Raw genomic sequence first — 57,671 nt, 5'->3', positions numbered from 1 at the left:
CGCCGCCGTGATTGAGCACAGCATCGGTTACAAGGCGGTGTCCTGGATCGAGGCGTCGGAGGACCTCCTCAGCGTGCTCCTGGTACGCAACATCATCATGTACAGCGTGGTCTCGGCCATCCTGGTGGTGGCGTCGTTCGGGATCTACAACACGATCTTCACCATCGTGGTGGAAAAAACGCGCGACATCGCGATCCTGAAATCGATGGGTTTTCGCCGCGCCGACATGCGCCAGATCTTCCTTTGGCAAGGCTTGATCATCGGACTGCTCGGCAGCGCCGCCGGCCTGCTGCTGGGCTATGGGCTGATGCGGGCGCTGGCCGCGATCGAACTGAAGCCTCCCGGCGTTAGCGAGCTGGTACATTTGCCGGTCTGGTGGGGCGCCGATCAATACCTGCTGGCGCTGGCCTTTGCGATGGTGTCCTGCATCGGCGCGGCTTACCTGCCGGCCGACAAGGCCAGTCGGCTGCGGCCGGTCGACATCCTGCGGGGCGCCACATGACCCCCATTTTGCGCGCCGAGCGCGTGACCCGCAGGCTGGGCGGCGAAGTGCCGGCCATCCTGGTCGATGACGTCAGCGTGGAGATCGCACGGGGCGAATTCATTTGCATCATGGGACCGTCCGGCTCGGGCAAATCGTCATTGCTCTACCTGCTGGGTTTGCTCGATGTGCCCGATGCCGGCAGCGTGTGGCTCGATGGCGACGACACCACGCGCTGCAACGATGACCAACTGGCGGCGTTGCGCCTGTCCAGACTCGGCTTTGTCTTCCAGTTCCACTTCCTGCTGGCGGAATTCACCGTCCTGCAAAACGTCATGCTACCGATGCGCCGCCTGGGACGGCGCCAGCCGGACGCGGTCCGGGAGCACGCCATGCACTTGCTGGACCAGTTCGGCATGGCCGCGCACGCGGCCAAGACACCGGCCCAGCTGTCCGGCGGCCAGCGGCAGCGGGTGGCCATCGCCCGCGCCCTGGCCAACGACCCGCTGCTGATCCTGGCCGACGAGCCAACCGGTAACCTGGACACGGCGGCAACGCTGAACGTGCGGCAAATCCTGCGCGGCCTGGCCGATGCCGGCCAGACCGTGATCGCCGTCACCCACGACACCGGCTTCGCCAGCGCGGCCGACCGCCGCATCTGGCTGGTGGATGGGAAAATCGTCCCGGACGGCCCGCCGTCCGCTTGAATCCTGTTGCAGGATGAGCGGCAAGGCGGGCGGCGCCACGTCACGCCACCTTCAGCGCGAACGCATACGGCAGCCCCGGCTTGTTGGCCGGCAGCGTCACCTGCAAGCCTTCCGCCGTCTGGCTGAACGCCAGCGCGCCGCCACGGCCCACCAGTTCCACGCGCGACACGCGCCGCTTCAAGTGTTCGCCGCCGGCGCGCATCGACTTGATCAACACCTTGCCGTCGTCCGGCCAGCCCATGACGAACGCATACACGGCGTCCTTGCCGGCGGTGAAGCGCAGGTCCGCCGCCGTGAACGGCTTGCCCTTGCCTTCATTGAAGCCCTGGCCCGACAGGGGCGCGGCGGCCTCCTCCATGACCGGGCCTTCGCCGAACACGAACCATGGACGGGTGTTGTAAATGGCCTCGCCGTTGGGCGCCATCCAACGCCCGATTTCCTCGACGATGGCGCGCTCCTGCTGGTCGATGCTGCCGTCGCCCCGCACCGGCACGCTCAGCAGCAGGTTGCCGTTCTTGCTGACCACGTCGATCAGCGTGTGCACCACGGTTTTCGCGCTCTTGTAAGCCTTGTTGTCATACACGCGCCGGTCATAGTGCCAGCTGCCGATGCAGGTGCAGGTCTGCCAGGGCAGCGGCTCGATCTTGCTGCTGTGGCCCCGTTCGATGTCCCACACCATGGAGCGCCGCTGCACGTCGTCCAGGATCTTGCCGTTGATGACGGCTTCCAGCCTGCCATGCCTGGCAATGCTGCGGTTGTACTGGTGCGCGGCCAGGCGCAGGCCGATATCGCTGACCGGCCACAGCGGCAGCACCGTATCGTCGTAGTACACCAGGTCGGGATCATAGGAATCGATCAGGTCGACGGTGCGGTTGTACAGGTTGTCGGCATATGCCTGGTCCGGGATCGACGCGCCGCCGCCCCAGTGCCATTGGCGGTGGATGGCCGCGCTGTCGCCGCTCTCGCTGCGTGGATGATGCTGCGCATACAGCGCCTGCGGGTCGCGCCCTTCCCACCACTTGCCCTTGCCGTCGGCGCGCGTCAGGCGGCCGTCATACGGCACGCCGGCATAGGGACCGTTGCGGTCGGCGCCCTGCGCCGTTTCATACCAGGTCCACGCGTGGGCCGCGTGTACACTGACGCCAAAGCGCAGGCCGTGCTTGCGGGCGGCCTTGCTCCAGCCGCCCACCAGGTCCCGCATCGGGCCGAGCGTGGTGGCATTCCATTGCGGCTGGTGCTTGCTGCGGTACAGGTCGAAATTATCGTGGTGGTTGGCCAGCGCGACAAAGTATTTCGCCCCGGCCTGCTTGTACAGCGCCACCAGCGCATCGGGATCCCAGCGCTCCGCCTTCCAGCGCTGGATCACGTCCTTGAAGCCGAATTCGGACGGGTGCCCGTATTTCGCCAGGTGGTAGCGGTAGGCGTCGCTGCCTTCCTCGTACATGCCCCGGGCATACCAGTCGCCGAATTCAGGTTCGCATTGCGGGCCCCAGTGGGCCCAGATGCCGAATTTCGCGTTGCGGAACCAGTCCGGGGTCTGGTACGTCGACAGCGAATTCCAGTCCGGCGTAAATGGCCCCGCCGCCATCGGTTCACGCGCGCCGGGGGCGGCGCCGTCCGCCGCCCGCACGTACGGGGACATGGCGGCGGCCGGGATGGCCGCCGCCATGTGTTGCAAAAGCTGTCGTCTCTTCAATTTCTTCTCCAATAAACGGGCGGCCGGCCAGCGGCGCCTAGCTTCGGAGTGTATTTCATATATTAAATACACTCAACTGTTTTCGTGCGGCTTGCGGCGCGCGTGTCGATAGCCGGGGCGCTCAGCGCCGCAAGCTGACCGTCACGGGCTTGCCTTCATACGCCACCTCGATCCCCCTGTCATCCGCATCCATGCCCAGCCCCCGCCCCGCGCCAACCAGCACCACGCGCAAGCGCTTGCCTTTCATGCCCGGGTAGCCGCCGCGCCGCGCGCCGATCGTCAGCTTGCGCGCGCCATCGTCCCAGCGCAGGTCGACCAGCGCATATTCGCCGCGCTCATAGCCCCAGCCTTCGCCCGCATCTTCGTAATACGTGTAGCGGCCGTCAGCGCCGGGATAAATGCGCAATTCGAGCGGCCCATTGCGGCCTTCGGCCACGGTGTGTGCCACGGGGCCCAGCGGAACGATGCTGCCGGCCCGCACGTGCAGCGGCATGTGCGCCAGCGGAGCGTCCGCCACGATGGTTTTACCGCCGGCCAGTTGCCGCCCGGTCCAGAAGTCCACCCAGGTCCCTTTCGGCAGATAGACCCGGCGCGTCCTGGCCGCGCCATCGATCGGCGCCGAACCCGCCCCGTAATACATCGGCGTGGTGACCGGGCTGACCATGAACGCATCGCCAAACAGCATTTGCGACTTCAAGTCATGGGTATTGGCATCGTTCGGATACGCGAACGCCACCGGGCGGATGAACGACGCGCCCCGCAAATGCACCAGTCCGGCTTGCGAGTAGAGATAGGGGAGCATGCGGTAGCGTAATTGGATCGATTGCACGATCGCGTCGTAGAAGGGCGTGCCCGGCGCCCCGAAATGCCACGGTTCGCGCGGCGTATCCGTGCCATGGGAGCGGAACATCGGCAGGAAGGCGCCGAACTGCATCCAGCGCGTATACAACTCACGGTATCCCAGGTCGTCCGCGCCGCCGTCATAGTCGCCATCCCAGAACCATTGATGGCCCTTGCGTACGAAGAAGCCGCCCACGTCCAGGCTCACGTAAGGATTGCCTGCCGCGCTATAGTTTTGCATTGCCGTCACTTGCTGGGCAAACACCGGCCATTTGGCGCTGATGTCGCCCGTCCACACCACCGCGCCTTCGCGCTGGCTGCCCGCGTAGCCGGAGCGGGTCAGGTTGACCAGCCTTTTCTCCGGTGCGCTCCGGCGCCAGTTGCGCATGAAGCCCTGCGCGTCGGCCAGCGCATACGCGTTCAGGTATTGCGGATCCATCACGGCCGACAGGCCGCGGATATTGCGCGTATCGGCGTCGGCCATGCGCCTGGCGTCGCCGTTCCAGTCGATCACCTCCGGCTCCGTGGAATCGCACCACCAGGCATCGATGCCGTGCCGGCCCAGGTGCCGCCACACGTGACGGAAGTAGGCGTCCGCCGCCTGCGGCCGGAAGAAGTCGACGTAGTTGGTGCCGCCGGCAAGATAGCCGTTGTCTTTCAGGTCGCGGCCCGGCTCGTCTTTTTCGCTGGGGTTGGGCCAGATCGAGATCATGACGCGGGCGTTCAGGTCATGCACCGACTTGGTCATCGCGGCGATGTCGGGATAGCGCGCAACGTCCGGCACGGGACTGCCCCAACTGCCCGGCGTCCAGTAATTCCAGTCCTGGACGATGACATCGAGCGGGATTTTCCGCTGGCGGAACTGTTGGACGGTGTCCACCAATTCCTGCTGCGTCTGGTAGCGTTCCTTCGATTGCACATAGCCAAACGCCCAGTCGGGCAGCATGGTGGCGGCGCCCGTCAACTGGCGGTAGCCGGCAATGGCGCCGTCCATCGACGGCCCCAGCACGAAATAGTAGTCCATATCGTCCACCACGTCGCTGGTCAGCGACATGCCGTCCTTGCCGTCGGCAAAGGTCAGCGCGCTGTACGTATCGAACAGCAGGCCATAGCCCCGGGTCGAGACCACGAACGGCACCACCACGCGCAGGTTATGCTGGTACAGGCGTTTGGTTTTGCCGCGCAGGTTGAGGTCCGCTGTTTCGTCGAAACCCAGTCCATACAAGGCTTCGCCGTCCTGCAGGCGGAAACGCGCCGTGGCCTGCCAGGCTTCCCGGTCCTGCTGCTCCAGGTAGGCGCCGGCCACCTGGCGCTCGCCGTCGACCGTCTTGACGGTCTTGACGGTGGCCGGATCCGGCGCCGGTTTGACGACCGGCTTTTTCTCGAACGTGTGCGGTGACACGGCATGCCCGCCAAGCAGCAATCGCCCCTTGCCGTCATGGAACGCGATGGCGCCCGTATCGCGGTCAAGCCTGACCGTCATTGCCGGGGAACGCAAGGTATACGCCCTGCCCTCTTCCGCCCAGGCGATGGCGCCGGGCTTTTCCGCCACGTCCACGCGCATCATGCTGGCCGTGGCGGACCAGTCGCGGTTGCGGGTCGCCGTCACGCGGACGATGCGGTCGGTCACGAAACCGATGCGCAGGCGGGTATCGCCGGCGACCGCTTCAATGCCCGCATCGGTCTGATGTACCGCCGCCACCGCCGTCCCTGCCGCCTGCGGGGTGGTGTGATGCAATGCCAGCGCCGAGGCCAGTGCCATGGCGATTACTGAAGTGCGCATGCTCTCTCCGGATGTTTTTTGTACTTTATAAATCAAGTACAAATTATAACAGCATCCACATCCTGGAACGCACCGCCCTCCCGGCGCCGGCTACAAGCCGGTCCTCAATCCTTGCTGCCAGTCTTCCAGCGCAGCCCAAACCCGAACCTGCGGTCCATCAATTCGTGCACGCTGGTATTGCCCTGCTGGGCGAAATATTCAACCAGCTTGGTCACCTGCAACTTGCCGCCCTGGTTTTCAATCATGGCAATCGCGCACATGCTCTGGTTCCCGCCCTGGTCCAGCCGCACCTCGATGCGGGGCTGGTCCGGCACCGCGATGGTGACGATGCCGTCGGTGGCGGCCCAGTTCGGCACGCCTTCGTAAATAAAGGCATAGATCAGCGCGCGCCGGATGTGATCGAACTGCACGCCGTTGATGGTGATATTTTCGCCATCGGCCACGCTGCCGCTGCGGTCATCGCCGGCCAGGTGGATGAACGGCGGCCGCTCGTAACTGCCCCAGGCATTGCCCAGCGCCTGCACCACGCCGGCCGCGCCATTGGCCAGCTCGAACATGCAGCCGAGGTCGAGGTCGATGCCCCTGGCCGCCTTCGCGCCCGCCAGGCGCGCCAGGAAACCCGGCTGGCTGGCCGGCGCCGTGCCCTGGTTCCAGTTCAGGTTGACGTGGATGCGGCCATAACCCTTCCCGGCCTGCTTTTCCAGCGACACCTTGTCGCCGCGCTTTTCCAAGGTTACTTTGGACAACGACACCTTGGGCGCCGCCGGGGCTGCCGTGGGAGCCGCTGTGGGCGCCGCCGTGGCGGCAACGGGGGCAGCCGGCGCCGCCTCGGCGCCGCCGAAATGCGCCAGCAGCGCCGACAGGCCGCCATTGAAGCCCTGCCCCACGGCGGCCAGGCGCCAGACGCCATCCTTGCGGTACAGCTCGGCCAGGATCACCGCCTTTTCATCCTGGAAGTCGCTGCCCTGCAAGGGGAAGCGCACGGCATCGGCCACCTGCACGGCGCCGGGCTGCAGCGCGCGCATGGTGGCGTTGCCGTCCATCGCGGCGGTGAACACCAGTTTATCGATGGTGGCAGGCAACCGCTCCAGGTCGACGGCAAACACAGCCTTGCCGCCCGCCAGTTGCAGCCGGACCGCGTCGCCCGGGCTGGCGGTCTGGTTGTAAAACACCATGTAGCGATCGTCGGCCAGCTTGCCGCCGGCGTCCAGGCCGAAGCACGAGGCATCGACCGCCACGCCCGGCGCGGCCAGGTCGACCGTCACCGTGAAGCTGGCGCCACATCCCAGGTCGCTCAACTTGCCTTTTTGTCCGCGTAAAAACTGTTGCATACGTCGCCTCCTGTTGAATGGGAACCCGCCGCCGTCACGCTTCCCGCTGCACGCCGGGCCAATCGGCCAGTGTGTCGGTCGGGTGCGCGCCATAGGTGCGCGAACGTTCCAGCGTGCGCTCGGCCCAGGCGCGGTGCGTGGCCACCTCGCACATCGAATTGTGCAGCGAGAACACGGCGGCGCTGGCCGGATTCAAGATGGTTTCCGCCGCCTGCAAATCGGCCGGCGAGACGCGGAACTGGCGCTCGATCGCCGCGATCTGGCGCGGATGGATCGCGGTCTTGCCGACCATGCCGTACGCCAGGTCTTCCGCCACTTCCCGGGCCAGCAATTCCGGCAAGTCCAGGTGTTCGAACACCGGCGCCGTCAGCAGGAAACCATAGGGCCGGAAAATCGTCACCAGGCGCGCGATCACCGGTCCCAGCGGAGTGTGGTAAATCGTCATATTGCGCGGCCGCCGCAAGCCCAGCAGCGCCAACAAATCGTTGCCGCCGATGCGCAGCGCCAGGATGCGGCTGCGCACGCCCGGCGCCTCCAGCATCTTGCGGAAGGCGTGCATCTCGGCGTCGTCGAACACGTCGGCCGTCTCCAGGGTCGGCATCAGCAGATGGTTCGTGTCGCGCACCAGGCGGAGGTAGGATTCCATGTTGTGGCGGGTGGCCTTGGGAATCACGAAACCGGTCAGTTTATCCGCGCCGGGCATGGCCAGCACGCGCGCCAGCACCTCGGTGTTGCGGACCCGCACGAAGCGCTCGGCTTGCCGCTCGCGCCGCATGTGCTCCAGCGCCACCGACAGGTTGAACAGGGCGTAGCTGAGATCGCGGTCGGCCACCGCGTCCTCGGTGCAAAAGATCAGCGAACGGGCTTCCGGCAACCGTTCCCCGTCCGCCACTTCCATCAAATGCTTGTGGGTCGCCGGCACATACAGCGACACGCCTATCGGTTTAACCATCCTGTGCACTCCTGATAAGGGAAACTGCGTGGTAAGGCAACTCCGGGTCGACCTGCACCGGCACCTGTTTTTCCCGCGCCAGCAGGCGCAAATGCGCCACCTCGGGCGCCTGTCCGGCGCGCAGGATCAGCAACTGCGGGCTTCGCCGCAACAGCACGCGGGTGGCCTCGCCGATGCCGGGCTTGACCAGGTTTTCATCGCCGACGCCATGGCGCCGCAGTGCCTGCGCCATGTACTGGCGCGACACCGCCGCCGCCTGCGCCCTGCCGCCGGCATCGGTTTCAACGGCCCCATGCGCCCGCTCCCGCGCGGCGGCCAGCGCCGCCGCCACCAGCCGGTCGGCGAAGCTGCGCGACACATCGTGCGCCGCGAACTCCTGGTAATAAACGCAGCCGTGGAAATCGTCGGGGCCGATCTCGCCGTTCAGGATCGAGCGGCTGACCAGGCCGGACACCGTCGCGTTCAGGATGCTCGACGGGATCAGGTAGTCGTCGCACGACGCGGCGCCCGCCGCCACGCCGGCCAGGTCCGACAACACGTACAGGCCGCCATCGATGGCGCAGCCATGCGCGCGGTTGAAGCGCGCCACCGCCGCCGCCAGTTCGCGCGCGATGACGCCTTTGCCGGTCCAGCCGTCGACAAAGACGATCGATTGCGGCGCGTGGCCTTGGGCCAGGATGTGGCGCAGCGCGACCTGGTCGATGCCGCGGTCGCGGATGATGGACACCGAATAATGCTGCACCGCGCGGCCGAACACCCGCTCCAGCACGTGCTTGAGCGCCACCCCCACCGGCGTGCCGGCGCGCGCCAGCGACACCAGCGTGACGGGACCGGCGCGGCGCGCGTCGATCAGCGCGGCCAGCCCCAGGCAATCGCGCGCCATGCGGCCCAGGTTGGCCTCGCAAGCGGCGTCAAACACCTGCAAATAGCGCGCCGACGGCAGCGACTCGCGCGTCAGCATTTCACTGTAATGGCGCTGGCCGGACTGGATCAGGCGTTCCTTGTCCGGCACGTCGACAAATACCGCCGTGGCCAGCGGCTTGAGCAGGAAGCGCACGTCTGCGCCGCGGTAGCTGCCGTGGAAAGTCATAGCGCCTCCAGGGTGGCGCCGGCCAACTGGGTGCGGGCCGGCACGATGGCGTAGTCGCAGGCCGCCATGAAGCGCGCATCGACGCGGCTGTCGCCCATGCCGAAGGTCAGGATGTCGCCGCACTCGGCACGCAGCGCGGCGGCCACGTGCGCCACCGCGTGCGCCTTGTTCAGCGCCTGCGGCAGCACGGCCAGGTTGTTGCCGTTACGGTGCAGGTAATATTCGTTCGAACGGGCCGCCACCCACGGCGCCACCACGTCGCGCTCGACCGGTTCCAGCCGCGCGGCAATCTTGCCGGGGTCTTTCAGCACCAGGTAAAACGGCGTGGCGCAATCCTCGACCAGCCGCGCGCGCCCGTCAAAACCGGTGCGCCGCGCATACGCGTCGATCAGTTGCGCCAATTCCTGCAAGCCGGGCAGCGCGCCGTGCATGGCGGCGTGCATCCGCTCCAGCCAGGGCCGGTCCACACCGCCGTCCGGCAGCAGCACCACACCGCCATAGTCCAGCACCGCGTAGCTGCTGAAGTCCAGCTTGACGCGCCGGTAAGCGTCGATGTTGCGCGCCGTGGTGGGGATGATGGTCATGCCCTGGCGCAGGAAGTCCAGCAGCGCGCGCTGCGCCGGCGTGGTGAAGGAACAGGCCACGCCATCCTTCAGGAAGGCGGCCGGTTCCAGGGCGCCGGGCTGGCCATGGGTGCCACATTTTTCCAGCGTCTGGAACAGCGTGTCGTCCAGGTCAGCAAACAGGAATTTCCGCAATGTCGTCAACGTGATCCTCACTGATGAAGTGCAGCAGGCGAGCGTGCAGCGCGCGCGCCAAATGGAACAGGGCCGCGTTGGGCGGGGTTTCGTGACAGATGAACACGTGCTGGTACTGGCCGGGCGCCACGTTGTAAAGGAAATTGGCGATGCCCTCGCCGTAATTGTCGGCCAGGGGCAAGACATGGGACACGGCGCCCCATTGCAAGATGGGCGAACGGGTGGTCGATTGCACCATGACGGCCAGGCCACACTGTTCCAGCGCAGCGCCCAGCCGGTAGGCCGCGTGCATGAACTCGCCTGTGCCCAGCACCAGCACGCGCTCGCCGGAACCGACACCGTCCGCCAGCCGCCGCGCCAGCCCGGCCGGCAGGGTCAATGCGCGCGCCAGTCCCAGCCGGCCAAAGCCGGCGCTGGCGCCGCGCTCGGCGTGCGGGTCGTAGCGCTGTCCGGGCACGCCGGCGTCCAGTGGCGCGCCCGGCGTGAAACGGTAGGCGCCATGCAGGCAAGCGTCCAGCGTGACGGGCAGTTCCAGCCTGCACGCCAGCGCCGCCGCGCCGTTCGCTCCCATGAAATCCGTGATGACGGCCAGGTGTACGCTGGCCAGGCCGGGTTGCAAGCGGCGGCAGGCCTGCACCAGGTTATAAAAAGTGTTGCCGGTGCTGGCTTCGTCGTCGATCAGCACCAGGGCGGTGGCCCGTTGCAAGGTGCCGCAGTCCGGCAAGTGCAGGAACTGGCGCGGCGCATGGCTGTGGGCTTCCTCGAACTCAATTAGCGGGCCGGCGCCGACCCGGTAGCGGGTCGAATGCAGGAACAGCGCCTCGCGCCCGGGGTTGTTTGCCAGCCAGGCTTCGAACACGCCCTGTCCCAGCCCGATGGCGGTTTCCGCCATGGCGATGAACACCACCGGCCCGGCCGGCTCCGGGATGCGCGCGGCCAGGCTGGCGTGGATCTGCGCCATGCGGGACGGCGTCACCGGCCAGTGCTTGCCGAGCACCTTGCTGAGGAAGAGAAAGCCACGCTTGGCGTTGGCGCGGGCGGCAAAGCCGAGCAGGCTGTCCGGCGTAAAACGGCTGGCGTGCACCGTCAATTCCAGTTCGCCCGTCGGCAGGCCGAAGCGCCGAGTGGCGCCCCCGTTGAACTCGGGCGCGTTCAATGTAGCTCCGTCACCAGATTCAATTCCATGCGTAGACGGGCCGATGCCGTCCCCGGCGGTCTCCGGCGCTCTCAATGCAACTCCGTCGCCAGGTTAAATTCCGCCACGCGGATGCCGTTGCGCACTGGCGGCACCGGCACCGCGCCATAGCCGTCGGCAAAGCCGCACAGCGCGATGTAAGGCAGGTTCGGGCCCGCCACGCAGGCCATGCCCAGGCCGCCGGACATGCGCGGGTTGATCTCCAGCAGCCGCAGGCATTCGCCCTGCTCGCGGAACTGCACATTGAACACGCCGTTCAAGCCATAGGCGCCGGCCAGCCGCGCGCAGGCGTCGACAATGTCCTGGCGCGTATCGATCACCTGGCCCTGCCCGGCCAGTTGCGACTTCCTGCGCGCGACCGCGCACACCAGCCGGCCCTGGTCGCCGACGCAATCGACGCTGTACTCCTTGCCATCGAGGTATTCCATCAGCAGCATGGTGCGGAAACTGCCCAGTTCCGCCAGGCCCCGCCGCAAGTCTTCCAGGCCGATGCGGAACTGGGCGCCGGCCAGCAGCAGCGCGGCGCTGCTGCGTTCCTCGTCGAGAATGCTGAAGCCCAGGCCAAACACCGATTGCGCCGGCTTCACGCACAACTTGCCGTGACGCGCACGCAACACCGCGTGGGCGGCGTCGAACTGGCCGATATCGATGAAGGGATGGCACTCCGGCGGCGGCGCCTGCGGCAAGTCCACGGTCGCGTAAAAGCGCGCCTTGTCGTGCAATAGTTCGAGCATCGGCGCGGACGCCGCGCTCAGCACCCGCGTGCCTTGCGCCGCAAAGCGCGCCTGGGCCGCGCTGATGGCAGTCGCCTCGCGGCCGGGAATGAAAATATCGATCCGCTGCGCACGGCAAAACGCCAGGCACCAGTCGAGGTAGGCTTCCGCTTCCAGGCCGCTGGGTTCGACATGGAACGCGTGCGCCACGCGCGCCGCGCCGGCGTGCGGATTGGCGTTGCTGTAGATGAGGTAAAAACGGCCATCCTGGTCGGATTCACGAATCAGGCTGATGGCCGCGTACACGGACGAAAACGTCCTGTTGAACCAGACACGCATGGGCGCCTTACAGGTGAGGGGTGATTTGTGGCAGCAATTCGCCGAAGGTGCGGCCATTGCCGGTCTCACCGATCGCGTGCATTTTCCATTCGCCGTTGTGGCGGTACACCTTGGCCATGATTTGCGCCGTGTGGCTGCCGCTCAGGGTCAGGTTGAAGCGGGCGATCTCTTGTCCGTTGGCGGCGTTGACCATCCGGCAGGTGGCGTTGTCGATCTGTGAAAAATTTTGCCCGGTAAAACTGTTGACGGTGAAGACCAGGCTTTTCACGTTGGCCGGCACCCGCGCCAGCTCCACCACGATCTGCTCGTCATCGCCATCGCCCGCGCCAGTGCGGTTGTCGCCGGTGTGCGTGATGGAACCGTCCTGCGAGCGCAACTGGCGGAACCAGACCGTATCGACCAGCTCGCCCTGTTCGCCGAACAGCAGGCAGGACGCGTCGAGGTCGATTTCCGGCGCCGAGCGGCCAAAACCGAGAAAACCCTTGGACTTGACCGCATCCCAGCCCAGTCCCATCACCACCTTGTTCAAACTGCCGCCCGCTTCCTTCTCGAGCGAAATCTTTTGCCCCTTGCTCAGACTGACACCCATGCTGACCTCCGTAGTGAACGAAAACCGCGATCGGACTGCCGTGTAACACGACGCGGCAGCCTCGGCCGCCGCGCCCTTTACCTTACACGTTCACGCCAAAGGAGCGCGCCAGGGGGCCCAGGCCGCCCTTGAAGCCCTGGCCGATGGCCTTGAACTTCCATTCCGCGCCGGCGCGGTACAGTTCGCCGAATATCATCGCGGTTTCCACCGACCCGTCTTCGGACAAGTCGTAGCGCGCCAATTCCACCCCGCCATTGGCGTTCACGCAGCGGATAAAGGCCTGGTTCACCTGGCCGAAATTCTGGCGGCGCGCGTCGGCCTCGTGAATGGTGACGCAAAACGCAATGCGCTGGACGTCGGCCGGCACGGTGGCCAGGTCGACGTTGACGGTTTCGTCATCGCCCGCGCCGGCGCCGGTGGTGTTGTCGCCGGTGTGCACCACGGAACCGTCGGTGGATTTCAGGTTGTTGTAAAAGATAAAATCGGCGTCACTGCGGACCTTGCCGTCGGCATTCAGCAGGAACACGCTGCCGTCGAGGTCGAACGCCGCGCCATCGGTGGCGCGCGGATCCCAGCCCAGGCCGATGACGACCTTGGCCAGGCCAGGCGCTTCCTTGCTGAGGTTGACGTTACCGCCTTTTTGCAAACTGATTGCCATGTCCAATCCCTTTCAAAAAGATAGCGAAAATTGTCGCCATAACATTTTAAAAAAAATAACTTTACGCAATATAGGGCATTCCGTATTGTCTGTGTAGTTCGAAACGTGGAAAATTTTCCATGCAACAAAATTATGCAAGGATTACACCATGAGCGCTCGCCGTTTACCCGTCTATCTGGCGCTGGACACCTCGGGTTCCATGCGGTGCGAACCGATCCAGGCCGTCAATGTCGGCCTGCAATCGTTCCTGCTGTCGCTGCGCCAGCATCCGTTCGCGCTGGAAAGCGTGCACCTGTCCATCCTCACTTTCGATGGCAAGATCAACCTGGTGCTGCCGCTGACACCGCTGGCCGATGTCCACCTGCCCGAGATCGTCTGTCCCGAATCGGGCCCGACCTTCCTGGGCGAGGCGCTGCACACCGTGTGCGACATGGCGGCGCGCGACGCGCGTCCACCGGCGCCCGGCGCGCAGCCGGACTGGCAACCGCTGCTGTTTATCATGACCGACGGCAAGCCCTCCGACACCCAAGCTTATAACGAAGCCATCCCGCGCGTGCAACAAGCCGGCTTCGCGTCCGTCGTGGCCTGCGCGGCCGGGCCGAAAAGCGTGCCGGACCAGCTCAAGCAACTGACCGAACACGTGGTCAGCCTGGACTTGATGGACAGCGCCGGTTTTTCCCGCTTTTTCCAGTGGATCACGACGGCGGTGACCGCCAGCCCGGGCGGCGACGGTGCCCAGGCGCCCCGCGAATTGCCGCCGCCGCCACCTGAAATCCAGATCGTGCTGTAACCACCAGGGGAATCGCCATGCGCCGCCTGCCCATCTATCTCGTGCTGGACGTGTCCGAATCCATGGCCGGCGACAACCTGCGCCAACTGCAGCAGGGCCTGGAACGGCTGGTCGCCAGCCTGCGCACCGACCCGCACGCGCTGGAAAGCGTTTATCTCTCCACCATCGTCTTCGCCGGCAAGGCGCGCACCCTGACGCCGCTGACCGAACTGGCGCTGTACTATCCGCCGCGCCTGCCGATCGGTTCCGGCACCTCGCTGGGCGCCGCGCTGGACCATTTAATGGACGACATCGACCGCTCGGTGCGGCCCGGCACGCCCGAGCGCAAGGGCGACTGGCGGCCCGTGGTGTACCTGATGACCGACGGCAAACCAACCGACGACATCGAACCGGCGCTCAAGCGCTGGCACGACCAGTACGCGGCGCGCGCCACCCTGGTGGCGATCGGCGTCGGCCAGCGCGCCGCCCTGCCCGCCCTGCAGCGGCTGACCAGCCACGTGCTGCAACTCGACGCCAGCGGCGACGAGGACTTCAAGCGCTTTGTCGACTGGGTGTCGCGCTCGGTGGTGGCGCAAAGCCGCAGCGTGGCCGTGGCCGGCGCGGGCGCCGGCGTCAACCTGGCCAAGCTGGACGACAGCATCATGAAAAAGATCACGGACCTGCAAACCGCCGGCGCCGTCGACGAAGACCTGGTGGTGCTGACCGGCCGCTGCCAGACCAACAGCCTGCCCTACCTGATGAAGTACGAGCGCATGCCGCACAGTGTCGGCGCGCTGTCGCTCAGCGTGGACCTGTACCACCTGACCGGCGTGTTCGCGCTGGAACAGGACTATTACGCCCTCTCCGATCCGCGCGCGCTGCTCCGCACCGTCAATACCGACGCCCTGGTTGGCGCGCCCGGCTGCCCCCACTGCGGCAATCCGATCGGTTTCGCCGTGTGCCGCTGCGGCCAGATCATGTGCATCCGGGGCGAAGGACCGGCGCGCTGCCCGAGCTGCGGCGCCGATTGCATGTTTACGGCGGGCGACGGCGATGGCTTCGACGTGAACCGTTCGCGCGGGTAAATCGTGGCGAGCGGCGATATCGTGTTCCGCCTGCCCAACGCGCGCGCCGGCGCCGCCTATGCGCAGCGGCTGGAACCGCAAGCACCGTCCGGTGCTCCAGGCGCTATAAGCGCTGTTGGCGCAGTTGACGCCGGGTCCGAGCTGCGCTACCTGCGCATCGGCCTGCCGCCCGCGCTGGGCCTGCAGGCCGACACCGCCAGCGGTGCCGTCAGCGGCATTCCGCAAGCAGCCGGCGTGTATGACATCGAGGTCGTGTACCGGCTGGCCGGCCAGGCCAGTGGCGCGGACCGGCGCGCCACGTTTCAGTTCATTGTCACCCCCGATCCCCGCTCATTGTGGCGCGACTTGCCGTCCGATCACAGCGCGCCATACTGGCGGCCCGACCACGACTGCCAAGCCGTTGCGGGCGACGCCCTGCGGCTGACCGCCGCCAGCACGCGCGGCCGTTCGCACGCCCACGCCGGCGCCTTCCGCGACGACGATTTCCGCATCGCTTATTTGCCGGACACACGCTGGCAGATCGCGGTGGTGGCCGATGGCGCCGGCAGTGCGCGTTATGGGCGGCGCGGCGCGCAAGTGATCTGCGAACGGGCGTTGAACCACTTGCGGAATGCGCTCGGGGGCGATGCCGGCGCAGCCATCGACCTGGCCGTGCATGCGGATGTGATTGCGAATGCCAATGCGGTTGCTGATGCCGACGCTGATGCTGATGCTGATGCTGATGCTGATGCTGATGCCGAAGCGGATGCGGCTGCGACTACGACTGCAACTGCCGATGCTGCTGTCGATGCGGCCGATGCGGCCGATGCGGCCGATGCGGCCGGCGCCATGCTGCACCAGGCGCTGTGCACTGCACTGGGCCAGGCCGCCGTGTGCGCGGTGCGCGGCATCGAACAGGAAGCGGCGGCACGCGGCGTTGAAGCGGCGCACTACGCGGACTTCTACAGCACGGCGCTGATCGCGATCTGCAAACGCTATCCCAGTGGCACATTGTATGCGGCCTACCGGGTGGGCGACGGCGCCATGGGCGTGTACGACAGGGAGCGTGGCGTGACCCTGCTGGGCCAGCCGGACAGCGGAGAATATGGCGGCCAGACCCGCTTCCTCGACGCCGGCGCCATCGCGCCTGATGCGCTGCCGCGGCGCATCCACCACACCGTGACCCAAGGCGCCACGGCGCTGCTGCTGATGACCGATGGCGTGTCCGACGCCTGGTTCGAGTCCGACGCCAACCTGGCGCGGCGCGACAGCTGGGACGCGCTGTGGCGCGAACTGGCCCCCTGCCTGGACGGCGAGCCGGCCGAGGCGGCAAGCAGGCTGCTGGCCTGGCTGGATTTCTGGTCCCCCGGCAACCACGACGACCGCACCATCGCGATCCTTCACCACCAACACCAGGAGACATGACATGGCCAACCGCGTCAGCGCAACAGCGGTCGACGGTTCCCGCGTCGAATTCATCGACCAGGTGCGGGCATCCGGCGCCATGAAGGATGTGTATTTCTCGCCCGGCGGCGACTACGTGGTGGCGCTGTTTCGGGGCGCGCCCGATCCCGCGCTGCGCGAACGGCTGGAGCTCATCACCGGCGCCTACCGCGAGCGCATCTTCAACCAGCCCGGCGGCGACTACTGGAAAAAGCTGTTTTGCTGGCCCACCGCCGTGGTCGAATACCAGGGCCGCCTGGGCGTGACGGCGCCGTTCTACGAAGCCGACTTTTTCTTCCGCCACGGCTCGCGCGACAACGACCGGCTGGGCATCCGTGGCCGCGAGAAAGAGGGAAAATGGTACGCCTCGCCCGCCAACCGCAACCGTTACCTGGACCCGCGCGAGCTGGGCAACTGGATGCTGCACATCAAGCTGTGCCTGCAAACCGCGCGCGCGGTGCGGCGCCTGCACGCGGCCGGCCTGGCGCACTCGGACCTCAGCTACAAGAACGTGCTGGTCGACCCGACCACGGGGCGCGCCTGCCTGATCGATATCGACGGCCTGGTGGTGCCGGGCAAGCTGCCGCCCGACGTGGTGGGCACGCCGGACTTTATCGCCCCCGAGTGCGTGATGACGTCCCACCTGGCGCACGGCGACCCGGCGCGCAAATTGCCGTCCATCGCCACCGACCGCCACGCGCTGGCGGTCTTGATTTATCTGTACCTGTTGCAGCGCCACCCGCTGCGCGGCGACCAGGTGCACGATGCCGGCGACCCGCAGCGCGACGAGGAACTGGCCATGGGCGCCAGGGCGCTGTTCATCGAACACCCCGACAACCCGGCCAACCGCATCGGCACCGCGCACTTGCAGCCATTCGAACTGCCGTGGAAGGACACGGCCCGCCTGCCCTGCCAGATCACCGGCCCCTATCTGTCCGAACTGTTCATGCGCGCCTTCACGGCCGGCCTGCACGACCCGTCCCAGCGGCCCAGCGCCGACGAATGGGAACACGCGCTGGTCAAGACGGTGGATTTATTGCAGCCCTGCGCCAACAGCGCCTGCGAACAGCAGTGGTTCGTGTTCGACAACCAGACCCGGCCCTGCTGCCCCTTCTGCAAAACCCCGTTCAGCGGCACGCTGCCGGTGCTGAACCTGTATTCCTCGCGCGCCGAAGGCGCCTTCCGTCCCGACGGCCACCGCCTGATGGTGTACACCAACCAGTCGCTCTACCCATGGCACGTGAACCGCGACGTGCGGCCCAACGAACGGCTGCGTGACGAGGACAAGAAACGGGTCGGCTATTTCGTGTACTTCGACCACGCCTGGTACCTGATCAATGAAACGCTGACCGGCCTGACCGATGCGCGCACCGGCACAGCCATCCCGCCTGGCGGGCGCGTCAGGCTGGAAGATGGGGCGCAGTTGTTGATGTCCCGGGAGCCGGGCGGGCGGTTGTTTGTGGTGCAGATGGCGGGTGGGTGACGGTTCGGCGCCGGGGTGCCGCCACTCCGTTGCACTTCATGCCTGGTCAGCGAAGCCGCGAACAGTGGCAGCGCCCCTTACCTGGTGGGTGACAAGTCGGTCAAGATATTGCCCTTGGTCGCAGCCTACGCCATCAACGACCAGGGCCTGGTGGCGGCCCCTGGCTGACACGTCGCCGAAGTATCCGATATCAACGACAGCGGCAGCATCGTGGGACAAGCCTGCAATCTTGCCGGCTGCTATGCCGCATTGTTAACCCCGGTGCCGGAACCGGCCGTGTATGCAATGTTGCTGGCTGGCCTGGGGTGGCTAGGGTGGCGCCGGGGCAGGAGCGCTCAGAGCCTGTTCCGGTAGGGAGCGCTGCAGGATAGCGGTCCCTTCAGAACGGCCCATGTGTCCCTATCGTTCCAGAACGCCTCACCGCGCCGCGCGCCGGTCAGCGATGCGGCCCAGATTACAGCTTGTGCCAGCGACGTTCGAGCTGCTGCCAATGTTCGAAGCTCGTGAACTTCTCCTTCAGGAATTTCTCGACTTGTTCGGTATGCTGCACTTCCCGCTTTTGCATTTCCAGGCCCTTGTTGGCGATATCGGCGCGGATTTTGGCGACCTTACTCCGGCGATTGGCCTGATCAACGGCGAGCGTGGACTGATTCATCTCAAGCACCCAGTTACGCTCGCGCAAGATCACTTCCGCCTGTTTTCGCTGGAGCGATGCGACAAAGTGCTGCATGTCGGCCACCGTCCGCTTGTTGCGAGCCTTCGCCGAAGCAGCGGCAGCGAAGACTGCCCGCCTAAATGCACTGCGGCGCCGGCGCCAATTTGTGCGCCTCATCGGCGGTGTTATGGGATTCAGGCAAATTCAGTCCTGGCCCGCGCCACCAGGTCACGCATGGCCATGCTGCCGCTGGCTCCGTTATTTCTGCTGTCCTGCCAGGACTGCACCGCGATGGCACGAGGTCCGGCCTCACCAGCCCAAAATCCGAACACAGGTCCACCGGATTGCCCTGGGAACACATCGGCCTGATGCAGGATGGCTTGCGCCGCGGCGTCCGTGCCGTCGACGCGAAAGCCGCCTTGCCACGTCGGACGCTGGCCACTGTTGAGATCGCCCGGGTAGCCCATGTGCGACCAGGCATCAAGGTCGTCCCAGGCCTCGTCGTAGCCGCGCGCCCCCATCCAACCGGTCGTCTCGCCCAAGCGCCGGTCGAGTACCACCACCGCATAGTCGTAATCACCCTCACTGTCGGAGATGATCAAATCACCATCCTCCTGGACATACCAGTAGACGTGCACGCCATAGGCTTCTCCAAACGGCGCGTTGCCGTCGAAGTACGAAGGTGTGAATCTCACCCAGTCGGCCGCAAACCCTTCCGGTGCAGTCCAATCGATGACATGGCTGACCGTGAGCAAGTGACGTGGTCCGATCATCACCCCGGAACCGGACCCACGGTTCGTCTGGACCAGGCCCACGGTCGACCACGGGTAGCTCGTGTCCAGAAAGGCGCGGCGATTGTCAGTGCCAAAGAGGGTGGTGGCAATTCGCGGTTCAGTTAGCACCTGGCGGATGCGCTTGACGCTCTTCAGCCAATCGCGTGGCGTCGCATTGAATCCGAGATGGTCGGGAATATGCCCCGTCAGCAGCCCCGCCAATTGTTCCTCGCTGACCTTGCGTTCTCCGATCCTGCTCGCCTGCCCTCTCATCGCCGCCGGTAGCGCCCGGCCATCTGCGCGGACACCGTCGATGTCGACAATGACCTCCCAATACGGCTGGCCGCCGCCGCGCTCGACACGCTGAAGCCGGGTCGTAATTGACGGTTCGCGATCCGCCGCAACATGGAAGCGCCGCTCGATTGCGATCGGCATTTGTTTGACGGGGCCACGTGATTTGAACTGTTGATCCAGCTCGCTCACCGGAACTGGCTTTTGTATGCACTCTTTCATTTCGAACTCCTTTCACCTGATGTGGTCAGGGTTGATCGAATACGCTGCCGTGTGCCGTTGCGGCGTCAGGCGCGTTGGGGTTAAGTCGCGTTATCCGACACGACAGTGGCGCCGGTTATGGGCTGTGCGCAGTTGGGTCCAAAGGTACAGGGCACCGACTGTCCCCAATCCAAAGAGTCGGCTTGAACCTGGAAGTGCAAGTGAGGACCGGAAGTCCGTCCCGTATTATCGGAAATCGCGATAACCTGGCCCTGTGCCACCAGGTCTCCCACGTTGACCAATACGCCGTTGGTCTGGATGTGGAAATACCAACTCGTAAAACCACCTGCGTGGCGAATTCGAATTGCATTTCCCCAGTTTTGAGGGCTGCCGTCTGGAAACGGTAGGTTGCCGGGTCCATTGGGCTCATTGGGATTGTAGGCTGCGGTCAAGTTTTCCTGCAGCCACTCGACCGCGCCCTCGCGGGCAGCACGAATCTCCGTTCCCGATGGCAATGAGAAGTCAAACGCCCACACCTGGCTGCCGTTGTGCGAGCCTGATGGGTTATTGTTCCCTTGAGCCACGGTATAAGATACGCCGCCTTTCCACGGATACTGGTAAGCGCCGATCGGGCCCTCCTCAATATCGAGAGAAACAATCCTGAGACCTTGCTTGAAGTAGGCGCCATCCTCGGTCTTGAAGTCGACTTCGCCGCGCTTCCAGCTACACCACTGCGGCCCCGAGCCCGATCGCCATACTGCGGCATACTTGCCGTTTTCGCACACCAGTGCTGTCAGGCGGAGATCCTGGTCAAAGTAAGTCCGGTCCTGAGCCGCGAAATCAGCGCCTGACATTCCCCAGCGAATCCATTGCGCGCCCTGTCCCACATGCCATATAGCGGCCAACTTGCCATTGTCGATCGCCAGGCTAGTGACACGTAAGCCTTGGGAAAAATATTTTGCGTCCCGCGCCTTGAAGTCATCTCCGGACATTCCCCAATGCACCCACTGAGTACCGGCTCCGGGGCGCCATACCGCCGCGAATTTGCCGTTCTCAATCGAAATAGCGCTTACATACAACCCCTGCGCAAAGTAGGTGTTGTCCAGGGATTTGAAGTCATTCTCTGACATGGCCCAATGTACCCACTGCGCACCGCCACCCGGACGCCAGACAGCCGCCAGCTTGCCGTGCTTGGTCACTAGCGAAGTGAGACGTAAGCCCTGGTCAAAATAAGCTTTGTCCTTGGCCCTGAAATCGTCATCCGACATGCCCCAGTGCACCCACTGAGCGCCGTTTCCTGGACGCCAAACAGTTGCAAATGCATTACTCATCATCTCCTCCTCTGTCGGTTGATGCCGGTTGCTGTCGCTTGCAGAGCGTCAGCAATTCGTTACGCTGCCTCGTTGTCACGTTGGTGTTGGGGCTACCAACCCCGACCGATTTGCGTTCCCGAATTGGGATGCCAGCCGGTGGAACCCGACGGGTTCGATTCACCGTTGCCGAAATACTTGTACCAGTACAAGTCGCCATTAGGCTCCACGGCATAAAGCGCGATGCCGAAGCCGCCATGAGCATCAGGACCGCCGACGATCCGGCTGAAGCGGTTCCAGCCCTGGCCGATGATGTTGCGTGAGTTCGGATGCCAGCCCGTATTGCCGGACGGGTCGGGTGTCCCGTCGCCCTGGTAGCAGTACCATCGCAGGTCGCCGTTCTGTTCAACGCCGAACAAGACAGCGGATGCGGCGGTGAGGATCTGGAAACCTTGCCAGCCATTGCCGATCACATTGCCCGAATTGCGCTCCCAGCCGGTATTCCCCGACCTGTCGGCAGTACCGTCGCCGAGGTATCGGTACCACCGAAGATCGCCGTCAGGTTCGACGGCGTACAACGTGCTCGCAGGATTGTTCGACGTTCGTCCCGCTTTCGGCGTACACACCAGGTTCACAAAGCCCGCCCAACCGTTTCCGATGATGTTGCGTGAGTTGGCGTCCCAGCCTCGCGAGCCGGCGCGATCTTCGACGCCGTCGCCTGCGCTGTACTGGTACCAGCGCAGGTCGCCGTTGGGCTCGACGCCGAACAGCACGCCGTCGCCGCCACCGCACAGAAATTTGAAACTGTTCCAGCCGTTGCCGATGACATTGCGCGAATTGGGCGCCCAACCAACCGCGCCATCCGGACTGAACTGCCCGGAGCCGTCATAGCGGTACCAGCGCAAATCACCGTTCTTTTCGACGCCGTAAAGTTCACCCACTCGCGGCAGACCGCTGTCTACGGGCACCGTTCCGGCGCCACCACATGTCAAATGCATGAAATTCATGGAAACCTCCGTAGAAGATTGAATATGCAATTGTGGGTTTGACGAGCCTTAATCGCTCCAACCCACGCTTTCTCAACACCGCCCCTACAATCCGCAATGTGTCAGCGCAAGACCTGACCCCGCGTCCCCTGCCGCTCGAGTTCCGTGGTTTCTGCCAACGGTACGTCCATGACGGCGAAAAGTTCTTCGGCCATCGCGATTGTCTGGCGTGCCGTTCGGTTGATGCAGCAAGTCATTTTTTCGCACAGGACAGTGCCAACGACCTGATCGCTATTGGGGATGAAATAGCCCTTGATCCAGTTCAGCGAACCAAGCCCCTCGCCGGTCAGCGTCACCGATGCCGGCGTGTTTTGCGAAGGCGGCGCTACCACACCGGACACGTTGAGGGCGACGCCGGCCGCAAATTCCAGCGTCCCGGCCACCCAGTGAAGAACACGGCACAGCCAGTTCGGGCTGGCCGGCCACCAAGCCATTTTCGATCACGATGGCATCGTGACGGAAGCTCCGGTACGACCATTTTCCATTCAACGCATGCATGATTGCCTCCAGTTGTAATACCCTGATTGGGTTCATGCCAGATTAAGACTGAAGGCGTTACAGATCCGGTACGGATTGCGCGCTCAATTGCCGATACAACGAGAGGGTTTCCGTCGCTGGACTCACACCCAGCCCGCTGAGCAGCGCCAGGCGGCAGCGCTGATACACCAGCAAGGCTTCTGAACGCTGTCCAAGGCGGACGTAGGCCGCCATCAGCCGCCGGTACAAATTTTCGGCCAGCGCTTCGGCTTCGAGCGCGCGGGCATAGCATTCGACCGCCCCGAACCAGTCGCCTTGCTGCTCGATCAAATCACCCAGCGCTTCGCTCATGCCGATGAAGCGGGCACGCAAGCGATGGCGGTACGCCAAAGCCCACGCCGCCGATTCGCCCGGAAGAAAGGGGCCCCGGTAGGTTTCCAGCGTGCGCTTCAGGCTGGCCGCGTCGTCCCCCCATGGCAGTTGCGAGGCACGCTCGAACAGCATGCAATCGACCCACGCATGGCGCGGATCCAGGGATAAGTGGCGGTCTTCCAGGCGCACCACCTGCTCATGCCGCAACAGCTTGCGCAAGCGGTGGAGTGTGGTGCGCAAGATCTGGTCGGCCGCGTCGCCGGCCGTATCCGGCCACAACGCGTCCGTCACACTGTCCTGGTTCACGGCCTGTCCACCAAAGGCGATCAGGCATTTGAGCAATGCGAGAGGTTTGTGCTGGGCCTTGCCAGTGGAAGGCAATGGCTCACCGTCGCGCAGCAATTCAAAACGGCCCAGCGTACACAGGCGAAGCGGCCACGGCCATGCGTCCACCACCGTGTCGGCTTGCTCCGGCGTGATGCCGCGCCGGCGTATCATGTCCTGCACATGGGCAACAGCGATTCCGGCCGCCAGGGCCCGCCCGTACAGCGCGCCAGCGGCGCGGGAGCCGGCCAGTTGATAGGTTGCGCCCCCCATCGCCGCGCTCACTGCGAGCGCGGCGGCAAGAGAGCTCAGTCCCGACGCCTCATGCCCCTGCCGAAAGGCGGCCCGTGCTTCCGCTTCAAGGCACAGGTATTCGATGACGCGGCTGCCCATGGCCTGACCTATCGTACGCGCCGCGCCAATCTGCGCGCCAGCTGCGGCCTCCTCGCCATTGCCGGGCAGCATATGCGCCAGGTCGAGATGGCAATGTGCCACCAGGAAAGGCACGCCGGATTCTTCGGCCATCGCCATCGCATGGCGGGCATGGTCGAGCGCCAGTTGCCATTCGCCGCGCTGCGCCGCCGCATTGCTGCACAGGTGCAGGTAAAAGGCGCCGTCAATATGGCTGTGGCTGCGCATGGTGGCGCCCATCCGGTCCAGCCATTCGGCAGCTTGGCCGACGTCGCCCGCGACCAGGCTGCAGCGCGCCATTTGGGCCGACAACAAAAAGTCGAAGGTGTGCAGTCCACTGTGTTCGGCCAGGGTCAGCGCGGCGCTGACGCAGCGGCGGCAGTCGGCGCACGCCCCCCTGACCGAGTGATATAACGCAACCGCGCAAGACCAAAGGATCCGCACCAGCGGCGACAAGCCATCGACCACCCATGGTGTGATCCGTTCAATGATGCCGCACGCCTTGGCGCCCTCGCCCCGCCACAGGAACCAGATGATCAGGTAGCCGCCAAGCAAGACGGACAATTCGCGCTCGGCTGGATCCAGTAACGCTGCCGCGCGCTCGGCCCACGCCGGCAACATGGGATGCTGGGGCTGCCGATGCAGCAACGTTCCCATCGCCCAGTAGGTGAGCAGTTCGACCGTGCGCGACGGAAACGCCGGGTGGCGCGCGCGCAAACACTCGAATTCGGTGATCCAGCGATCGGCCGGCCGAAAGTCGCGCCATTCAAAGAAAAAGGTTTCCATCACGCCAGCCCAAGTGGAATACAGGCCGGCGGCGTCGTCCATGCCCCGGAATCCCTCGTAGGCTTGCTCAAACACACGGCGCGCGGCAACCGGGTCAAATGGCAGGCATGCCACGGCGCGCCAATAACATAGCCAGGGTGCAGCCTGCAGGCAGTGCTGCGGCAGGCCATCGAGCCAGCGCTGCAGTGTACGGTGGCGCCCTTGCCGGACCAGCGCGGGTGCCTCGCGCAGGGCAAGCGCAGACAAGCCTTGGCTATCCTGCGCCATGAGATACAGGCTGGCGGCGGCATCGGCCCGCCCGGCTTGCGCCAGCAAACTGGCCGATAACTGCTGGAGGGCGCGCCAATCGGCGGCCGGCATCGCCGCAGCGGCCCGTTTCAGCAGAAACGTGCGAAACAGCGCATGGCATTCAAATTCGGGCGGGTCTTGCCCGCACTGCACGACAAAACAATTCTGGCGATGCAATCCCTCCAGTATCGTTGCAGCGTCCGCAATGCCGGAAAGGCTGGCGGCATCAGCCGCGGTCATCGTCGGCAGCAGCGCGGTACGCAGCAGCATGTGCCGTACCGGCTCGTCGAATTGGCCGAGCAACTCGGTGGCGAAATAGTCGAACAGTATTTGCTGATTCCTGTCAGCCCGTTCCGGTAACTCCCGCGCATTGTTGCCGCCTTCCGCCAGCAGCAGCGCAAAGCCGGCGCACCAGCCCCGGGTTTCGTCCAGCAGCCGCGCGATATGCCCCCTGTCCAGCACGACAGCAGGATCGTCCACGCACTGGCGCGCCATGTTCAGGGCCTCATCCGCCGTCAGATCCAGCTCCCGCCCGCCCAGGTGCATGAGGTCGCCATGCATTTGCAAACGGGCGCAGGCTGGCGGCGGCGCGCCACGGCTGATAACGAATAAATGCACTCCATCCGGCAAGGCGGTTGCCAGGTGCGGCAACATTTCATGCAGTGCCGCCTGGGCGGGTGCTTGGTCGTAGTTATCGAAGACAATGGCCATGGGCCGGCCGGCGCAAGCGGCGAGCGCGTCGGCGTAGCGGCGGGTAACGCCGGCCAGATCGGCCATGTGGCCTGGCACCAGGACTGGCAGCGCCGGACAGTCGCCCGTTGCGGCCTTGCGGATAGCCAGGCTGAAGTAATGAAAGAAAGTGGCCGGATCGACATCGCCGGCGTCGATTTGCAGCCACAGGGCGCTGATGCCGCGTTCAGCTAAATAGCTGCTGATCAGCGTGGTCTTGCCGGCGCCGGGCGCCCCCGCGACCCACACAACGGGCGCATCAAGTAAGCCATCGAGCCGCTGGAACAAGCGCGGCCGCAAAACCGGCCGGCTGATGCGTGGAAGGGAGATTTTCGCCAAGCCGGACGGCATGTCCATGGTCGCCATTGCTCCCTCCTTTCCCACCTAACAATTAAACATAGGTGATAGGCGCAGGAAAATCTTCACACTTTGTCACATGTGCTGTTTTGGCAACATTAATTTGGCAGAGAATTGACCATCCTCTACGCAAATCAGCAACACACTCGTCGCTGCTCTCAGTTCAGCCACCAAGCGACCTGGGATGCGGCCCGCCTGTACAAATTCCGCTGTGTCGTAGCCCTTGGGTATACCAGTGGCGGATTGCGTGAAATGGTGATCAATCAGCTTCGCATCAAAATGGCCATGATGCGCGCTGTCGAAACCGCAAAGCTCGCGCAAAAGCAGGTCACCTCCACGCCGCCATCTGTGGAATAAGACTTGCGAGAGGTCATCTGGCGCTTGCCAAAAATGGACCTGATTCATTCCTAGTGGGATAGCACAAAGGCCGGATGGGAATCCGCATCGTGGGTTGGAATCCCACCGCCGCCGTCCGGCCCCGGTGCTAAACGAAGCCGACAACGCGTGCTGTGCGCGCCCTCGGCGCGCAGCGTTGCGCCGCAGGCGCAACAGTCAGTTGATTCGAATAGCCTCGCCCCCTTCAGGGGGCTCCGTCTTCGAATCCCGCCGACTCCGTCCGCCACAAAGCAAAAAACCTCCCGCAGGGGAGGTTTTTTACTTTGTTCTGGCGGAGGCGGTGGGATTCGTACTGGAGCGGTTTGTCATAGGGAGATTGGGCACTCCGGCGCTGCGTTTTTGGTTCGAGGCCCCTAAAAAGGCCCCTATCCGGCGGCACCGCAAATCAATTGCTCTATTGCAAGCAATTCGCTAAAGCTCAGTGAAACTACGATCTGGACACCGGTACTTCCGGATGCGCCAGTGAAAATTCGGTGTAGGCATCCATCACCTTTGTGGCCGCTTCACCGATGATGATGACGCTCATACCGCGGTAATGCCTCAGCGAGCACATTGGCTGGTCGCATGGCGATTCGTTTACCTTTTGTGATCAGAAATGGAGCCGAGACAGAAAATAGTCCACCATTTTCAACTCCCTTTCCGAGCACATGGCGTTGAGCATTGTTATAGCAATTTTAGCGTAAGTGACGGCATACCTGGCACATTCTGAACCTCGCACTTTTTTCCTCGCAGCGCTGTCCCGCACCGGGTCTGGTGCGTATTAACGTTTATGGCGGCCAGCGTTGGGCGCCCGGTTCCGATCCAACCGAGCCGTTGGATCACGTCATTTACGTCTAACTACCAGAGAAATTGCGAACATGACCTTGATTACAACCCTGCGGAAAGCCAGCCTCGCACTGGCCTGCGCGCTTGGCGCCATCGCATGCTTGCCATATAGCAACGCCACGGTCACCACGGATGAGCGTCTCTTGCAACCGTTTACTGTCAAAGATGCAATTGAACGGACAACCATCGATGGCATGGGAGAAGGCAAGCTCACGCACTCCCCGGATGGCCGCCGCTTTGCTTTCGTCACATCCAAAGGCGATCTCGCGGCGGGAATGGTGCGCTCGACGGTATGGATCATCAGCCAGGACAAGGCGGCAAAGTTTGCGGCCACCCCCGTTGCCGAACGCGCCAGCAGTTCCAATGACGCGCCGGTGTCGTCGCTGCGCTGGGTGGATCGAGGCCATGCGCTGGCCTTTCTGTCGCCCGATGCGCGTGGTGCAGTGCAAGTGTTTCGCCACGACCTTCGCACCGGCCGTACCCGGCAAATTACGCAGGTGGATGCCGATGTCAACACGTTTGATTTGAAGGGCGATGTCTGCGTATTTTTTGCGACAGCCAAAGGCAATCCAGCCTACCCATCGCCTGGCGGCTACCTGAAGGACGAATCGCTGTCCAGGCTCATCTTTCCTGAGCAAGACAATCTGGGAAAAATGAGCGCGGCCTATCTGCAACGCGGCCAACGGACGGCACAACGCATTACCGAGCCGGCTGTGAACCTGCTGCGCACCCATGTGCAATTCTCGATCGCACCAGCCGGCGACCAGGCCATCGCGCTGCTGCCCGCCGCCACCACCGATGCGGCGTTTGAAGCCGCCTGGAATGCGGCCCCGGGCGCCGCCAGGCTGATCGACAACCTGCCCAACATGGCGTTGCAGGTCTACCGGATCGACGTGACCAAGCAACGGGTAACGCCCCTGCTGTCGGCGCCCACCGCCACTGCCACCGGCAACTATGCCACCAGCCGGATGCTCTGGTCCCCCGATGGGAGCAAAGTCATCGTGACCAACACCCTGCTTGGACCCAACGATTTACCACCTGGCGCAAGCTTCGCGGCAGCGCCACAGACAGTGGAACTGGAACCGGCACGGCAGGCAGCCGCGAAGATTTTGCCGGCCTACGAGGACGCCCAGCCTGGCGAACGGATCGCGGAACTGGCGTGGAATCACGCCGACGGAGTGGTGGCGTTCAGCGCGGCCGGGGCCGGCGGAGGTGAAGGGCTCGCCAGCATGGCGAGCCAGGGACAGCGCTGGAAGTCGATGTACGTACGCACCGGCGGCCACTGGCGCCGTACCGCGCGCACCGAAGTCCCCTTGCAACCCCGACTCGCCATCGGCAATGTCGAATTCTTCGTCGACGAAGATGCCAACGCGCCACCGCGCATCGTGGGGCTGGAGCGTGGCGCCACTGCACGGCAATTCGAATTCGATCCTCATCCACGGATCCGGCAACTCCGCTTGCTGCCTGCCCGCGCAGTCGGCTGGACCGACCGGGATGGGCATCAATGGTCCGGCGGGCTGATTGTTCCGCAGGCCGAAGGACTGGAGCAACGCCGCTGGCCCGTCGTCATCGCACTGAAATTTTTTGACCCATCCCGCTTTTCCCCTGACGGTCCCTATACGACTGCATTTGCCAGCCAGGCGCTTGCCGCGAAAGGCATTGCGGTGCTGGAACTGAATGCGTTTGACGGCCCGACCATGGGTACAGCGCAGGAAGGCCCGACGCAAATGCGCGGCATCGAATCGGCCATCGACTTCCTTGCCGCGCAATATCACATCGACCCGGAACGGGTGGGCCTGATTGGTTTCAGCCGCACCTGCTATCACGTAAGCTACGCGCTCACGCATTCGCGCCGCCGGTTCGCGGCTGCCACTATTGCCGATGGCCTAAGCGGCGGCTATCTGCAATATCACGCGTACTCGCTCAATCATTCGCCCGGCAACGGGATCAAACCGCTATACGATGGGCTCAACAGCGGGCCGCCGTGGGGAGAAAACCTGCAACACTGGCTCACCCACAGCCCGGATATGAATGCCGGCAAGATTTCCGCCCCTGTCAGGATCGAGATGCTGGGTAAATCATCCGTGCTCCAGGAATGGGAACTGTATTCGTCGCTGAAGCTGCAAGGCAAGCCGGTCGACGTGCTGTATTTGCCCGACGCAACGCATGTATTGGTCAAGCCGCAAGAGCGCTATCTGTCCCAGCAAGGCAACGTCAACTGGTTCAGCTTCTGGCTGCTGGGCGCCACCGCCGGCGACCAGCAAAGCGGGCAAGACTTCCAACGCTGGAAAACCTTGAAACGCGGCTCGTGAAGCGGTTGTCAGCGTCGGTGCTACAATTTTCACAAGCGTCGGGATAGGCCATGCAACACGAGTCTCACTACGAGCAGGAACAGGAGCGCTTGAACCGCCGCTGGCGGCCTGCGCTCATGTCGTTCTTCCGCCGCCGAGTCGGCGACCACAGCGAGGCGGAAGACCTCACACAAGAAGTCTTCGTGCGGATGCTGAGGACTGAAACGGATGGCGCGCCTGACCATTATATTTTTCAGATTGCACAGAATTTACTGATAGACCGTGCGCGGCGGGCCCAGATTCGGCAACAATACCGCGAATCGGCCGGCTTCAGCGACGCCGGCGACATCGACCCGCTGGATCCGCAGCGCATTGCGCTGGGCCGCGAAGAACTTGCCCGCTTCGCCGCCGCCCTGGCGGAGTTGCCCGAACGGACGCGCACCATGTTCACCCTTTACCGGATTGATCAGATGAGCCAGGACGTGATTGGTGAAGCGTTTGGCATTTCCGCGAGCGCAGTGAAGAAACAGATCGCGCATGCGATGGCGCTGATCATGGCACGAATGCGAGAGGAGCAATGAATCCCGACGACCCAAAAACCATGCTCGAGCGCGACACCGAAGCCGCCATGTGGAGCATGCTGCTCGCCGAGCGCCAGCTCGATGCGGACACCCAGCGCGAATTCGATACATGGTGCGCGGATCCGGCCAATATGAAGGCGCTTGAAGACGCATTTCGCGTGTGGCACGCGGCGGACCAGGCCGCGGAGATGGCGGAAGTCATCCGCGTGCGCACGGCGTCGCTCGACAGCTTCCGGCGCGCCAACAGCAGGCGCTGGATGCCGCCCGCCCGGCGGGCATGGGCGTGGTTCGGCGGCGTCGCGGCCATGGTGGTGGCCACCGTGACCGGCCACCTGGCGTTGCAAGACGCCGCGCTGGTATTTGAAACCGACACTGGTGAACGGCGCGTGGCGCTGCTCGAAGACGGATCCCGCCTTTCGCTGGATGCCAGGACCGAAGTCAATGTCCAGTTCCGCAATGACCGCCGGGAGTTAATCCTGGTGCGCGGCCGCGCCAAGTTCGACGTCGCCCACAACCCGTTGCGCCCGTTTTCCGTGCGCGTCGGCGACAAGGTGGTGGTCGCCACCGGCACGTCGTTCAGCGTCGAATTGCTGCAATCCCAAGCCCACGTGCTGCTCTATGAAGGCCGCGTCGCGGTCCTCGAAGCCGGCAAGGAAAATCCGGTATTGCAACGGCCGCGCGAGGGTGCGCTCAAATCCAGTGCGGACGCCTCGCTAATGCCAGGGCGCGAACTCGTGGTCGCGGTGAATAAACCCGCGGCGGCGGCGACCGTCACACCAGTCGACGCCGAGCGCAGCCTGTCGTGGGAGCATGGCCAGTTAAGCTTCGACGATGAACCGCTGTCGACCGCGGTGGAGCGGGTCAATCGCTATTCGAAGCGCAAGGTGGTGTTTTCCGACCCGGCCATCGCACGCATGCGTGTCAACGGCATGTTCAATGTCGGGGATGTGGATGCGTTTGCCGAAGCGGTGACGGCCTTCAATGCCGTGCGCGTCGTTAAATCCGCAAAAGAAATTCAACTGGTGCGCTAATTTTTCCGATGTTGCTGTCCCTTCGCGCGGCTGGCGCGTCTTAACGTGTACTGGCACAACACACCAGATAACAACGAGGAGATGCGATGAAGAACGTGAAGTGGAACTGCAAGAAAAAAGTACTGCCGGCCAGCACTGCGATGGCGGTCCTGGCGATGTTCGCCCAAGCCGTACCTGCCTATGCACAGGCGCAAACCTATGCGCTCGATATACCGGCCCAGGATCTGGGCCCCGCGCTGCTGGCGCTGGCGCGCGCCACCCAGCAGCAAATCACTTTCGATAGCAATGCCGTCAAAGACAAGCGCGCGCCGGCGCTCAAAGGACGATACGGCTTGGCCGAGGCGCTGGCGGCGCTGCTTGCGGGTTCCGGCCTGCATGTGGAAAGCGGCCAGTCGGGCCTGCTGATTGTCCGCCCTGATGTGGCCATGGCGGCAGACAGCGCCACGCTGCCAGATGCCACGGGCGAATCTGTCGAGCGCGTCATTGTGACCGGGTCGCGCATCGCACGCTCATCGAAATCGATACCGGGTTCGGTCACGCTGTTCGACAAGGAGAGCATCGAACGCAGCGGCGAAAGCTCGGTGCGCGACGTGGTCGCACAAAGCAGCCAGGCCGGGATGACACCGTCGACCGCCAGCGCCTTTCTTGGCGCCGCGCCGATCCAGCTCCGAGGCCTGAGCACGGGCACCACGCTGGTCCTGGTCGATGGCCGAAGGGTCACGCCTTCCGGCGCTACCGGCGTTTCCTTTGACCCCGGCAGCATCCCCCTGTCGGCCGTCGAACGGATCGAGGTGCTGGCCGACGGCGCCTCGGCGATCTATGGCGCGGATGCGGTCGGCGGCATCGTCAACGTCATCCTTAAACGCTCCGGCAACGGCTTGACGCTCGATGCGCGCTATGGCGCGGCGCAAGGCGGCGTGGGCCAGGAGCGTAGGCTGTCCGCCAGCTACGGGTTTGCCTCCGGCGGCCTGCGCGGTTCGCTGACAGCCGACTATTTCAAGACTGGCAGCATTACCTTCGGCGACCGGGAACGGACGCGCGACCTGGACTACCGCCGCTTCGGCTTCACGGACCGCCGCGTCCCCTATACCAGCCAGGGCACGGTGTATTCGCGCGATGGCCTCAACCTGCCCGGACTGGCATCGAGCCGGGCCATCATTCCCGCCACGGCCAGCGGCACGCCATCGATCGCGGATTTCGCCGCCACCGCCGGACAGGAGAGCCGCGGCAGCGAATACTATCAGCAAAGCTATTTGCAATCGCCGGTCGAGCGTATCGGCGCCTCGGCCGACCTGACCTATGATCTGGGCGGCGGTGTCGCCACCTTTGCCAACGTCCTGGTCTCCCGCCAGAACGGCGAATATCTGTCGACACTGCCCTTTGTCAGCACCACGCTGATTGTCCCGAAAAGCAATCCGTACAATCCCTTCGGCGTGGATGTCGGCGTCAACAAACTGCTGACCGGCGTCAGCCCCGATATCAATCAGCCAGCCGACACCTTTACCCGCGTGCTGGGCGGCGCGCGCGGAAAACTGGGTAATGGCTTGCGCTGGGAACTCGCGGCGAACTATTCGCGCGACGATAACCGCGTCCACGAAGAACATTACTACGACACCGCCAGGATACAGGCGGCGCTGAACAATCCAGACCGGGCCGCGACGCTGAACCTGTTCACGGCCGGCCCGGCAGGCAGCGCAGCGCTGCTGCAATCATTGCTGCCCTCGGTCGACAGGCGATACTTGGCCAGCGCCGTCAGCGCGGACGGCCAACTGAGTGGCTCGGTGCTGGATTTGCCGGGTGGTCCGCTGTCATTCGCGGCTGGCGCGGAAATGCGCCGGGAAAAACTTGAAATCACGTCGCCGTTCGATAACACGCGCGGCGCCAGGAATGTCGCCAGCGCCTATGTTGAACTGCGCGCGCCGGTCTTGCAAACGCTGACGCTGTCGGGCGCCGGACGCTATGACCACTACAGCGACTTTGGCAGCACCTTTAATCCGAAGATCGGCTATGAATGGGCGCCCGTTGAGGGGCTGCTGCTGTCCGGCACGTGGGGATCGTCGTTCCGCGCCCCGCCGCTCTCGTATGTGAACAGCGTGCCGTTTACCGTCCCGGTCACGGCAACCGATCCGGCGCGCGGCGGCGAAGTGGTCAGCGTACCGGCAACCAGGGGTGGCGGCGCCGGCCTCAAGGCGGAAACCGCCCACGGCTATACGCTGGGCGTCCGCTTCACGCCCATCGACGCGGATACCCGCCATGCCGACGTCGGCCTCTCGGCCTGGTGGGTGTCCCAGAAGGACCGGGTCGTCTCGCCGAGCTACCAGGCCCTGGTCGACTACGCCGCGCTGTTTCCCAACCGTATAGTCCGGGCGCCGCAGAACGCAGCAGATATCGCGTTGGGCCGTCCAGGCGCCTTGCAGTCAATCGATGCGGGTTACCTCAATTTCGGCAAATCCAGGACCAACGGCCTTGACGCGCAGTGGAACTACCGCGACCGCTCTGGCCCCGTCCGCTGGTCGCTCAGTGGCAGCGTCACGCGGGTCCTGAATTACGAGGCGGAGCTAACCCCGGGGGTCATCGAAAACCGCCTGGCGGCCTTCTCTTTCGACGGTTTCGCCCCCAAGTGGCGCGGCTCGCTGGCCGGCTCGGCCGGCTACGGCGCCTTCGAACTGTCGCCGACGATACGTTACGTTGGCAGCTATGAAGACCGCCGCGGCACGCCGTACACGCTTGCCGCCAGCATGTTCGTCGATCTGCAACTGGCGTACCAGGACAAGACTGCCACGGGTTTCCTGAAGGGCCTGCGCGCAGCAGTCGGGGTATCCAACCTGCTGGCCAAACAGCCGCCGTTCTTTAACGCTTCGTTCGGTTACGACCCGTACAACTACAACAACCGGGGCCGCTTCATTTACCTGACGCTGCAAAAGAACTTCTAATCCCCGTTTCGCTTGCTTCCTCCCTTTGGCCCGCCCTGGCGGGCCGTTTTTTCCTGCGCGTCCACCGGCTGCCTGCCAAGGGGGCGATTAATGATACTTCCTGCGCGCTTCGGCACAGCGCCAATCAGCGGCCGGTGCCACCACTCCCAATGGCAGCCGAACACCGCTGCACCGCTTCACGCACCAGTTGGCCGATTTCATGCCATTGCCCGCGCGGGATCGTGCTACTGATGAATGCAACGCTGAGAGCCGCAACTGCGCGCCCGTTGCGGTCGCATATCGGTGCACCGATAGAGGTCACCCCGGGCTCGTGCTCTTCATCGGCGACAGCAATCCCATTCTTGCGCACGCGCGCCAGTTCGTCGGCAAAGGCCACGGCGTCGGTAATGGTATTCGGGGTACGGGCTGGAAATGGCGGATCGCCAACAATCATCGATACCTCTTCCTCGGACAGCGTCGACAGCAGCGCCTTGCCCATCGCAGTCGAATGCGGTGAAACAACCGCGCCCGGCTCAGCACGAATCACCACGGCGCCACGGCTCTGGAACGTTTGCAGGTAAACAATCTGCCCACCCTGTAGTCCACCCAGGTAGCCGTTCAGATGGCGCACTTCGGCTAGTCGGCGAAGCTCGGCTGCAGCGCTGACAAACAGCGCATCGCTGTTCATATGTTTCGATCCCAGCGCCAACGCGCGATGCCCCAGGCGGTAGCGGCGCGTATCGGTGACTTGTTCCAGGAATCCCGCTTCGCTCAGGCTGTTTACGAGGCGCTGCGCAATGGACGCACTGACCTCGAGGCTGCGCGCCAGTTCCCGGATGCCCACAGGCCCTGGCGCAGCGTCCACTATTTCCAGCAGTTGCAAGCCACGGGCTAACGATTGATTGGTGCTCAAGATGATGTACCTTTAAGTGGAACGTTGTGCCGGTATTTATACACGAACATCCGACTGCCACGCAAGTCCCGCCTACCCGCCAAAGTGGAGCCAAATGAAAACTGTGCTACGGCCCCGTAAAAGTCAGCTGGCGCAACTTGACTTCCACGGCAAACGCGTGCAATTATGTACCGCATATAGGAATGATGTTCCACTTAAAGGAACAAGCAATAATTAACTTTCTGCTTTTGGAGGTACCTGCATGACAAGATCGGTCCATCGCCTGCCCATACCACCAGGGTAATCCTGGTCCACATAATCAAGAAAATTGGAGACGTCTTATGAAAGATCTCAATCTGCTCCGGGGGCTGTTCATTGTTGCGGTTTCCCTGGTTTTCGGGCTGGCATCCCTGCGCTATCCGCTGGGGACGTTCAGCCAGGCGGGACCAGGTCTGTTCCCGCTGATGAATAGTTGCCTGCTATTCCTGGTCGGCGGCTTCATGGTCGGCCGCGCGCTGCTGGTGCAACCCGTTCCGATCCACCTGAACTTGAAAAACATTGCCGTCATCATCGGCAGTCTGTGCGGTTTTGCGCTAATCACGGAACAAGTAAATATGATCGCCGGCATCGTCTACATGGTGTTCTTTGCCGCCATGGCAGGCACGGCAAAGTATTCGGTGGCACGCAACATCAAAATCTCGGCGGGCCTGGTCATCGTAGCCCTCGCCTTTCAAAAACTGCTTGGCTTCAATTTGCCCCTCTACTAAATGGACATCCTGCATAACCTCGCGCTCGGTTTTGGAGTCGCACTGACTTGGGACAATCTGATGTACTGTGCGATCGGCTGCATCGTCGGCACACTGGTCGGACTGCTGCCGGGACTCGGTCCGCTGGCCACCATCAGCATCCTGCTGCCCCTTACCTATTCGATCCCCACCAGCGGCGCGCTCATCATGCTTGCCGGCATTTACTATGGGGCCCAATATGGCGACAGTGTCAGCGCCATCACGATGAAGATTCCCCATGCCAGCAGTATCGTCGCGTGTATTGACGGCTACCAGATGACGCTGAACGGAAAATGCGGGCTGGCGCTGTTCACGGCGGGATTTTCCAGCTTCGTGGGCGGCACCGTCGCTATCGTTGTGCTGACCTTCTTTGCGCCCGTGCTGGGCGAGGTAGCTTTCCTGTTCGGGCCTGCCGACTATTGCGCGCTGATGCTGGTTGGCTGCGTCTGCGTCAGTTTCGTGACGTCCGGTAGCCTGCTGAATGGTTTGGCCATGTGCCTGATCGGCATCCTGCTGGGACAGGTCGGCACGGACGTCAATAGCGGTATGCACCGTTTTACCATGGACTTGCCGTTCCTGGCCGAAGGCATAGGCCTCGTCAGTATTGCGCTGGGCTGTTTTGGCATTGCCGAAATTACCAAGAACCTCGACAACAAAGACGAGCGAACGCCGTTCAGCGGCAAGATCAAGCTCATGCCAACCTGGCTGGAATTCAAGCGCATTATTCCCAGTGCATTGCGCGGTAGCGTGATCGGTTCCGTGCTGGGCATCATGCCGGGTGGCGGCCCAGTCATTGCACAGTTTGCTGCCTATGGTGCCGATAAAAAATTCAGCAAGTATAAAAATGAAATTGGTTCCGGCGCCATTGAAGGCGTCGCAGGCCAGGCTGCGGCCGACGAAGCCGCTGCGCGCACCAGTTTCATCCCATTGATGAGCATTGGCATTCCGGAAAACGCTGTGATGGCGCTGATGATGGCAGCTTTCATCATCAAAGGCATCCAGCCGGGCCCGAACATGATTGCCGGACACCCGGATTTATTCTGGGGCCTGGTGGCCAGTATGTGGGTCGGGAACATTTTCCTGATCACGCTGAACGTCCCGCTGGTGCGCTACTGGCTGTCCGTGTTCAAGATTCCCTACGCGGTCCTGTTCCCGTCGATTCTGTTCTTTTGCTGTATCGGCACCTACAGCGTCAACAACAATGTGGATGACATCTTCATTACCGCCGCTTTCGGGCTGATCGGCTACGTATTCGTGCGCCTGAACCTCGACGCCGCACCATTGTTGCTGGGCTTTATCCTGGGGCCTATGCTGGAAGAAAATGCCCGCCGCGCCCTGCTCATCAGCCATGGCGATTTCACGTCCTTCCTGACGCGGCCCATCAGCGGCACGCTGCTCAGCCTGATCGCCCTCTTTGCCGTGTGGCAGGCGGTTTCATTCTTCGTGCAATACCGCCGGACCAACGCCGCCAGCGAACCACTACTTGAATAGTTCGCCCCGGGCAAAGCGCCGCAACTCAGTGAGCGCGCTGCACGTTGATGCCTTGGCGCCGATCGAGCGCCAGGGTTGTATCTCCCCTACAACACCACATGTGGCCTGCGCTGCCAAGCGCCGCCGCAAGCTGTTCCCAATTTTATCGAGGATATGTCATGGAAATACGTAACCCTTTTGAGGTCAGCAAGACCATCGATAGCGACACGCAGGAAACCCAGGAGTGGCTGGATGCGCTCGATAGCGTCATCCAGGCGGCAGGGCCGGAACGCGCCCGCTTCCTGCTCTCGCAGTTGAGCGTTGCCGCGCAGCAAAGCGGCATGCAATGGCGTGACGGCAATTGCACCCCCTATGTCAATTCGATTCGTCCCGAGCATGAAGCGCCCTTCCCGGGTGGCGCCGATGCCTTGTCGGCCGAGCAGTACCTGGCGAACATCATCCGCTGGAATGCCATGGTCATGGTAGTGCGCGCCAACCGCGCTTATGGTGAACTGGGTGGCCATATCGCCAGCTATGCATCGGCCGCCGACTTGTTCGAGGTCGGATTCAACCATTTCTTCCGCGCCCGCACGGACTCCTTTGGCGGCGATCTGGTGTACTTCCAGGCACACTCCGCACCCGGCATTTATGCCCGCGCCTACATGGAAGGCACTCTGACGGAAAAGGAACTGTCCTTTTATCGCCAGGAACTGGAAGCAAAAAAACACGGCGCCCATGGTCTGTCGTCGTACCCTCACCCCTGGCTGATGCCTGACTTCTGGCAGTTCCCGACCGGCTCCATGGGTATTGGGCCCATCAGCGCCATTTACCATGCGCGCTTCATGCGCTATATGGAAGACCGTACGCTGCTGCCGCAACAAGACCGCAAGGTGTGGGGCGTGTTCGGCGATGGCGAAATGGACGAGCCAGAATCGCTTGCCGCACTGAGCCTGGCCTCGCGCGAACGGCTGGATAACCTTGTCTTCGTCGTCAACTGCAACTTGCAGCGGCTCGACGGCCCAGTTCGCGGCAATGGCCATATCGTCGATGAACTGGAAACCATCTTCACCGGCGCCGGCTGGCATGTCATCAAGCTGCTGTGGGGTTCGGACTGGGACCCCTTGTTTGCACGCGACGCCACCGGCGAACTGGTGCAGGCGCTGAACCAGACCGTCGATGGTCAACTGCAAACCTTTGCCGCCAATGACGGCGCCTATAACCGGGAACACTTCTTTGGCCAGTCGCCTGCACTGAAGGCGCTCGCCGCATCGCTCAGCGACGACGACATTGACCGCCTGCGCCGCGGTGGCCACGATATGAAGAAGATTCATGCCGCCTACCACGCTGCCGCGAACCATCGGGGCCAACCGACGGTAATCCTGGCGCAAACCAAAAAAGGGTATGGCATGGGCGCCGCAGGCCAAGGCAAGATGACCACGCACCAGCAGAAAAAGCTCGATACGGAAACGCTCAAGGAATTCCGCGACCGATTCCGCCTGCCCATTTCTGATGCCGACTGCGAAGCGCTGGCCTTCTTCAAGCCAGACCAAAGCAGTCCGGAAATGCGCCACTTCCTGCAACGGCGCGCTGCACTGGGCGGCTTCATACCACGACGCAACAGCAACCCGGATGCGGCGCTCACATTACCAGACGCGGATAGCTATGCGGCATTCGCGTTCCAGGCAGGTGGCAAGGAAATGTCGACCACCATGGCCTTGGTCCGCATGCTGGGGTCCCTCTTGAAGCACGACAAACTGGGCAAGCATATCGTCCCCATCGTCGCTGACGAGGCACGTACCTTCGGCATGGCCAACCTGTTCCGCCAAGTTGGCATCTATTCGTCGCGGGGGCAGCTGTATCAACCGGAAGACATTGGCTCGATCCTCTATTACCGCGAAGCGAAAGACGGGCAAATCCTGGAGGAAGGCATTTCCGAGGCTGGCGCGATTTCATCGTGGGCGGCCGCCGCCACCAGCTATTCGGTCCATGGCCTGCCGATGCTGCCGTTTTACATCTACTACTCGATGTTTGGCTTCCAGCGTATCGGTGACTTGATCTGGGCCGCCGCAGACCAGCGCGCGCGGGGTTTCCTGATCGGCGCCACGTCCGGCCGCACAACGCTGGCCGGCGAAGGATTGCAGCACCAGGATGGCTCCAGCCACGTGATGGCGGCCATGGTGCCCAATTGCGTATCGTACGACCCGGCATATGCCTATGAAGTCGCGGTCATCCTGCAGGACGGTATGGAGCGCATGACGCGACAAAATGAGGACGTGTTTTACTACGTCACCGTCGGCAATGAAAACGAAGCCCAGCCTGACATGCCGGCCGGGGTGGAAGACGGCATCCGGCGCGGCATGTATTGCCTTCAACCGCAAGCCGGGGCAGCCGTACGTCTGCTGGCGTCCGGTCCGATCCTCAAGGAAGCCCTCGGCGCGGCTGAGCTGCTGCTTAAACAATTCAATGTCGTGGCGGAGGTATGGAGCGTCACCAGCTATACGCAACTGGCGCGCGATGGCATGGCGGCCGAACGCGCACGCGCGTTTGGTCAAGAGTCCAGCCTCCCCTACGTCACACAACAACTGGGACACAGTCACGCACCGGTAATTGCAGCCAGCGATTACGTACGCGCCTATGCTGACAGCATCAGCGCCTATATCCCTGCCAAATTCCATGCGTTGGGAACCGATGGTTTCGGCCGCAGCGATACGCGCGCCAACCTGCGGGATTTTTTCGAAGTCGACGCGAAATGGATCGCGTTCTCCGCACTGCGCGCAATCCGGGGCGAAAACAACCCGTCCCAGGTTGGCGACGATGCGCGCTCGCTGGGACTTAATTTGTCGAAGCCATTTTCCATGACTGAGTAAGCGTACCAACAAATGACGAATACCATTTCAGTACAGGTCCCGGACATCGGTGATTACCAGGACGTGGAAGTCATCGAGTTGCTGGTCAAGCCTGGCGACACCATCCGCGTGGACCAGCCGCTAATCACGGTCGAATCCGACAAGGCCAGCATGGAGATTCCGTCGAGCCTGGCTGGCAGAGTCACGGAATTACTGGTCAAGCTGGGTGATAAGGTTTCCAAAGGCTCGCCATTGCTGGCGTTAGAGACCGCTAATGCTACGCCATTGGCCGCACCATCGGCTACCGCACCGGGTACGTCTGCACCGCCTGCCACACCGATGCGGCCTGCGCCGCCGGCACCGTCACCGCTGCAAGTTGCCCCGCATTTGCCCTCTGCCAACGCGCTGATTTCGCCGCTGGCTGGCGCAGCGGGCCATTCCCGCCAGAGCCACGCCTCCCCGTCCGTGCGCAAGTATGCGAGGGAACTGGGCGTCGAACTGGAACGTTTGCCGGGCACCGGCGCGAAGGGCAGGATCCTGCACAGCGACGTGCAAGCTTTTGTCAAGGGCGTAATGTCTGAAACACGGGCAGTGCAAGCGGGAGCAACGGCGCGCAAGGACGGCCAGGGCCTTAACTTGTTGCCATGGCCATCGCTGGACTTCAGCAAGTTCGGCGAAACCGAACTGCAAGCCCTGCCGCGCATCAAGAAGATTTCCGGCCCGAACTTGCACCGCAACTGGGTACAGATTCCACACGTGACGGTCTTCGAGAAAGCCGACGTGACGGACCTGGAACAGTTCCGTGTCGACTCCAACGCCGCCAATGCGAAGAACAAGGACGCCGCCAAGCTGACCATGCTGGCCTTCGTCATCAAGGCTTCCGTGGCCGCGCTGAAGAAGTTCCCTGTGGTGAACTCGTCGCTGGATGAAAAAGGTGAAAACCTGATCATCAAGAAGTACTTCAACGTTGGCTTCGCCGCCGATACGCCGAATGGCCTGGTGGTGCCGGTGGTGAAGAACGCCGACCAGAAATCCGTGCCGCAGATCGCCCGCGAAATGGGTGAGCTGTCGCTGCAAGCGCGCGAAGGCAAGCTGAAACCTGCCGACATGCAGGGCGCCACGTTCACGATTTCGTCGCTGGGCGGCATTGGCGGTACGGCCTTCACGCCGATCGTCAACGCGCCGGAAGTCGCGATCCTGGGCCTGTCGAAATCGGCCATCGAGCCGGTGTGGGATGGCAAGCAATTCCAGCCGCGCCTGATGCTGCCGCTGTCGCTGTCGTTCGATCACCGCGTGATCGACGGCGCCCTGGGGGCACGCTTCAACGCCTATCTGGCCGAAGTGCTGGCCGACCTGCGCAAGATCTTGCTGTAAGGAGCCCCGGATGACCGAAGTTAAAGTACCGAATATCGGTGACTTCAAGGAAGTCGAGATCATCGAAGTGTTGGTCAAGGTGGGTGACACCATCCAGGTTGACCAGTCGCTGGTGACCGTCGAATCCGACAAGGCATCGATGGAAATTCCATCGAGCCACGCGGGCGTGGTCAAGGAATTGAAGGTCAAAATAGGCGACAAGGTGGGCGAAGGCTCGCTGGTGTTACTGGTCGAAGCTGGCGCGGGCGCTGCTGCTCCTGCGGAGGCTTCGGCCCCTGCGGCTGCAGCGCCGTCACCGGCTGCTGCGGCTCCGGCTGCACCGGCCGCGCCGGTGGTGGCGCCGATCGCGGGAGGTTATTCCGGCCAGATCGACATCAACTGCGACATGATGGTGCTGGGCGGTGGCCCTGGCGGCTATTCGGCTGCCTTCCGCGCTGCCGACCTGGGCATGAATACCGTGATCGTGGAGCGTTATGAGACGCTGGGCGGCGTGTGCCTGAACGTGGGCTGCATCCCGTCGAAAGCGCTGCTGCACGTGGCGTCCGTGATCGATGAAACGGCGCACATGTCCAACACCGGCGTCACCTTCGCCAAGCCGACGATCGACATCGACCAGGTACGCAAGTACAAGGAAGGCGTGATCAAGAACATGACCGGCGGCCTGGCTGGCATGACCAAGGCGCGCAAGACGCAGGTGGTGGTCGGCGTCGGCCAGTTCCTGAGCGCCAACCACATCGAAGTGACGGCCAAGGATGGCAGCAAGAAAGTGGTGCAGTTCAAGCAAGCCATCATTGCCGCCGGCTCGGCGGTGGTGAAGCTGCCGTTCGTACCGGAAGATCCACGCATCGTGGATTCGACCGGCGCGCTGGAACTGCGCCAGATTCCGAAGCGCATGCTGGTGATTGGCGGCGGCATCATCGGCCTGGAAATGGCCACCGTGTACTCCACTTTCGGCGCGCGCATCGACGTGGTTGAAATGATGGATGGCCTGATGCAGGGCGCCGACCGCGACGCGGTGAAGGTATGGCAGAAGTACAACGAGAAGCGTTTCGACAACGTCATGACCAAGACCAAGACGGTTGCGGTCGAGGCGCTGCCGGAAGGCATCAAAGTCACCTTCGAAGCCGCCGAGGCGGGCGCCACCGCGCCTGCGCCACAGGTGTACGACATGATGTTGGTGGCGGTTGGCCGCAGCCCGAACGGCAAGAAAATCGCCGCCGACAAGGCTGGCGTGATCGTGACCGATCGCGGCTTTATCAACGTCGACAGCCAGATGCGCACCAACGTGCCAAACATCTTCGCCATCGGCGACCTGGTGGGCCAGCCGATGCTGGCGCACAAGGCGGTGCATGAAGGCCACGTGGCGGCGGAAGCCGCGGCAGGCCAGAAGTCGCACTTCGACGTGAAGGTGATTCCATCGGTGGCCTACACGGATCCGGAAGTGGCATGGGCCGGTATCACGGAAGATGAAGCGAAAGCCAAGGGCATCAAGGTCGAGAAGGGCCACTTCCCTTGGGCCGCTTCGGGCCGTGCAGTGGCCAATGGCCGCGCCGAAGGCTTCACCAAGCTGCTGTTCGACGCGGAGACGCACCGCATCATCGGCGGCACCATGGTCGGCACGCACGCCGGCGACATGATTGGCGAGATCGCCCTGGCGATCGAGATGGGCTGCGATGGCACCGACATCGGCAAGACCATCCACCCGCACCCGACCTTGGGTGAGTCGATCGGTATGGCGGCGGAAGCCAATGAAGGCGTCTGCACGGACTTGCCGCCGAGAAGACGTTCTTAAATAACTTGATAGAGATTCCTTTCAACATGAACATAGCAGAAAGTGCCGGGACATACGCCGTGGCCGATGCCGGTGAAACGCTGACCGGTGCTGAAATCCTGATCCGATGCCTGCAGCAAGAGCAAGTCGAACATGTGTTTGGCTACCCCGGCGGGGCCCTCCTTCACATTTACGACGCCCTGTTTTCCCAGGAGACGATCAAACACGTTCTGGTGCGTCATGAACAGGCGGCTGTGCATGCTGCCGATGCCTACTCGCGCAGCTCCCACAAGACAGGCGTCGCGCTGGTGACATCGGGCCCTGGCGTGACCAATGCCATTACAGGCATAGCCACCGCTTACATGGATTCCATTCCACTGATTGTCATTACCGGACAGGTTCCGCTGGACACCATCGGACAGGATGCATTCCAGGAATGCGACGCGGTCGGCATCACACGTTCCTGCGTCAAGCATAACTTCCTGGTCCGCGACATCCGCGAACTGGCGGCCACCGTCAAGAAGGCCTTTTATATCGCCCGCAGCGGGCGGCCCGGGCCAGTCCTGATAGACATACCCAAAGACATTACCTTCAGCAGCACGCAATATACCTACCCTGACGAGATCAAGCTGCGCGCCTATTCCCCGCCGACCAGGGGGCATCCGGCCCAATTGCGCAAGGCCGCCAAAGCCCTCGCCAGCGCCCGGCGCCCGTTGATTTATGCAGGCGGTGGCGTAATCCTGGCCGATGCGGCGGAAGAATTGAATGCGCTGGTGGATTTGCTGGGTTCCCCCTGCACCAACACCTTGATGGGACTGGGCGCGTATCGCGGCAGCAGTGAGCGCTTCCTGGGCATGCTGGGCATGCACGGCACGTATGAAGCCAACATGGCCATGCAGCATTGCGATGTCTTGGTTGCACTGGGAGCGCGCTTTGACGACCGTGTGATCGGCAACACGGCACACTTCCTTTCCGCGCACCGCACCATCATTCACGTCGACATCGATGCGTCTGAAATTTCCAAACGCATCCCCGCCGATATCCCCATCGTGGGCGATCTCAAATACGTGCTCCGGGACTTACTAAGCCTGCTCCCCGCCGCCACAGCGAAGCATCGCAATACGCACAGCGACTGGTGGAACCAGATCACCGCGTGGCGGGCCAAAGCATGCCTGGCGTATCCCGCTTCGGACACGCTGATCAAACCGCAAGCGGTTATTGAAACGCTGTGGCGGGTAACTGATGGCGACACCTTCATCACATCGGATGTGGGCCAGCACCAGATGTGGGCGGCGCAATATTCCCGCTTTGATGCGCCACGGCGCTGGATCAACTCAGGCGGTCTGGGCACAATGGGGGTCGGCTTACCCTACGCGATGGGCGTGCAACTGGCCAATCCCGGCGCCACCGTCGCATGCGTCACAGGCGAAGCATCCATCCTGATGTGCATCCAGGAGCTCGCCACGTGCAAACAATACCATCTGACGCCGAAGATCATCATGTTGAACAACCGCGCGCTTGGCATGGTGCGGCAACTGCAGGATGTGTACAGCGGTTCTCGCTATTCGGAGTCGTACATGGACTCCCTGCCCGACTTCGACAAACTGGCCCATGCCTATGGCCATGTCGGCATGACGATTACCGATCCGCGCCAGGTGGAAACGGCGCTTCGGCAAGCCTTTGCGATGAAAGACCGCCTGGTCTTTCTTAACTTCATCACGGACCAATCCGAAAGCGTATGGCCGATGGTGGCGGCGGGCAAAGGATTAACGGAAATGATCCTGGACGCCAGCGATCTGGAATAAAACAAAAAAGAGGAGACAACATGAGCATCACAAATCAGCGGGATTTCGCCGCCGGACTCACGTTCACCGCCATTGGCATCGGCTTCGCAGTGGGAAGCCGCCAGTATGCAATGGGCACTGCAGCAGGAATGGGCCCCGGCTATTTCCCGGCCCTGCTGGGTACAGCCTTGGCAATACTGGGAGCGCTGGTTGCCTTGCAGGCCCTGGCCACGCAGCAGGAAGCGCACCGCATCGGCGCCATTGCCTGGCGTCCGTTGTTGCTGATCATCGCCGCCAACCTGGTATTTGGCATTTGCCTGGCCGGTATTCCATCGATCGGCTTACCACCACTTGGCCTGGCTGTGGGCATTGTGGCACTGGTGCTGCTTGCATCACTGGCCAGCCGTGAATTCCATTGGCGTCCCACACTGATCCTGGCGGCCGTGCTGGCCATAGCGAGCTATGTCACGTTCATCAAATTGCTGAGCCAGCCGTTTGACATGTGGCCTGCATTCATTACCGGATAAGGGGAGCGACATCATGATGGACTTGATCCAACACTTATCGATTGGCTTCGACGCTGCCTTCACGCTACAGAATTTACTGTACGCGCTGATAGGCTGCATCTTGGGCACCGTGATCGGGGTGCTGCCGGGGCTGGGCCCACTGGCAACCATTGCCATGCTGCTGCCTGCAACCTACGCGTTGCCGCCACTGTCGGCGCTCATCATGCTAGCCGGGATTTACTATGGTGCGCAATACGGCGGCTCCACCACGGCGATCCTCGTCAATTTGCCGGGCGAGGCATCGTCCGTCGTCACCGCGCTAGACGGGTATCAGATGGCCCGCAGAGGCCGTGCCGGCCCGGCTCTGGCGGCTGCAGGCATCGGTTCGTTCATTGCTGGCTCATTCGGCACGCTGATCCTGGCGGCGTTCGCCGCGCCGCTGACGGAACTAGCCTTTAAGTTCGGCCCCGCCGAATATTGCGCGCTGATGGTGCTGGGCCTGATCGGCGCCGTGGTGCTCGCCAAAGGCTCCGTCCTGAAGGCCATGGCCATGGTGATCCTGGGCCTGCTGCTGGGCATCGTCGGCACCGATGTGAATTCCGGTGTTGCGCGCTTTGACTTCGGCTTGTCGGAACTGTCCGACGGCATCAGCTTCATCGCCATTGCCATGGGCGTATTCGGCTATGGCGACATCATCCAGTCGCTGTCCCACAGCGAAGAAAAGCGAGAAATATTCACAAAAAAAGTCGAGCACTTGTTCCCGACTTCCGCGGATTTCAAGCGCATGGCGCCCGCGGTCATGCGTGGCACCGTGCTGGGCTCGGTGCTAGGGGTGTTGCCGGGCGGCGGAGCCCTGCTGGGTTCTTTTGCGGCCTACTCGATTGAAAAAAAGACGCGTTTACAGCCAGGCGAAGTGCCATTTGGCGAGGGTAACATCCGCGGTGTGGCGGCGCCCGAATCGGCCAACAATGCGGGAGCGCAAACGTCATTCATTCCCATGCTGACGCTGGGCATTCCGCCCAACGCCGTCATGGCACTGATGGTGGGCGCGATGACCATCCACAATATCCAGCCTGGACCGCAAGTGATGAGCAGTAATCCGGAACTATTCTGGGGCCTGATTGCATCGATGTGGATCGGCAATGCCATCTTGCTGGTCTTGAACTTGCCGCTGATCGGCGTCTGGGTCCGATTACTGACAGTGCCCTACCGCTACCTGTTCCCGTCCATTGTGTTGCTGTGTGCGATAGGCGTGTATTCCACCAACACCAGCGTGTTCGACATCTGGCTGGTGGCCTTGTTCGGCATTGTAGGATATGCCTTCATCAAGCTGGGTTGCGAGCCAGCCCCTTTGCTGCTGGGATTGATCCTGGGCCCGATGATGGAAGAAAACTTGCGACGGACCTTGCTGCTGTCGCGCGGTGACTGGAGCGTCTTCGCCAGCAGGCCATTGTCGGCGTCCCTGCTGGCAGCGGCCGCGATCCTGTTGCTCGTCATGCTGTCGCCTGCCATCAGCAAGAAACGAGACGAAGCGTTTGTCGAAGATTGATGGGGGCTTTGTCATGAATTTATACAAACTGCGCATTGGCGCCCGCCTGGCGATCAGTTTCAGTGTGATTCTGGCCTTGCTGACACTGATTGCCGTGGGATCAACCCTGCTAACGGCACGCAACAAAGACCGCCTGATGGCGGGTCTTGCCGCCAGCAACCACAAGGCCGAACTGGTGGCCACCATGAAAAGCGCGCTGCTCGAGGGTGGTATTGCCATGCGCAACATGCTCGATACCGCGTCGGTGGACAAGCACAAGTCGCGCGTAGCAAGCCAAAACAAGCGCTATGCCCAAGCCCGCTTGCAGCTAGGCGACTTGTCGCTGTCAGTACAGGAAAATCTCGCGCTGGCGGAACTCGACAAGCTCGAACGCGACGTGCATCAGCGTTACCTGATGGCCATCAAGCTGGCAGAAGGGTTGAACAATGATGGCGCCGCGTCCATCATCACACGCTTTGTCGATCCCGCCAACTTGCGTTCGGTGGCGGTGATGGACCGCCTGGTGGAACTGTCCGCCATTGCAGGACGCGCATTACTGGACGAGTCGGTGCAGGCCGACCGTGAGCTGACGCTGGGGCTGGGCGTCATCAGCGCCGCTGCCGTATTGACCGGGATTGGCTTTGCCTGGTCCATCACACGCAGCATCGTCACGCCTCTGAATGACGCGGTGACGATTGCCGACCGGGTCGCGGCGGGCGACCTGACGTCCACCATTGAAATGGGAGGAAATCACGAAATCGGCCGCCTGCTTGATGCGCTGCGGAGCATGAATGGCGGACTCACGCACATGGTGGAACAAGTCCGGACCGGCACCAGCACCATCAGCCATGCGTCGCGCGACATCGCCGCCGGTAATGCCGACCTTTCCATCCGTACTGAAGCGCAAGCCACGGCGCTTGAGCAGACCGCCGCTTCAGTCGGGCAACTCACACTGACCGTTCAGGCCAACAGCAACCATGCCCGCCACGCCAACCAGCTTGCGCTGTCCGCGTCCGGCGTGGCGCAGCGCGGTGGCCATATGGTGAGCGAGGTGGTGGACACGATGGCGTCCATCAAACGCAGTTCGGACAAAATCGTCGACATCACCAGCGTCATCGACGGGATCGCTTTCCAGACCAATATCCTCGCGTTGAACGCGGCAGTCGAAGCCGCCAAGGCGGGTGAACAAGGACGGGGCTTCGCAGTTGTCGCGGAGGAAGTACGCAACCTGGCACACCGGTCCGGCACGGCGGCCAGGGAGATCAAAGCACTGATCGGCGACTCGGCCGCCAAGGTCCGGATCGGCAGCCAACTGGTGGCGGACACCGGTTCCACCATGGAAGAACTCGTTAACAGCGTGAAGCAAGTCGCCGCCATCATGGCCGACATCCTGGCTGCCAGCGAACGGCAAAGCGATGGCATTGCCCGCGTCAATCAATCGATCAGCGACATCGACCGGGCTACCCAGCAAAATGCGGCGCTGGTTGAACAAGCCGCCGCTGCCGCCGCCAGCCTGCAAGAGCAGGCGGCATTGCTGACGGGCGCGGTCAGCGCGTTTCGCTTGCAGGCTGCAGGCACCGGCGCGCGAGAGCCGGACACGGTACGCCCCGCCGCGGCGGCGCAGCCATCGCCCGGCATTAAACGATACTCTGGACAATTGCCAGCATGCCGACAACCATAGTTTCCGTCCATGCCCTCGAACAGGTGATGGCCGGCGCCCTGATGCGCCACGGCGCCTCGGCGTTCGCGGCCACGGAAGTCGCCAAAGCATTGCGGCGGGCACAGCAAGCCGGCAACCCGCACTGCGGACTGGGTCACCTGCTGCTCGATTGCGCCCAGTTGGCCAGCGGCAGGGTTGACGGCGCGGCGACGCCCGTTGTACGTCGCGCCAAGCCCGGGCTGATACACGTCGAGGCCCACAACGGATTCGCGCAACCGGCATTTGCGCTAGGTTTGCCCGCCGCCTTGCATGCCGCGCAGACGCTGGGCGTGGCGGTCCTGGCCATCCGGCGCGCCTACACTGCCGCCGCGCTGGGCTATTTTCCCGAGGTCATTGCAAAGCACGGCTACATCGGCTTGGCCTGTACCAATGCCTCCGCCAGCGTGACGGCGCCTGGCGGGACCAGGCCGATACTCGGGACCAATCCCATAGCCCTATCCGTTCCCGACGGACAGGGCGGCATTGCCTTCCAGTTCGACCAATGCACCAGCGCTGCCAATTTGCGCCACGTGCGCGAGGCGGCCTTGTGCGCTACGCCGATTCCGCCGGACTGGGCCGTGTCAGCCGCCGGTGAGCCCACCACCAATGCGCAGGAAGCGCTGGCAGGCGCGCTGCTGCCGGCCGGCGGCAGCAGAGGATACGGCTTCAGCCTGATGGCTGAACTGCTGGCGTCGATCTTCACTGGCTCGGCCATGTCGCTCGACACATCCAGTCTGAGCGCCACGGAAGGTCCGCCGCACGGGCTAGGTATTTTCTGCCTGGTGCTGGACCCCGCTACGATCGGGGGAGCCGGATTCGCAAATGGCCTCGATAAATTAAACCGCGCCATTCAGGCGCAGCCGGGAACCCGCTTGCCGGGCACACAGCGTCCACGCAACGCCAACGCCGGCATCACAGTTGATTCTGCCTTGTGGGAGCAGGCGCAAAGCCTTGCCAACGCGGCCATGCCACAACCATGACACCAGCCAGGCAAGGCACGCTCCTGCGTGCCTTGCCTGGCAAATTACCCTATTCCCCCCACCGCCTGGCCTGTCATGCGCGGCTTGCCCCGTTACGCAAGTCCCATTCGCATGGCCCCGCGTAGAACGCGTTTCTGCGCCGAATGCAACAGCAATTTTTCGCAGCTTTTCGCCTTGACGCTTCGATTTCTTTGTGCAAATATGTATCACATATAGGAATGCTGTATCGATTATAGGAACATATAGTCGCAACCAGACCCTGCCAATTCCCAACTTCACTGACGCTAGAGGTACTTACCATGCTTTTGAACCAACCCCGCTTGCAGGCGCTGTGCGCCAGCGCTTCGATCGATGCCCTGGTGGCAACCGCACCGGAAAATGTCACGTACAGCACCGGTTATTGGGCGCTGTCCCAGTGGATACGCCGCGGTCCGCAGTCATTTGCCGTGCTGCCAGCGCGTGACTTGGACGCCACGTGTGTGCTGGCGCCCACCTCGCTGCTGGACCAGTTAGCCGACCAGGAAGATGTCTGGGTGCGCAATGTGCGCCGCTTCGGCTTTTTCCACATGGACCAGGCCAATGTGGAACACACGCCGCTCGACCGCGAACTGGTCCGCCTGAACAGCCTGCCCGACATGAAGGACGGCATGGCCACCCTGATCGCCACCATCAAGGAAATGGGCCTTGAACGCGCCACGGTCGGCATCGACGAATTGGGCCTGATGCCCGGCCAATGGGAATTCCTGGCCCGCGAGTTACCCAACTGCAAGATCACACCTGCCTCGGAATTGTTCCGCAACATCCGTGCGGTAAAGACCCCGACGGAAATCGAGCGCCTGCGGCGCGTGGCGACGATTGCCGAGCGTTCTGTTGCAGCCGCGCTGGCCATTGCCGAAGAAGGCATTACCGAACTGGAACTGGCGCGCGCTTTCCACACCCGTACAGTGCAGGATGATGCATTCCCTGTGCTGGGCTGTATCGGCTTTGGCACCCGCAGCGCCATGCCGAATGTGCACCCTGGCGATACCGCGCTGCGCCGCGGCGACGTGATCCGCTTCGACGTGGGTGGTCGCTACAAGCACTACCGCGCCGACATTGCGCGCATCGCCACCCTGGGCGAACCCGACCCGCGCGTCAAGACTTACCAGCAAGCACTGCACAATGGTGTCTATGCCGCGTTCGACGTGATCCGCCCCGGCGTCGCCGTGGCCGACGTTTTCAATACCGCCGTGGACGCGGTGCGCCGCTCTGGTATTCCCCACTACTCCCGCAGCCACGTCGGCCACGGCATTGGCCTGGACGGCTATGACGTGCCAAATCTCGCGCCCGGCAGCAAGCAAATCATTGAAGAAGGCATGGTCATGTGCGTGGAAACGCCTTACTACGAGTTGGGCTGGTGTGGCCTGCAAGTGGAAAACACGGTCGTGGTGCGCGCCGACGGTCCAGAACTGCTGCACCGTACGGACGGTTCCCTGCAGGTGCTGGCATGAACACCCACGCCACCCTGCTGTGCATCCGTTGCGGCGCCGAGCATGCATTGAACTACCTCGGCTCCGGATGCATGCATTGCTCAGGGGATAATGCGGCCAACCTGGCTGTGCGCCATGCGCCTGCCGATCGCGCACGCTGGGATTTCAATGCGGTAAAACACCAGCCGCCCGGGGTGTGGCGCTATTACCCTATGCTTGCCGTCAATGACGGTGCGCCAGTGAGCCTGGGTGAAGGGGGAACCCCAATGGTGCCGTTGCAGCGGCTGTCGCGCGACATCGGCATCACCGAACTATACGTCAAAGATGAGTCGCGTAATCCGACGGGCTCGTTCAAGGACCGGCTCAGCACCGTTGCCGTCACCCATGCCGTACGCCATGGCATCGAGACCGTGGCCACGGCGTCGTCTGGCAATGCCGGCGCGTCGCTGGCAGCGTATGCGGCACGCGCGGGTTTGCGCTGCGTAGTGGTCGCTGCAGAAGGGGCAGCGGGACCGATGCTGACGCAAATCCGCAAGCTGGGCGCACAACTGGTGCTGCTCAAACGAAAGGAAGACCGGTGGCCACTGTTGCAAGCGGGCATACAGCACGAAGGCTGGCTGACGACGTCGCCACGCACGGCGCCGGTGGTCGGCAGCTTACCAATCGGCATTGAAGGCTACAAGACGATCGCCTATGAAATCGTGGCCGACCTGGGACGCGCACCGGACTGGGTAGTGTTGCCGGTGTGCTACGGCGATGCCTTGACTGCCGTGACACAAGGATTCATGGATTTGATCACCGCAAAAGTGATTGGGCGAATGCCGCGCCTGGTGGCGGCCGAAGCGCACGGCTCGCTTGCTGCCGCCATGCGCAATGGCCAAGACTGTGTCTACCCCGTGGTGGCAGAAGAAGTGGCGCTTGCCAAATCGGTCGCAGCCAACCAAAGTTCTTACCAGGCATTGAAGGCATTGCGCAACACCGATGGCGTGGCAATACGGGTTGGCAACGATGGTCTCATCGCCGCGCAGGAAATGCTTGCCAGCCAGGAAGGCTTGTTCCTGGAACTGGCCAGTGTCATGCCACTGATCGCAGTCAAGAAGCTGGTTCAGGCCGGAACCATCCAGCCGACACACACCGTCGTCTGCATTGGCACGGCAGGCGGAATGAAGGACGCCGACGTGTCGTCCACCGGCCTGCCACCGCTGGCAGTGGAACACGGTCCGGTTGAAGAAATCCTGGCGCGGCTGCGCTCCCCGCTTGGCACCGTTTGACCCATACTTACAAACTAACAGGAGACATCACATGCTTCGCCGTATATTTCTTAGCACCCTGGCTATTTCCGCCGCGATGTTGCTGCAACCAGCTTATGCGGAGACGGTTTTCCCCAAACAGGCGATCAAGATTATTGTGCCGTTCGGCCCGGGAAGCGGGCCTGACATCCTGGCCCGCGTGGTCGGAGCCAAACTCAGCGCGGCCTACAAACAGCCGGTCGTAGTGGAAAACCGCGTGGGCGCCAGTGGCATGATCGGCAGCGAATTTGTCGCCAGAGCGCCTGCCGATGGCCATACGCTGCTGATTACCACGCCATCGAACACGATTGCCACCGTGTCGGGTCGCAAGTATTCGTTTGATCCCGTGCGTGATTTTGCGCCGGTCACTATGGGTGTTTCCCTGACCCCGCTGCTGGTGACTGCCGCGGATTCCCCATGGAAATCGCTCAAGGAGCTCACCACGGCAGCCAAGGTGCAGCCCGGCCAGCTGACCATCGCCTCTGGTGGCGTCGGCAACTCCCAGCATCTCGCTGCGGAAATGCTGAACCAGTCGGCCGGCATCGACCTGCTGCACGTGCCCTTCAAGTCCACCAATGAAATCGTGACTGCGCTGGTCAACAAGTCTGTCAACGTTTCCTTCGTCGATCCGTCGGTGATTCCCATGGTGAAAGCAGGCCGCGTGCGCGCATTGGCTGTCGGCGCGACAGTACGTTCGAAAGCCTTGCCGGACGTGCCGACAGTTGCCGAAGCCGGTGTCACCGGTTTTGACTATACCAGCTGGTATGGTTTTGTGGTGCCGGTCCGCACACCACCGGCCATCATTGCCTCGCTCAACCGCGAACTGCAAAAAGCGCTGGCGGACCCCGAGGTTCGCAACACGCTGGAAAAAGCTTCATTGGAACCACGCCCCGGCTCGCCAGAAGATCTCGGCAAGTTTATGGCGCAAGACATCGCAAAGTGGCAAAAAGTTGTGACCACCGGGCGCATCAAATTCGAATAAGCACCGGCTGATTTCGCCCGTCTTTCCAATGAAAGGGATTCCAGCATGATCAACCTACCCCGCTTGCGGTGCTCTTGACCGGAATCCCGCCGCGCCCGTCGCTGTCCTAGGCGGCTGGCTTATCCCGTCACCTTATGCAATCCGGCCGCCATGGCAGCCGAGGGACTCTTGCACCCTATGAATTGATAAGAACATTCATGCATCAGGCAAAACGTACTGCGCCCAGGGCGAAATAAAAAAACGTTTGCTATCGTTCAGGAGATTTAAAAAATGAATAAGAACATCATCACGCTCGCCGTCATCGGATCGTTTACCGGCGCGGCCTGGGCACAGAGCTCGGTCACCGTGTACGGATCGTTCGATGGCGGTTTGCGCAGCGTGACCAATGCCGGCTCCGCCAACGCCGCGACTTCCGGCACCAAACTCACCATGGGTTCGGGCGGCACCTATAACTCCAACCGTCTCGGCTTCAAAGGCGTTGAAGACCTCGGTGGCGGCATGACAGCGCGCTTTACGCTGGAATCAGGCTTCAATACCGGCACCGGCGCCATGAACAACACATTGGGCCAGCTGTTTGACCGGGTCGCAGCAGTCGGTGTCAGCACGGATTGGGGCACGCTGGATTTCGGCCGTCAATACAGCGTGTCATATAAGGTGGTAGCCGCCCACGATCCGCTGAACTTCAAATTTACCCCGCTGGCGCCGGTCACTGCCTGGCCTGCCGGCTCGCAAGGCACCAGCGCCAATCCGCTGGGCTACGGTTCGATACGGCTCAATAACGATATCCAGTACAGCAAGTTAATCGGCTCCGTCACGGCGTATGCCGAATATGCTGCGGGCGAAGTCACCGGCAACCGCGCGAATGGCCGCACCATGGCGGTCGGCGCAATTTACCGCGACGGCCCGCTGAGCCTGGGCGGCGCGTACACGGCCCGCAAAACCGACGGCGTGTTCCATGCCGCCGGCGCGCCGTTTGCCAACACCATCAACCTGGCAGCCACCTCTGCCACGCCATTCGACAAGAGCAACCAACAGTGGACGATCGCCGGCGCCTACAAGATTGGTGGCGCGCGGCTGGCAGGCGGCTACCTGTATGAAAAGCAGGATTTGCGCGCCGGGGGTGAGTTTCAGACCAGGAATTACTGGGCCGGCGTCAGCTACTACGTTACTCCATTGACGGAAATTACCGGTGCCTATTTCCAGACCAAGGCCACGGCGCCTGGCTTCGAAGGCACGCGTGGTTTCTATATTCTGAGCGGCACCTATGCGTTGTCCAAGCGGACGGTCATATATGCCGACATTGATTACAACAAGTACGAAAAAGGCGCCATTGGTTTCTTTGCACCGCGCGGCGTTGAGCATCAACGGGGCATATCAATCGGTATAAATCACTTCTTCTAAGCACCTCACGCGCGGCCGGCGCAAGCCGCGCCGGCCGCGCAATGCCGGTGTATTGAAAGGATACCTGGTTATGAATACGCAAAAAACGGAGCCGTCCTGGCGGCCCACCAAAGAACTGGTCAGGAAATGGCTGGCCATGCGGTTCCAAACACGTACCCCTTTGCCGGAACTCTGCGAGATCCGGCGCTATCTCATTGGGGACGAAGTGCGACCGCTTGACGACGCCATCGAGACGGCATTTTAGCTGAAGCATGCTGTGCAAGCCTCCGATTGGAACATATCGTGGTGCTGCTGTCCTGCCGCTGGGAAGAATACCTTCGATGCGTTTCCGGAAGAAGCACGGCCGACATTTAGCCAAACAAAATTAGTTATCGATAACAAAGAGCGAGCTACAATTTCCGCGCGCCCTCTCTTTCTTACTGATATGGATACTTCGCGTCGACACTTCCTTGGTTCAGCCGCCAGACTGGCCGCGACCAGTCCCCTTTTGTTCGCCTATGGCTCCGGCACGCAAGCTCGGGCCGCGACCTTGTATAACGTGCGCGACTATGGGGCGCGCGGCGGTGGCAAGGCGGTCGACTCGAATGCCATCAATGCGACCATCAATGCTGCAGCCCGGGGCGGTGGCGACACCGTGCTGTTCCCGCTGGGAACTTACCTGTCGGCGTCGATCCGCCTGCAAAGCCGCGTTACCCTGCACCTGGAGGCCGGCGCAGTGATCGAGGCGGTGGACTGGAAAATCAAGCCTTACGATTTGCCCGAGCCCAACGACGCGGCCGGCAATTTCCAGGACTTTGGGCACAGCCACTGGAAGAACAGCCTGATCTGGGGCATCGGCCTGGACAGCGTAGCCATTACCGGCACGGGCATGATCCATGGCAAGGGACTCAATTCAGGCCACGTCATCGCCCCGGACGGGACTCACCATTATGACCGCGACGGCGATCCAGGTGAAGGCAACAAAGCCATCGCGCTGCGCGAATGCAGTAATGTGCTGCTGCGCGATTTCGGCATCTTGCAAGGCGGCCACTTCGGCATCCTCGCCACCGGCTGCCGCAATATGACGGTGGATAACTTGCGCATCGACACCAACCGCGACGGCATGGATATCGATTGCTGCAACAATGTGCGCATTACCCGCTGCAGCGTCAATTCACCGTGGGATGACGGGATTTGCCTGAAAGCGTCGTATGGCCTGGCCAAGGTGACCGCATGTGAAAACATCACGATTTCAGACTGCTATGTGACGGGCAACCTGGATCTCGGTTCGCTGCTCGACGGCACCTTCAAGCGCAGCGCGCCGTAATACCATTCCGGGCGCTATGGCCGCATCAAGCTGGGCACGGAATCGAATGCCGATTTCCGCAATATCACGATCACCAATTGTGTTTTCGACGATTGCCGCTGCCTGGCAATTGAAAGCGTTGATGGCGCGCATATTGAAGACATCACGATATCCAATATTACGATGCGCAACGTCGCCAACGACCCGATCTTCATCCGCCTGGGTGCGCGCCTGCGCGGGCCGGATGCACCCGCCATTGGCGCCATCCAGCGCATCAATATCAGTAACGTCGTGGTGTCCGGGGCGCAAAAGGTGTTTGCCAGCACGATCAGTGGACTGCCCGGCCCCCCCATCACCGGGCTCGCCCTGTCCAACCTGCACTTTGCATTGAGCGGCGGCGGCAGCGCCGCCTTGCGCGACGTGGCGCCGCTGGAAAACCCCTGCAACTATCCCGAGCCCGGCATGTTCGGCCCGCCGCCGGCCTATGGCTTGTATATGCGCCATGTCGATGGCATTCAGGTCGACCATGTCACCCTGCGGCACACCCTGCCGGAAGCGCGCTGCGCGGTCGTGCTGGAAGACGTTCAGCGCGCCCGATTCGGCGCCATCGAAGCCCAGCGGGGCGGCGACGGCGCGGCGCTGTTCGAACTGCGCTCGGCCACGGATATCACTATCCGCGATACGCGCGATATCAACGACCTGCATATCGTGCAATCGGGGCCAGTCCAGCGCTTGTGAACGGCACCGGCGGCGCCGGCATGGCGGATCACGATCCGCCCTACAGCGCGCCACCGATGATATTTCCGCGGCCGCCAGTCAGGCCAGGCCTTCGGCGACCAGCGCCGCGCGCACCGCCGGTCTCTCGGCAACCCGCGCCAGCAATGACTGCAGGTTGCCCAGCGCGGAAAGGTCGACGCCGACCAGTTTGCCCCAGCCGGACACCACGAACAGGTAAGCATCGGCCACCGTGAAGGCGGCGCCCATCACATAGTCCCTTCCCTCCAGTTGCTGGTCCAGCCAGGCGAAGCGGCCCAGCACGCGGTTGCGGTGATATTGCCTGCCCTGCTCCGGCATCTCGGGATTGAACAGCGCGCCGAAATTCTATTCTTGTGCAGCTCGCCGCCGATGAAGGCCAGCCATTCGATCAGGCGGTAGCGCTCCATGCTGCCCCAGGCAGGCGCCAGTTGCTTGCCGGGCGCCTGGTCGGCGATATATTGCATGATCATCTGGCCTTCGCTCAGTCGCTGGCCATCATCGAGCTCCAGCAAGGGCACATACCCGCGCGGGTTGATGGCGAAATAATCGGAGCCGCTGTCGAGCGTGTGGCTTTTCAAGTCGACACGCTGCGTAGTGAAAGGCAAGCCGCTCTCGTGCAGCACGATGTGCGACGCCAGCGAACAGACGCCGGGGCTATAGTACAGTTTCATGGTCACTCCAGTAAAACAGGGGTTGATTGGGGTGGATTGGTACGTGGCAGCGCGCCGTCACAGGCCGCCCAGGGCCACGTACTTGATTTCCAGGTAGTCGTCCACGCCATACTTGGACCCTTCGCGTCCCAGGCCGGACGTCTTGACGCCGCCAAACGACGCCACTTCGGTGGAAATCATGCCTTCGTTGACACCGACCATGCCGAATTCCAGTTCTTCCACGACCCGGAAAATAC

General features: G+C 62.7%; 48 protein-coding genes and 1 pseudogene (1 of these 49 running past the window's edge). 30 read left to right on the top strand and 19 right to left on the bottom strand.

What is annotated here, in order from left to right; genetic code table 11:
* Together AC1RRC_RS25445 and AC1RRC_RS25440 are read left to right on the top strand one after the other, a co-directional pair.
* Positions 1 to 502: the 3' portion of an ABC transporter permease gene (locus tag AC1RRC_RS25445; RefSeq protein WP_493058376.1), read on the top strand. The gene continues 743 nt to the left of window position 1, outside the view; the window shows 502 of its 1,245 coding nt (coding positions 744-1,245); its start codon lies off the left edge, out of view; its stop codon occupies positions 500 to 502.
* Entirely contained in the window at positions 499 to 1,188 is a 690-nt protein-coding gene (locus AC1RRC_RS25440) for an ABC transporter ATP-binding protein (protein ID WP_493058374.1), read from the top strand. The genes AC1RRC_RS25445 and AC1RRC_RS25440 overlap by 4 nt, the downstream gene beginning before the upstream one ends.
* 40 nt (positions 1,189 to 1,228) lie before the next feature.
* Here AC1RRC_RS25440 and AC1RRC_RS25435 read toward each other — a convergent pair whose 3' ends face one another.
* The 10 genes from AC1RRC_RS25435 to AC1RRC_RS25390 all read right to left on the bottom strand — a co-directional run bounded on the left by AC1RRC_RS25435 (position 1,229) and on the right by AC1RRC_RS25390 (position 13,132).
* The gene (locus AC1RRC_RS25435; protein ID WP_493058372.1) at positions 1,229 to 2,884 is read right to left on the bottom strand and encodes an alpha-L-fucosidase; all 1,656 of its coding nucleotides are present in this window, start codon (positions 2,882 to 2,884) and stop codon (positions 1,229 to 1,231) included.
* A 121-nt stretch (positions 2,885 to 3,005) separates the two neighbouring features.
* Positions 3,006 to 5,507 carry a glycoside hydrolase family 31 protein gene (locus AC1RRC_RS25430; protein ID WP_493058370.1) on the bottom strand — a complete coding sequence of 834 codons (2,502 nt, stop codon included), beginning with the start codon at positions 5,505 to 5,507 and terminating at the stop codon, positions 3,006 to 3,008.
* A gap of 104 nt (positions 5,508 to 5,611) precedes the next feature.
* Entirely contained in the window at positions 5,612 to 6,838 is a 1,227-nt protein-coding gene (locus tag AC1RRC_RS25425) for a TerD family protein (RefSeq protein ID WP_493058368.1), read from the bottom strand.
* 34 nt (positions 6,839 to 6,872) lie between these two features.
* Positions 6,873 to 7,790, bottom strand: a complete 918-nt coding sequence (locus AC1RRC_RS25420; protein WP_493058366.1) for an HpcH/HpaI aldolase/citrate lyase family protein — start codon at positions 7,788 to 7,790, stop codon at positions 6,873 to 6,875.
* Entirely contained in the window at positions 7,783 to 8,880 is a 1,098-nt protein-coding gene (locus tag AC1RRC_RS25415) for a cysteine protease StiP family protein (protein ID WP_493058364.1), read from the bottom strand. Before AC1RRC_RS25415 ends, AC1RRC_RS25420 begins: the two co-directional genes overlap by 8 nt.
* Positions 8,877 to 9,647, bottom strand: coding sequence for an HAD family hydrolase (locus AC1RRC_RS25410; protein WP_493058362.1), 771 nt, complete (start codon positions 9,645 to 9,647; stop codon positions 8,877 to 8,879). The genes AC1RRC_RS25415 and AC1RRC_RS25410 overlap by 4 nt, the downstream gene beginning before the upstream one ends.
* Positions 9,616 to 10,794 (bottom strand): phosphoribosyltransferase domain-containing protein, encoded by a 1,179-nt coding sequence (locus AC1RRC_RS25405; RefSeq protein WP_493058360.1) that lies wholly within the window; start codon positions 10,792 to 10,794, stop codon positions 9,616 to 9,618. Before AC1RRC_RS25405 ends, AC1RRC_RS25410 begins: the two co-directional genes overlap by 32 nt.
* A gap of 71 nt (positions 10,795 to 10,865) precedes the next feature.
* On the bottom strand, positions 10,866 to 11,885 hold the full coding sequence (locus AC1RRC_RS25400; protein ID WP_493058358.1) for an ATP-grasp domain-containing protein: 1,020 nt from the start codon (positions 11,883 to 11,885) through the stop codon (positions 10,866 to 10,868).
* Between the two features lie 7 nt (positions 11,886 to 11,892).
* Positions 11,893 to 12,474 carry a TerD family protein gene (locus AC1RRC_RS25395; RefSeq protein ID WP_493058356.1) on the bottom strand — a complete coding sequence of 194 codons (582 nt, stop codon included), beginning with the start codon at positions 12,472 to 12,474 and terminating at the stop codon, positions 11,893 to 11,895.
* Between the two features lie 82 nt (positions 12,475 to 12,556).
* Positions 12,557 to 13,132, bottom strand: a complete 576-nt coding sequence (locus tag AC1RRC_RS25390) for a TerD family protein (protein ID WP_493058354.1) — start codon at positions 13,130 to 13,132, stop codon at positions 12,557 to 12,559.
* 148 nt (positions 13,133 to 13,280) lie between these two features.
* Between AC1RRC_RS25390 and AC1RRC_RS25385 the strand changes: the two genes are divergently transcribed.
* From AC1RRC_RS25385 to AC1RRC_RS25360, 6 genes are read left to right on the top strand one after another with little or no spacing between them, the layout of a single operon-like run.
* Positions 13,281 to 13,922 carry a vWA domain-containing protein gene (locus AC1RRC_RS25385; protein ID WP_493058352.1) on the top strand — a complete coding sequence of 214 codons (642 nt, stop codon included), beginning with the start codon at positions 13,281 to 13,283 and terminating at the stop codon, positions 13,920 to 13,922.
* 17 nt (positions 13,923 to 13,939) lie between these two features.
* Positions 13,940 to 14,986 (top strand): TerY-C metal binding domain-containing protein, encoded by a 1,047-nt coding sequence (locus AC1RRC_RS25380; protein WP_493058348.1) that lies wholly within the window; start codon positions 13,940 to 13,942, stop codon positions 14,984 to 14,986.
* Positions 14,987 to 14,989: 3 nt separating this feature from the next.
* Positions 14,990 to 16,390 carry a PP2C family serine/threonine-protein phosphatase gene (locus tag AC1RRC_RS25375; RefSeq protein ID WP_493058345.1) on the top strand — a complete coding sequence of 467 codons (1,401 nt, stop codon included), beginning with the start codon at positions 14,990 to 14,992 and terminating at the stop codon, positions 16,388 to 16,390.
* A gap of 1 nt (position 16,391) precedes the next feature.
* Positions 16,392 to 17,891, top strand: coding sequence for a helix-hairpin-helix domain-containing protein (locus AC1RRC_RS25370; RefSeq protein ID WP_493058343.1), 1,500 nt, complete (start codon positions 16,392 to 16,394; stop codon positions 17,889 to 17,891).
* A gap of 15 nt (positions 17,892 to 17,906) precedes the next feature.
* Positions 17,907 to 18,059, top strand: a complete 153-nt coding sequence (locus tag AC1RRC_RS25365) for a hypothetical protein (protein WP_493058341.1) — start codon at positions 17,907 to 17,909, stop codon at positions 18,057 to 18,059.
* Positions 18,060 to 18,101: 42 nt separating this feature from the next.
* Entirely contained in the window at positions 18,102 to 18,245 is a 144-nt protein-coding gene (locus tag AC1RRC_RS25360) for a PEP-CTERM sorting domain-containing protein (protein ID WP_493058340.1), read from the top strand.
* 100 nt (positions 18,246 to 18,345) lie between these two features.
* On the opposite strand, the gene AC1RRC_RS25355 is transcribed toward AC1RRC_RS25360, so the two are convergent.
* The 6 genes from AC1RRC_RS25355 to AC1RRC_RS25330 all read right to left on the bottom strand — a co-directional run bounded on the left by AC1RRC_RS25355 (position 18,346) and on the right by AC1RRC_RS25330 (position 25,920).
* Entirely contained in the window at positions 18,346 to 18,621 is a 276-nt protein-coding gene (locus AC1RRC_RS25355) for a Tc toxin subunit A-related protein (RefSeq protein WP_493058338.1), read from the bottom strand.
* Positions 18,622 to 18,740: 119 nt separating this feature from the next.
* Positions 18,741 to 19,832: a trypsin-like serine peptidase gene (locus AC1RRC_RS25350; RefSeq protein WP_493058336.1), complete on the bottom strand. Its 1,092-nt coding sequence runs from the start codon at positions 19,830 to 19,832 to the stop codon at positions 18,741 to 18,743.
* Positions 19,833 to 19,912: 80 nt separating this feature from the next.
* Positions 19,913 to 21,145, bottom strand: a complete 1,233-nt coding sequence (locus tag AC1RRC_RS25345; protein WP_493058335.1) for a M23 family metallopeptidase — start codon at positions 21,143 to 21,145, stop codon at positions 19,913 to 19,915.
* 89 nt (positions 21,146 to 21,234) lie between these two features.
* On the bottom strand, positions 21,235 to 22,128 hold the full coding sequence (locus AC1RRC_RS25340; RefSeq protein ID WP_493058333.1) for a tachylectin-related carbohydrate-binding protein: 894 nt from the start codon (positions 22,126 to 22,128) through the stop codon (positions 21,235 to 21,237).
* Positions 22,129 to 22,229: 101 nt separating this feature from the next.
* Positions 22,230 to 22,601, bottom strand: a complete 372-nt coding sequence (locus AC1RRC_RS25335) for a hypothetical protein (RefSeq protein WP_493058332.1) — start codon at positions 22,599 to 22,601, stop codon at positions 22,230 to 22,232.
* A gap of 121 nt (positions 22,602 to 22,722) precedes the next feature.
* Positions 22,723 to 25,920, bottom strand: a complete 3,198-nt coding sequence (locus AC1RRC_RS25330) for an ATP-binding protein (protein WP_493058331.1) — start codon at positions 25,918 to 25,920, stop codon at positions 22,723 to 22,725.
* A 105-nt stretch (positions 25,921 to 26,025) separates the two neighbouring features.
* Here AC1RRC_RS25330 and AC1RRC_RS25325 point away from each other — a divergent pair, with 105 nt between their 5' ends.
* The 5 genes from AC1RRC_RS25325 to AC1RRC_RS25305 all read left to right on the top strand — a co-directional run bounded on the left by AC1RRC_RS25325 (position 26,026) and on the right by AC1RRC_RS25305 (position 33,968).
* Positions 26,026 to 26,268 carry a hypothetical protein gene (locus AC1RRC_RS25325; protein ID WP_493058329.1) on the top strand — a complete coding sequence of 81 codons (243 nt, stop codon included), beginning with the start codon at positions 26,026 to 26,028 and terminating at the stop codon, positions 26,266 to 26,268.
* Positions 26,269 to 27,089: 821 nt separating this feature from the next.
* A complete protein-coding gene (locus AC1RRC_RS25320) occupies positions 27,090 to 29,444 on the top strand; it encodes a S9 family peptidase (protein WP_493058328.1) in 2,355 nt (784 codons plus the stop codon).
* 50 nt (positions 29,445 to 29,494) lie between these two features.
* Positions 29,495 to 30,004: an RNA polymerase sigma factor gene (locus tag AC1RRC_RS25315; RefSeq protein WP_493058327.1), complete on the top strand. Its 510-nt coding sequence runs from the start codon at positions 29,495 to 29,497 to the stop codon at positions 30,002 to 30,004.
* Positions 30,001 to 31,035 carry a FecR family protein gene (locus tag AC1RRC_RS25310; protein ID WP_493058325.1) on the top strand — a complete coding sequence of 345 codons (1,035 nt, stop codon included), beginning with the start codon at positions 30,001 to 30,003 and terminating at the stop codon, positions 31,033 to 31,035. Before AC1RRC_RS25315 ends, AC1RRC_RS25310 begins: the two co-directional genes overlap by 4 nt.
* 86 nt (positions 31,036 to 31,121) lie before the next feature.
* Positions 31,122 to 33,968, top strand: coding sequence for a TonB-dependent receptor plug domain-containing protein (locus AC1RRC_RS25305; RefSeq protein WP_493058324.1), 2,847 nt, complete (start codon positions 31,122 to 31,124; stop codon positions 33,966 to 33,968).
* Positions 33,969 to 34,092: 124 nt separating this feature from the next.
* Here AC1RRC_RS25305 and AC1RRC_RS25300 read toward each other — a convergent pair whose 3' ends face one another.
* Positions 34,093 to 34,860, bottom strand: coding sequence for an IclR family transcriptional regulator (locus tag AC1RRC_RS25300; RefSeq protein ID WP_493058323.1), 768 nt, complete (start codon positions 34,858 to 34,860; stop codon positions 34,093 to 34,095).
* A gap of 320 nt (positions 34,861 to 35,180) precedes the next feature.
* On the opposite strand from AC1RRC_RS25300, the gene AC1RRC_RS25295 reads away from it, so the two are divergent.
* From AC1RRC_RS25295 to AC1RRC_RS25215, 17 genes are all read left to right on the top strand, one after another.
* Positions 35,181 to 35,606, top strand: coding sequence for a tripartite tricarboxylate transporter TctB family protein (locus AC1RRC_RS25295; RefSeq protein WP_493058322.1), 426 nt, complete (start codon positions 35,181 to 35,183; stop codon positions 35,604 to 35,606).
* Positions 35,607 to 37,115, top strand: a complete 1,509-nt coding sequence (locus AC1RRC_RS25290; protein WP_493058321.1) for a tripartite tricarboxylate transporter permease — start codon at positions 35,607 to 35,609, stop codon at positions 37,113 to 37,115.
* Between the two features lie 158 nt (positions 37,116 to 37,273).
* Positions 37,274 to 39,961 carry an alpha-ketoglutarate dehydrogenase gene (mdeB, locus tag AC1RRC_RS25285; protein ID WP_493058320.1) on the top strand — a complete coding sequence of 896 codons (2,688 nt, stop codon included), beginning with the start codon at positions 37,274 to 37,276 and terminating at the stop codon, positions 39,959 to 39,961.
* A 12-nt stretch (positions 39,962 to 39,973) separates the two neighbouring features.
* Positions 39,974 to 41,314 carry a dihydrolipoyllysine-residue acetyltransferase gene (gene aceF / locus AC1RRC_RS25280; protein ID WP_493058319.1) on the top strand — a complete coding sequence of 447 codons (1,341 nt, stop codon included), beginning with the start codon at positions 39,974 to 39,976 and terminating at the stop codon, positions 41,312 to 41,314.
* A 10-nt stretch (positions 41,315 to 41,324) separates the two neighbouring features.
* Positions 41,325 to 43,106, top strand: coding sequence for a dihydrolipoyl dehydrogenase (gene lpdA / locus AC1RRC_RS25275; RefSeq protein ID WP_493058318.1), 1,782 nt, complete (start codon positions 41,325 to 41,327; stop codon positions 43,104 to 43,106).
* A 26-nt stretch (positions 43,107 to 43,132) separates the two neighbouring features.
* On the top strand, positions 43,133 to 44,890 hold the full coding sequence (gene ilvB / locus AC1RRC_RS25270) for a biosynthetic-type acetolactate synthase large subunit (protein WP_493058317.1): 1,758 nt from the start codon (positions 43,133 to 43,135) through the stop codon (positions 44,888 to 44,890).
* A 20-nt stretch (positions 44,891 to 44,910) separates the two neighbouring features.
* Positions 44,911 to 45,396 (top strand): tripartite tricarboxylate transporter TctB family protein, encoded by a 486-nt coding sequence (locus tag AC1RRC_RS25265; protein WP_493058316.1) that lies wholly within the window; start codon positions 44,911 to 44,913, stop codon positions 45,394 to 45,396.
* A 16-nt stretch (positions 45,397 to 45,412) separates the two neighbouring features.
* On the top strand, positions 45,413 to 46,924 hold the full coding sequence (locus AC1RRC_RS25260; protein ID WP_493058582.1) for a tripartite tricarboxylate transporter permease: 1,512 nt from the start codon (positions 45,413 to 45,415) through the stop codon (positions 46,922 to 46,924).
* A 13-nt stretch (positions 46,925 to 46,937) separates the two neighbouring features.
* Positions 46,938 to 48,584: a methyl-accepting chemotaxis protein gene (locus AC1RRC_RS25255; RefSeq protein ID WP_493058315.1), complete on the top strand. Its 1,647-nt coding sequence runs from the start codon at positions 46,938 to 46,940 to the stop codon at positions 48,582 to 48,584.
* Positions 48,569 to 49,582 carry an Ldh family oxidoreductase gene (locus tag AC1RRC_RS25250; RefSeq protein WP_493058314.1) on the top strand — a complete coding sequence of 338 codons (1,014 nt, stop codon included), beginning with the start codon at positions 48,569 to 48,571 and terminating at the stop codon, positions 49,580 to 49,582. The genes AC1RRC_RS25255 and AC1RRC_RS25250 overlap by 16 nt, the downstream gene beginning before the upstream one ends.
* Before the next feature lie 299 nt (positions 49,583 to 49,881).
* Positions 49,882 to 51,072, top strand: coding sequence for a M24 family metallopeptidase (locus tag AC1RRC_RS25245; protein WP_493058312.1), 1,191 nt, complete (start codon positions 49,882 to 49,884; stop codon positions 51,070 to 51,072).
* Positions 51,069 to 52,322: a pyridoxal-phosphate dependent enzyme gene (locus tag AC1RRC_RS25240; protein WP_493058311.1), complete on the top strand. Its 1,254-nt coding sequence runs from the start codon at positions 51,069 to 51,071 to the stop codon at positions 52,320 to 52,322. Before AC1RRC_RS25245 ends, AC1RRC_RS25240 begins: the two co-directional genes overlap by 4 nt.
* A 31-nt stretch (positions 52,323 to 52,353) precedes the next feature.
* Positions 52,354 to 53,322 carry a Bug family tripartite tricarboxylate transporter substrate binding protein gene (locus AC1RRC_RS25235; RefSeq protein ID WP_493058310.1) on the top strand — a complete coding sequence of 323 codons (969 nt, stop codon included), beginning with the start codon at positions 52,354 to 52,356 and terminating at the stop codon, positions 53,320 to 53,322.
* A 270-nt stretch (positions 53,323 to 53,592) separates the two neighbouring features.
* On the top strand, positions 53,593 to 54,723 hold the full coding sequence (locus AC1RRC_RS25230; RefSeq protein ID WP_493058309.1) for a porin: 1,131 nt from the start codon (positions 53,593 to 53,595) through the stop codon (positions 54,721 to 54,723).
* Between the two features lie 70 nt (positions 54,724 to 54,793).
* A complete protein-coding gene (locus AC1RRC_RS25225) occupies positions 54,794 to 54,967 on the top strand; it encodes a hypothetical protein (RefSeq protein ID WP_493058308.1) in 174 nt (57 codons plus the stop codon).
* A 243-nt stretch (positions 54,968 to 55,210) separates the two neighbouring features.
* A complete protein-coding gene (locus AC1RRC_RS25220; protein ID WP_493058307.1) occupies positions 55,211 to 56,029 on the top strand; it encodes a glycoside hydrolase family 28 protein in 819 nt (272 codons plus the stop codon).
* 162 nt (positions 56,030 to 56,191) lie between these two features.
* On the top strand, positions 56,192 to 56,746 hold the full coding sequence (locus AC1RRC_RS25215) for a hypothetical protein (RefSeq protein ID WP_493058306.1): 555 nt from the start codon (positions 56,192 to 56,194) through the stop codon (positions 56,744 to 56,746).
* 78 nt (positions 56,747 to 56,824) lie between these two features.
* On the opposite strand, the pseudogene gstA reads toward AC1RRC_RS25215, so the two are convergent.
* Positions 56,825 to 57,435: pseudogene (gstA, locus tag AC1RRC_RS25210) on the bottom strand (glutathione transferase GstA).
* 57 nt (positions 57,436 to 57,492) lie between these two features.
* A partial coding sequence (locus AC1RRC_RS25205) for an aldehyde dehydrogenase family protein (protein WP_493058581.1) occupies positions 57,493 to 57,671 on the bottom strand: 179 nt, incomplete at its 5' end.

It is taken from the genome of Pseudoduganella sp. GW821-FHT12E03, assembly GCF_058807115.1.
The sequence above is the reverse complement of the archived record's forward strand: the minus strand, read 5'-3'. Positions and strand labels throughout refer to the sequence as shown.

What these genes read in the sequence shown, in the direction of transcription:
- AC1RRC_RS25440 (WP_493058374.1), top strand. Translation starts at nt 499, where the DNA reads ATGACCCCCATTTTGCGCGCCGAGCGCGTGACCCGCAGGCTGGGCGGC.
- AC1RRC_RS25430 (WP_493058370.1), bottom strand. Translation starts at nt 5,507, where the DNA reads ATGCGCACTTCAGTAATCGCCATGGCACTGGCCTCGGCGCTGGCATTG.
- AC1RRC_RS25425 (WP_493058368.1), bottom strand. Translation starts at nt 6,838, where the DNA reads ATGCAACAGTTTTTACGCGGACAAAAAGGCAAGTTGAGCGACCTGGGA.
- AC1RRC_RS25420 (WP_493058366.1), bottom strand. Translation starts at nt 7,790, where the DNA reads ATGGTTAAACCGATAGGCGTGTCGCTGTATGTGCCGGCGACCCACAAG.
- AC1RRC_RS25415 (WP_493058364.1), bottom strand. Translation starts at nt 8,880, where the DNA reads ATGACTTTCCACGGCAGCTACCGCGGCGCAGACGTGCGCTTCCTGCTC.
- AC1RRC_RS25400 (WP_493058358.1), bottom strand. Translation starts at nt 11,885, where the DNA reads ATGCGTGTCTGGTTCAACAGGACGTTTTCGTCCGTGTACGCGGCCATC.
- AC1RRC_RS25395 (WP_493058356.1), bottom strand. Translation starts at nt 12,474, where the DNA reads ATGGGTGTCAGTCTGAGCAAGGGGCAAAAGATTTCGCTCGAGAAGGAA.
- AC1RRC_RS25390 (WP_493058354.1), bottom strand. Translation starts at nt 13,132, where the DNA reads ATGGCAATCAGTTTGCAAAAAGGCGGTAACGTCAACCTCAGCAAGGAA.
- AC1RRC_RS25385 (WP_493058352.1), top strand. Translation starts at nt 13,281, where the DNA reads ATGAGCGCTCGCCGTTTACCCGTCTATCTGGCGCTGGACACCTCGGGT.
- AC1RRC_RS25380 (WP_493058348.1), top strand. Translation starts at nt 13,940, where the DNA reads ATGCGCCGCCTGCCCATCTATCTCGTGCTGGACGTGTCCGAATCCATG.
- AC1RRC_RS25370 (WP_493058343.1), top strand. Translation starts at nt 16,392, where the DNA reads ATGGCCAACCGCGTCAGCGCAACAGCGGTCGACGGTTCCCGCGTCGAA.
- AC1RRC_RS25355 (WP_493058338.1), bottom strand. Translation starts at nt 18,621, where the DNA reads ATGCAGCACTTTGTCGCATCGCTCCAGCGAAAACAGGCGGAAGTGATC.
- AC1RRC_RS25350 (WP_493058336.1), bottom strand. Translation starts at nt 19,832, where the DNA reads ATGAAAGAGTGCATACAAAAGCCAGTTCCGGTGAGCGAGCTGGATCAA.
- AC1RRC_RS25345 (WP_493058335.1), bottom strand. Translation starts at nt 21,145, where the DNA reads ATGATGAGTAATGCATTTGCAACTGTTTGGCGTCCAGGAAACGGCGCT.
- AC1RRC_RS25340 (WP_493058333.1), bottom strand. Translation starts at nt 22,128, where the DNA reads ATGAATTTCATGCATTTGACATGTGGTGGCGCCGGAACGGTGCCCGTA.
- AC1RRC_RS25335 (WP_493058332.1), bottom strand. Translation starts at nt 22,601, where the DNA reads ATGGCTTGGTGGCCGGCCAGCCCGAACTGGCTGTGCCGTGTTCTTCAC.
- AC1RRC_RS25330 (WP_493058331.1), bottom strand. Translation starts at nt 25,920, where the DNA reads ATGGCGACCATGGACATGCCGTCCGGCTTGGCGAAAATCTCCCTTCCA.
- AC1RRC_RS25315 (WP_493058327.1), top strand. Translation starts at nt 29,495, where the DNA reads ATGCAACACGAGTCTCACTACGAGCAGGAACAGGAGCGCTTGAACCGC.
- AC1RRC_RS25310 (WP_493058325.1), top strand. Translation starts at nt 30,001, where the DNA reads ATGAATCCCGACGACCCAAAAACCATGCTCGAGCGCGACACCGAAGCC.
- AC1RRC_RS25305 (WP_493058324.1), top strand. Translation starts at nt 31,122, where the DNA reads ATGAAGAACGTGAAGTGGAACTGCAAGAAAAAAGTACTGCCGGCCAGC.
- AC1RRC_RS25295 (WP_493058322.1), top strand. Translation starts at nt 35,181, where the DNA reads ATGAAAGATCTCAATCTGCTCCGGGGGCTGTTCATTGTTGCGGTTTCC.
- AC1RRC_RS25290 (WP_493058321.1), top strand. Translation starts at nt 35,607, where the DNA reads ATGGACATCCTGCATAACCTCGCGCTCGGTTTTGGAGTCGCACTGACT.
- mdeB (WP_493058320.1), top strand. Translation starts at nt 37,274, where the DNA reads ATGGAAATACGTAACCCTTTTGAGGTCAGCAAGACCATCGATAGCGAC.
- aceF (WP_493058319.1), top strand. Translation starts at nt 39,974, where the DNA reads ATGACGAATACCATTTCAGTACAGGTCCCGGACATCGGTGATTACCAG.
- lpdA (WP_493058318.1), top strand. Translation starts at nt 41,325, where the DNA reads ATGACCGAAGTTAAAGTACCGAATATCGGTGACTTCAAGGAAGTCGAG.
- ilvB (WP_493058317.1), top strand. Translation starts at nt 43,133, where the DNA reads ATGAACATAGCAGAAAGTGCCGGGACATACGCCGTGGCCGATGCCGGT.
- AC1RRC_RS25265 (WP_493058316.1), top strand. Translation starts at nt 44,911, where the DNA reads ATGAGCATCACAAATCAGCGGGATTTCGCCGCCGGACTCACGTTCACC.
- AC1RRC_RS25260 (WP_493058582.1), top strand. Translation starts at nt 45,413, where the DNA reads ATGGACTTGATCCAACACTTATCGATTGGCTTCGACGCTGCCTTCACG.
- AC1RRC_RS25255 (WP_493058315.1), top strand. Translation starts at nt 46,938, where the DNA reads ATGAATTTATACAAACTGCGCATTGGCGCCCGCCTGGCGATCAGTTTC.
- AC1RRC_RS25250 (WP_493058314.1), top strand. Translation starts at nt 48,569, where the DNA reads ATGCCGACAACCATAGTTTCCGTCCATGCCCTCGAACAGGTGATGGCC.
- AC1RRC_RS25245 (WP_493058312.1), top strand. Translation starts at nt 49,882, where the DNA reads ATGCTTTTGAACCAACCCCGCTTGCAGGCGCTGTGCGCCAGCGCTTCG.
- AC1RRC_RS25240 (WP_493058311.1), top strand. Translation starts at nt 51,069, where the DNA reads ATGAACACCCACGCCACCCTGCTGTGCATCCGTTGCGGCGCCGAGCAT.
- AC1RRC_RS25235 (WP_493058310.1), top strand. Translation starts at nt 52,354, where the DNA reads ATGCTTCGCCGTATATTTCTTAGCACCCTGGCTATTTCCGCCGCGATG.
- AC1RRC_RS25230 (WP_493058309.1), top strand. Translation starts at nt 53,593, where the DNA reads ATGAATAAGAACATCATCACGCTCGCCGTCATCGGATCGTTTACCGGC.
- AC1RRC_RS25225 (WP_493058308.1), top strand. Translation starts at nt 54,794, where the DNA reads ATGAATACGCAAAAAACGGAGCCGTCCTGGCGGCCCACCAAAGAACTG.
- AC1RRC_RS25215 (WP_493058306.1), top strand. Translation starts at nt 56,192, where the DNA reads ATGCGCAACGTCGCCAACGACCCGATCTTCATCCGCCTGGGTGCGCGC.